Source organism: Streptomyces sp. NPDC053493, from assembly GCF_044544825.1.
Taxonomy (GTDB): Bacteria; Actinomycetota; Actinomycetes; order Streptomycetales; family Streptomycetaceae; genus Streptomyces.
On sequence record NZ_JBITXS010000005.1, the window covers coordinates 169,405 to 226,209 of the forward strand.

Here is a 56,805-nt window from a genome sequence, read left to right on the forward strand (position 1 = left end):
TGCTCTTCCACAACCCGGCCAACCCGACGCGCGGCTCGCACGTGACGATCTTCGGCGGGTGGACGGACTACACCCACACCGCCTACATCGCCTACGAGCAGACCAAACCGCGCACGCGGAAGCAGGCGACGCCGCTCGCGTACTGGGAGAACTCCGACCGCTACGTCGCCTACCGCTACAAGGGCGTGGTGAGCGGCGGCACCGGCGAGGCCGGACCGGCCTCGACGGCCACGCCGTACCCGGGCACCGCGCTGTTCGGCCCCGGCGCGAACAACGCGTACGTCACCCAGCTCGGCAGGCTCCTCGTCGCGCGGGGCGGCAAGAAGTACTACAGCCAGGGCCCGGGCCCGCGCTGGGGCGAGGCGGACCGCCGGGCCACCCAGGCCTTCCAGCGGGCCCAGGGCTGGAAGGGCGGCGAGGCGGACGGGCTGCCCGGGCCGCACACCTGGGCGCTGCTCGTGAACGGCCAGGGCAAGGACATCGGCGGTTCGAGTGGTTCGGGCGGGTCGAGCGCAACTGCGAGCGGCTTCCCCGGGCGTGGCTACTTCCGTCCGGGCCAGTCCAACGCATATGTGGAGAAGCTGGGCAAACAACTGGTGAAGCGGGGCTTCGGCGGGCACTACGTGTCGGGCCCCGGTCCGCGCTGGACGGAGGCGGACCGCCGCAACGTCGAGGCCTTCCAGCGGGCCCAGGGCTGGCGCGGCGGCGCGGCCGACGGCTACCCGGGCCCGGAGACCTGGCGGCGCTTGTTCCGATGACCCCGAGCACATGAGGTGAACCGCATGACGCCATCGACCCCGAACCCCCCGGACCCCGGCCCCGCCGCCACCCGCGACGCAGCCCGCACGGCCCGCCGCCTCACCACGGGCCTCCGCCTACGCCCCAGCGGCGGCCCGCCGGGCGACCCCGGAGAACAGACGCCCTCCGCCGACACCACTCCGGACGCCCCGTCAGCCTTGTCTGCCCCGTCCGCCCCGTCTGCCTCGTCTGCCTCGTCTGCCCCGTCCGCCCCGTCTGCCCCGTCCGCACCGGGACCCGTTGCTGCCGCGGCTGCCGCCACAGCACCGGCCGCCTCGGAGACGGCGACGGACGGGGGCTCGGGTGACGGTGCGCCGGCGGTGGCGGCGGTCGGAGCGGGCGGCGTCGGCGTCATCACGCCGCCGGTGACGGTGGGCGTGGCGCCGGTCGGTTCCGGAGGCGTCGGCGACGGCCCGGCCGCCTCGCAGGTCGCGCCGGCCGCGGGTCCGGCTGCCGGTGCCGTCGCCACCGATGCCGGCCCGGCCGCCTCGCCGGTGACGGCGCCGGTGACGGTGACGGCGACGGACGCGGGCGACCGTGCCGCGCCGGCCACGGAGGCGGCGCCCCTCGGTTCCGAGGGTGCCGGGCGTCCGGGCGTGCCGCCCGCCGCCGACGGCGTTCCTGTCGGTGCCGGCGCCGGGGCCGTCTCGCCGCCGGCCGGTTCCGGAGGCGCGGACGTCGGCCTGGCCGCCGAGCGGGGCGCTCCGGCCGCGGGTTCGGGTGACGGTGTGCCGGCGGCCTCTGCCGTGGCACCCGTGGACACGGGCGAGGGCAGAGCCGAGGGCGGAGTCGAGGGCAGACCCGCCCCGCCGGCCGCCGCCGTGGCGGGCGCGGTGCGCCTCAGTCCCAAGGTCGTACCTCACGCCGTACGCCAGCTCCTGCCGCCGAGCGCCGACCGCCTCGCCACGCCGCAGGCGCCGCCTGTCCGCAGCACGACGGACGGCCCGGAGGTGAGGCCGGAGTCTCCCGCCGGGCCCGCCGAGGGCTCCGCCGGGGCAACCGGCACGCCGGACGTGTGGCCCGAAGCGCCCGGCGCCGACGGCCCGGCCACCCGCGGCGCGGCACCCAGCCCCGGCCCGGCACCCAGCCCCGGCCCGGCACCCAGCCCCGCCGCGGCACCCAGCCCCGGCCCGGCACCCAGCCCCGGCGCGGCACCCGGCCCCGGCCCGGCACCCAGCCCCGCCGCGGCATCCGGCCCCGGCGCGGCATCCGGCCCCGGCGCGGCATCCGGCCCCGGCCCCGGCGCGGCATCCGGCCCCGGCCCCGGCGCGGCACCCGGCCCCGGCGCGGCACCCGGCCACGTACCCGGCAACGGCTCCGCGCCCGCGGACCCCGTCGCTCCGCGCGCGGACGCGAAGCCCGGCGCCGCACCCGCCGAGGCGGGACGTCCCGCCTCGGACGTGAAGGGCGACCCCGTGGCACGCAGCGCCGGCGCCCGGAGCGGCGCCGCCCGTCCCCGCCGTACCGTCCCCACCGGCGGCCCCGTCGACTTCGGCTGGATCGCCGGTGTGCCGGTCAAGGCCGTCGCCGTGCCCGTGGCGGCGTCCACGCAGGTGGGCGAGGCCGCGCAGCGGGCGCGCCGACGGACGGTGATCGGGACGGAGAGCACGGGCTCGATCCCGGTGCACCTGCTGTTCCGGGAGGAGCCGGACGACGGCGGGCCGGCCACCGTGCCCGTACCCAAGACGAAGGCGCCGATCAAGCCGCCGACCAAGGCGCAGGCGCAGGCGCAGGCGAAGGCCCTGAACGCCCGCCAGGCGGCCCCGCGCACACCCGCCCGCCCCGCCCCGACCGCCGATCCCCAGCTGGTCGAGCGGGCCGGGCCGGTGCTGCCCGGGTGGGTCGGGGCGGTCGGCGGAGGGCTCGCGCTCGCCGCGTGCGCGGTGGTCGTCTGGTACGTCGGGGCCGTCCCCGCCGAGGCCGCCCGGATGCTGCGCCTGCCGTCCCGCCCGTACCACGGCATCCACCTCGGCCAGTGGGCGCTGCTCGCCCTCGGCGTGCTGCTCACCCTCTTCTTCCTGGGCGGTCTCGGCCGCGGCCGGGTCGGTTACGCGCTCGTCCTCTCCCTCTTCGGTGACTACCGCGGCACCGTCCGCCGCACCGGCCTGCTCTGGGTGAGCCCGCTGTTGCTGCGCCGCCGGGTGGACGTACGGCTCCGGCACTGGCGCAGCGAACCGCTGCCCGCCGTCGACGCGAGGGGCACGGCGCTGAACGTCGTGGTCCTGGTGGTCTGGCGGATCCGGGACACGGTGCGCGCCGCGCTCGGTGTCGAGGGCCATGAGGAGTATCTGCGCGAGCAGGTGGAGGCGGCGATGGCGCGGGTGCTGTCGCAGCTGCCGGCGGACGCGTTCCACGAGGACGCGCCGACGCTGCGCGACGCGGAGGCGGTCGGCGAGGCGCTGACCCGGGTGCTGTCGGCGGAGTGCGCGCCGGTCGGGATCGACGTGTTCTCGGCGCAGCCGACGCGCATCGAGTACGCGCCCGAGGTCGCCGCGGCGATGCAGCGCAGCCGGATCGCGGCGCTCGACGCGAAGCACCGGGACAGTGTGCTCACCTCGGTGGTGGACGCGGTGGACGACGTGGTGCACCGGCTGACCACGCGCGGTCTGGTGGAGCTGGACGACTACGAGCGCAAGGCGCTGGTGAAGGATCTGACGGTGGCGTTCTACACGGGCCGCACGGTCCCGGCGGAGGGCGCCTGATCCGCGGCGCCCTCACCGCGCCCGCCGCCCCGCTCCCGGAGCCCCTGCCGATCGCTCGGCCGGGGCTCCGCCGCGTATCCCCGTCGCCGGCAGGGACATGCGTCACCGGTATGGACACGGCCAACGTCCGTCCCTACCTTGGGACTTGGTCTAGACCTGAATTCGACCGGAATTCGTACCACCGCACGCGTGCGGCACAGCCCACAGAACTCCCCCACGTTCTCCTGGAGCGACAGCATGCGCAAAAAGACAGGGGCGGCGGTCGTGACGCTCGGCATCGCCGCGGCCTCACTCCTCGCCACCACCGGCGCGAGCGGCCACGGCTACACCGACTCGCCGATCAGCCGGCAGAAGCTCTGCCAGAACGGCACCGTGTCCAACTGCGGCGACATCCAGTGGGAGCCGCAGTCGGTCGAGGGCCCGAAGGGCTTCCCGGCCGCCGGGCCGGCCGACGGGAAGATCTGCGCGGGCGGGAACTCCCGCTTCGCGCAGCTCGACGCACCCCGCAACGGCGCCTGGCCCACCACCAAGGTCACCGCGGGCCAGAGCTACACCTTCCGCTGGCAGTTCACCGCCCGCCACGCGACCACGGACTTCCGCTACTACATCACCAAGAACGGCTGGACCGGCGCCAAGACCCTGACCCGGGCCGACCTCGACATCCAGCCCTTCCTGGTCGTCCCCTACAACAACCAGCAGCCGCCCTCGACCCTCTCGCACTCCGGGACCATCCCGGCGGGCAAGACCGGCCGTCATCTGATCCTGGCGGTGTGGACCATCGCGGACACCGGGAACGCCTTCTACGCGTGCTCGGACGTTCAGTTCTGACAGGTCGTCAGCTACCATCCCGCCGCATGGGGACCGTCGCGGAACTCGTACGACGCCAGTGGGGCGACCACCGGACCGGACTGAGGGACGAGCACACCACCCTCACCCACCACCAGATCGCCGCCGGCGCCGCCGCGCGCGCCGCCCTGCTCACGGAGCTGATGCCCGACCGGCCGGGGAGCGAGCCGCACCTCGGTCTGCTGCTCGACAACACACCGGAGTACCCGCTCTGGCTCGGCGCGGCGGCCCTCGCGGGGGCCGCCGTCGCCGGGATCAACCCCACCCGGCGCGGCGCCGAACTCGCCCGCGACATCCGGCACACCGACTGCCGGATCCTCGTCACCCAGCGCGCCCACCTGCCGCTCCTCGACGGGCTCCCGCTGCCCGGCCTGCGCATCCTGGTCACGGACACCGACGCCTACCAGGCCCTCCTCGCCCCGTACGCCGGCGCGCACCCCGACGACACCTTCCTCCGTCCCGTACGACCCGACAGCCGGCTCCTCCTCTCCTTCACGTCCGGCTCCACCGGAGCCCCGAAGGCGGCGGTCTGCTCGCAGGGACGGCTCGCGGCGGCCGGCGCCTCGCTCGTGTCCCACTTCGGCGTCACGCGCGACGACACCCACTACATCTGCATGCCGATGTTCCACGGCAACGCCGTGATCGCCGACTGGGCGCCCGCCCTCGCCGCCGGCGCGGGCATCGCGTTGCGGGCCCGCTTCTCGGCCTCCCGCTTCCTGTCGGACGTACGCCGTTACGGCGCCACCTACTTCACCTACGTGGGCCGGGCCGTGCAGTACCTGCTCGCCACGCCCGAGACCGCCGTGGACCACGACCACCGGCTCCGGCTCGGCTTCGGCACGGAGGCGGGCGCGGTGGACGCGGCGCGCTTCGAGGAGCGGTTCGGGGTGCGGCTGGTCGAGGGGTACGGCTCCTCCGAGGGCGGGGCCGCGATCCGGCGGACGCCCGGCACGCCCGCCGGGGCCATCGGGCGCGCGGCACCGGGCGACGACCTGGCCGTGGTCGACCAGGAGACGGGACGCGAGTGCCCGCCGGCCCGCTTCTCGCCCACCGGCGTCCTCCTCAACGCCGACGAGGCGGTCGGCGAGCTCGTCAACCGCGGCCGCAGCCCCTTCGAGGGCTACTGGCGCAATCCGGAGGCGGACGCGGCCCGGCTGCGGGGCGGCTGGTACTGGACGGGCGACCTCTTCTACCGGGACGCCGACGGCTTCCTGTACTTCGCGGGGCGTACGGACGACCGGCTGCGGGTCGACAGCGAGAACCTCGCGGCCGCGATGATCGAGGACATCCTGGCGCGGTGGGAGCGCGTGGCGGGCGTCGCCGTGTACGCGATACCCGACCCGGTCTCCGGCGACCAGGTGATGGCGGCGCTCGCGCTGCGGCCGGGCGCGGTGTTCGAACCGGGCGCCTTCGCGGCGTTCCTGGCGGCGCAGGGCGACCTCGGCACGAAGATGCCGCCGACCTACGTCCGGGTCGTGCCCGAGCTGCCGCTCACCGCCACGAACAAGATCCACCGGGTGGCGCTGCGGCGGGCGGGCCTGATGTGCGACGACCCGATCTGGTGGCGCCCCAGCCGCGGCGCCCCCTACGAACCCCTGCCCCCGCCATAACCCTCGCCGCCCTCGTTGTGGGCATTCGTTCCGCTGGGGCGGAACGGGTGGGCACAACGGACGGCGCCCCTTGCCGGGCCTAGGCTCCCGGGCCTTGACCCGCACCCGGAGTGCGGCGTCCATGGGGTGCGGGTTCAGGCGCAGGTGCGGAACGCGCCCGCAAGGGCGCCGTCCCGTGTGCCCACCCGTCCCGCCCCAGCGGGACGAATGCCCACACGGAAGTGGACCCGGGCGCCGCGCAAGCAGGCGCCAGCCGCATGAGGCGGGGCCCAAGCGAGCGCAGGCCGCATGAGGCGGGCAGGGCGCGGGGGCGCAGGCGCGATGGGCGCTAGGCGAAGATGACGGTGCGGCGGCCGTTGAGGAGGATGCGGCGTTCCGCGTGCCACTTGACCGCCCGCGCCAGCGCCTGGCACTCCACGTCGCGACCGATCGCCACCAGCTGGTCCGGCGTCACCTCGTGGCCGACCCGCTCGACCTCCTGCTCGATGATCGGGCCCTCGTCGAGGTCCGCCGTCACGTAGTGCGCCGTCGCGCCGATCAGCTTCACGCCGCGCGCGTGCGCCTGGTGGTAGGGCTTGGCGCCCTTGAAGCTCGGCAGGAAGGAGTGGTGGATGTTGATGATCCGCCCGGACAGCCGCGCGCACAGGTCGTCGGAGAGGACCTGCATGTAGCGGGCGAGGACGACCAGCTCGACGTTCTGCTCCTCGACCAGCGCCAGGAGTTCCGCCTCCGCCTCCGGCTTCGACTCCTTGGTGACCGGAATGTGCCGGAACGGGATCCCGTACGACGCGGACAGCTCGGCGAAGTCGGTGTGGTTGGACACCACCGCGACGATCTCGACCGGCAGCGCGCCGATCCGCGAGCGGAACAGCAGGTCGTTCAGGCAGTGGCCGAACTTCGACACCATCAGCACGATGCGCATCCGGTCCTCGGCCCGGTGGATCTGCCAGTCCATCCCGAAGGAGTCGCCCACCGCCGCGAAGCTCGCCCGCAGCTTGTCCACCGTCACCGGCGCCTCGGCCGCGAAGTGGACCCGCATGAAGAAGAGACCCGAGTCACGGTCTCCGTACTGCTGACTGTCCTCGATGTTGCATCCCGTGATGAAGAGGTAGCTCGACACGGCGTGCACGATGCCCTGCTTGTCGGGGCACGAGAGGGTGAGGACGTACTGGTCTGTCATTCGCCCAGCCTGCCACAACGGCCGGCGCCGGCCGCTCCCCCGTCCGTCAGGCGGACCTCAGGCGGACCTCACGCGGACCGCGTCATGATCCGGAGCACCTCGAGCGACCGCGGCGGCCCGTCCGGGTCCTCCTCGTCCGCCGTCGCCATCCGTACGTGCGCCTCGCGCGCGGCCCGTACCGCCTCCGGCCAGCCGTGGTGCTCCAGATACGCCGAGACCGGCGCGTCCGGGCCCACCTGGTGCATGATCCGCAGCACCCGCAGCACGGCGACGTCGACGAGCGCGGCCTCGCCGGAGTCGCGGAAGATCGTCCCGACGTACTTCTCGGCGGACCAGTTGTCGAGCCAGGTGTCCTCGACCAGACGGTAGACGGCGTCGGTGACGTCGCCGTATCCCTCCTGGCCGGCCAGCCAGGTCGTCTCGTGGAAGACCGGGTCCGAAAGCATGTGCAGCGCGGAGCGCACATGGGCGCGCCAGCGCCACCACGGCATGTCGTTGAGCGGCATGCCGCCCATGGTGGAGGAGCGACGGCCGCGACGGGAAGAGTTCACCGCGCCGGATACGTGACGGGAACCCGGCCCGGCACCGGGATCGGCGGCGGGACCGGGCGGAGGACCGGGGACGGGACTGGCGGTGGGACTGGCGGTGGGACTGGACACGGTCCGATCGTACGTTCCGCCACCGACAGCCCACCTCAAGCCCTCCTCCGCCCCGCCTCCACCCCGCCCCCGCCCCACCTCCCGCCCGCTCCCACCCCCGTAATTCACCCTGTCGTCACCCGGCGTTGAATCTCGCTCACTCCCGCGTTACCCATGAGGCGGAATTGTGCATGCCCATGACCGGTAGGCGACTGACCTCACTCCTCGCGTACGTCACGACAGCGGCGGCCGGAACGTCGCTGCTCACCGGCTGCGGCGTTCTCCCTGGGGCCACGGGGGGCTCCAGGGAGCCCGTCACCGTCATGACGTGGGCTCCTGACCAGACCCGCGCCACCAACATGCCCGGAATGCCCGCCATGGCCCAGGCCTACGCCCGCTGGGTCAACGCCAACGGCGGCATCGGCGGACACGAGCTCCGCGTCCTCACCTGCAACGAGCAGAACTCCAACGCCGGCGCCGCGGCCTGCGCCCGCCGCGCCGTCCACGAGGGCGCCGTCGCCGTCGTGGGCTCCTACAGCCAGCACGGACGCGCCTTCATGGCCCCGCTGGAGGCCGCCGGCATCCCGTACATCGGCGGCTACGGCATCTCCGAGGACGAGTTCACCAGCTCGCTCTCCTATCCCGTGAACGGCGGCCAGGCCTCCCTCATCGCGGGCAACGGCATCCAGCTCGCCGCGAGCTGCCGCAAGGTCTCGCTCGTGCGGCCGGACACCATCGCCGGCGACAAGCTGCCCGACCTGCTCAACTCCGGGCTGCGCAAGGCCAGTCACCGCAGCGCCGTCGACATCCCGGCCCTGGAGGACGCGGCCGAGTACACCGCCTCCGCCGACAAGGCCCGGCACCGGGCCGGCGACGAGGAGGGCTGCGTCACCGCCGTCCTCGGCGAACGCACCCAGACCTTCTTCGACTCCTTCCGCCGCCTTCCCGAGCGGGAGCGGAAGTCGGCGTCGTCGACGGAGGACGGCGGCGGCACCGTACGGATCTCCTCGGTCCTCGGCAGCGTCGGCCAGCCGCTCATCGACCGCACCGGCGGCGCCCACAGCCCCTTCGAGGGCGCCTTCGTCACCGGCTGGTACCCGGAGGCAGGCGACAAGGCCTGGGACCCGATGCGCAAGGTCATCAAGGAGCACGCCTTCGTCGACAACCGCGTCGACCCGACGGACCCGGGTGTACAGACGACCTGGATCGCGTACACCGTGCTCAAGCAGGTGATCGAGTCGCTCGACAGCGACAGGGTCAGCTCGCTGCAGCTGAGCCACGCGCTCGACCAGGGTGTGAGGATCGACACCGGCGGCCTGACGCCGCCGCTGCGCTGGCGCTACGACGATCTGCTCGGCGCCCGCGACTTCCCGCGGATCGTCAACCACGACGTGACGTTCCAGGTGGTACGGGACGGGCGCCTGGTGGCGCAGAAGCCGGGCTTCGTGGACGTGGGCGAGACGGTCCTGACCGCGCCGTAGGCGGTCAGGACCCGGCTTCCCGGCTCAGAGCTGGCTCTTGTCGCGCTTCGTCAGTCCGTACTTCTCGGCGGTCGGGTTCCACAGCCCGGCCGCCTCCTGCTTGGCGGTGGTCGCCTCGCCGCTCTTCTTGTTGGCCTCGACCGTCTGACCGGTGCCGCGGGCCTTGCCGCCCTTGCAGGCCTTCTTGCCCTTCATCTGGTCCGCCCAGGCCGCGTAGTGGTCGTCGGCGGACGCCGAGGCCTGCCAGGCCCGGGTGAGCGCGCCGGTGAGCGCGGAGCTGTTCGGGATCTGGTCGACGGTCAGCGCCTGGAGGCGGGTGACGAGGCCGCGGCGCTGCTCGGCGGCGCCGCGCAGGTCGCTCGCGGCCTGGTCGAGGTTGCTGCAGTTCTTGATCGACTCGACGGAGCGGATCACGGCGTCCCGGCTGTTGTTGCTGTCGGCGAGGAGCTTGTCGAGCGCCTGCGCCTGGGCGAGTGCCGGGTCGGCCGGCTTCTCGCTCGCGCCGGCGGACGGCGCGGCGGAGCTGGCGGCCACGTTCTGACCGCCCTTGTCGCCCGCTGTGTCCTTCTTGTCGTCGTCGCCGCCGCTGAGCAGCGCGCCCGCGCCGAGGCCGACCACGGCGCACGCGGCGACCACGGCCGCGATCAGGACGGCCGGCGACTTGCGGCGCGGCGGCTCGGGCTCGTCGTCGTAGTACGCCTCCTGGAAACCGCCGTACTGCTGCTGGGGCGGCTGAGGCGGCTGATGGTGCTGCGGCTGATGGTGCTGCTGCTGGTACTGCGGCTGCGGCGGCTGGTGCTGCTGATACTGCGGCTGCGGATGCTGCGGCTGCGGTACGGGCCCGGGGGCCTGCTGCGGGGTCTCGCTGCGGAACAGGTTGTCGAAGTCGGCCAGCGGCGGCCGCTCCTGCTGCACATGGGGCGGCTGCGGCGCCACGGGCGGCTGGGGCGCCTGCGGCGGTACGGGCGCCAGGTACTGCGTCGCCTGGGCGTCCGGGCCGCCCGGCGCCTGCCCCGGCACCGGACCGGCCACCGGCGGCAGGTACTGCGTGGCCTGCGCGTCCGCGGCCGGCGGGACGGGCGGCGCGGACTGCGGGGCCACCGGCGGCAGGTACTGCGTCGCCTGCGCGTCCGGCCCCGGATACCCGTACCCGGGCTGCGGCGACGCCGCCTGCGGGTAGCCGTAGCCCGGCGGCGGGGCCGCCGGCTGGGCCGGGATCGGCGGCAGGTACTGCGTCGCCTGCGCGTCCGACGGGCCACCCGGGGTCGCCTCAGGTGGGAGGGGCTGAGCGGCCGGATACTGCTGCTCCGGACCCTGTCCGCTGTGCGTCACCGGGACTCCTGTTGATGGACTGCTGGACCTGCCTACGGAATCGTCGGCTCACGCTACCGGGTGCACCCGGGCCCCCGCACACACGTCCGGGGTTCCTGTGACCCAGCTCCCTCCGGCCGCGATCCGACGGACGGACCCCGCCCGCGGCCCGCGTCCGCTCACGCCGCGTGCAGGTCCAGGCGCGCCCCGAACTCCCGCACCACCGCCTCTCCCGCGTACGGCTCCAGGCGTTCGCGCAGGTCGCCCAGATACTCCGCGCCCCGCGAGGACCGCAGCGTCCCGAGCAGCTCCAGGGCGCGGGTGCCGGTCTGGCAGGCCTGCTCCACCTCGCGCTGCTGGACCTGCGCGGCCGCCAGCAGCGCGAGCCCGATCGCCCGCCGCCGGGCCCGGCTCTCCGGGTGCCCGGCGAGCGACCGCTCGGCCGCCCGGGCCGCCTCCCGGGCCTGCCCGAGGTCACGGTGGCAGTGGGCCAGCTCGTCCGCGAGGTAGGCGTCGTCGAAGTGGGCGATCCAGTCCGGGTCGTCGCCCGACTCCGGATCGGCGCTCTCCAGGGCGTCCTCCGCCCGCGCGGCCACCCGGCCGAAGGCGTGCGCGTCACCGAGCAGCGCGTGCCCGCGGGCCTCCGCCGCGAGGAACATCGCCTCGGCCCGCGGCGGCACCTGGCCCCGCGCGCCCTCCTGCGCCGCCCGCGCCAGCTGCGCGATCTCCCGCGGATTGCCGAGCTGGGCGGCGAGATGGCTCATGGACGCGGCCAGCACGTAACCGCCGTAGGCCCGGTCGCCGGCCGCCTGCGCGAGCCGCAGCGCCTGGATGTAGTAGCGCTGGGCGAGGCCCGGCTGACCGGTGTCGACGGCCATGTAGCCGGCCAGCTCGGTCAGGCGCGCGACCGCCGCGAACAACTCCCGGCCGACGGGCTCGCGATAGGAGCCGGAGAGCATGCCCGACACCACGCTGTTGAGGTAGTGGACCACCACGGGCCGCACGTGTCCGCTGCCGAACTGCCGGTCCAGGTCGACCAGCGCGGCCGTCATCGACCGTACGGCCGCCACGTCCGAGGCCCCGACCCGCGACCCGGCCGACCGGGCCACCTGCGGGTCGGCGCCGGTGATCAGCCAGTCGCGGCTGGGCTCGACGAGCGCGGAGGCCGCGACCGTGGACCCGGACAGGAAGTCCCGCCGGCCCACGTCGCTGCGCCACAGCTCGCAGACCTGCTCGATCGCGCCGAGAACGGTGGGCGCGAACTGGAGGCCGACGCCGGAGGCCAGGTTGCGGCCGTTGGCCATGCCGACCTCGTCGATCGTGACCGTGCGCCCCAGCTTGCGGCCGAGCGCCTCGGCGATGACCCCGGGCGCCCGCCCGCGCGGCTGCTGCCCGCGCAGCCAACGCGCCACCGACGTCTTGTCGTACCGCAGGTCGAGGCCGCGCTCGGCGCCGACCATGTTGACCCTGCGGGCGAGGCCGGCGTTGGAGCACCCGGCCTCCTGAATGAGCGCCTGCAGCCGTTCGTTGGGCTGACGGGCGACGAGTGGCCTGGCTGCCATGATGACTACCCCCTGTGGCCGGTGCGGTGATCGGTCGTCCCCGCCGGCCGGTCAACGGGACCGGACGGCAGGACTGTTGGTCCGGGACTGGTGGGCCCCGGGCCGCTGACCCGGGACTGTGGATCACTTCCCGGCGGATATCCGGTCAATGCAGATGTGAACACGCGAAACCGGACACGTCGCCCGCGCCACCCTCCGTACGGCACGCCGCCGACGCCCCCACCTGCCGGTACCCGCTCGCCGCTCCCCGGCCCCTCGCGCGCCCCCGCCCGTGCACCCGTGCGCCCCGTATGCAGGATCGATGCGGCACACCGCTCCGCGCGGCGCCCGTAACCCCAGGTGACGGCGGGAGTTGAGTTCGACGTGGAAGAGACCATCGGAGTCACGGAAGCCGCACCCATCCCCAAGCAGCGAGGCGAGCAGCTGCTGGACAGCGCCGTGCGGTACGCGGAAGAGCGGCACTGGGACGTGGTCCCCGGGACCTGGCTGGAGTCGGCCGGAGGCAGGGCGGTCTGCTCCTGCGGCGTGGAGAAGTGCCCCGCGCCCGGCGCCCATCCGGCCCGGCCGGACTGGTCGACCCAGGCGACGGGCAGCGCCGTCGGCGCCCGGCGGATGTGGTCGAAGCAGCCGAAGGCGTCGATCCTGCTGCCGACCGGCCGCACCTTCGACGCGATCGAGGTGCCCGAGACCGCCGGCTTCCTCGCCCTGGCCCGGATGGAGCGGATGGAGCTGACGCTCGGCCCGGTGACCCGCACGCCCGACCGCCGGATGTTCTTCTTCGTGCTGCCCGGCGCCGCGACCAAGGTGCCGGACCTGGTGCGCAAGCTGGGCTGGCCGCCGGCCGCGCTCGACCTCGTGACCCGCGGCGAGGGCCATTACGTGGTGGCGCCGCCGACCCGGGTCGGCGGGAGCGGCGCGGTGCAGTGGGCGCGCCAGCCCACCGCCGTCAACCGCTGGCTGCCGGACGCGGAGGAGCTGATCAGCCCGCTGGCGTACGCGTGCGGGCGGGAGGCCGCGGCGGCCCGGGGCCGCTGACCCCTCCGGACCCGGGGCCGCCGGCCCGCGACGATCCGGCCGTCGGCCCGTCGGCCCCGGCCGTCGGCCCCGGCCGCCGGCCCGGGGTCTTTTGGCCATATGGCGCGAAGACGCTCAGCCGTAAGGTGGTGCCCGTCAATACGGGGACGACCGAAGGGTTGACGCAACATGCCTGACCAGGCATTTGACGGAGTGTTCGAAACGGCGGGCGCCGCACCGGGATCCGGTGCCGTGCCCGCCGTGCAGGTCGAGGGCCTGTGGAAGCGTTTCGGCCAGCAGATCGCGGTGAACGGGATCGATCTGGTCCTGCCCGCGGGCAAGTTCATCGGCCTCGTCGGCCCGAACGGCGCCGGCAAGACCACCACCCTCTCGATGATCACCGGCCTGCTGCGGCCCGACGCCGGGCGCATCCGGGTGGCCGGCCACGACGTGTGGGCCGATCCCGAGTCCGTCGCCCAGGTCAAGGCCCGGATCGGCATCCTGCCGGAGGGCCTGCGGCTCTTCGAGCGGCTCTCCGGCCGCGAACTCCTCGCGTACAGCGGCCGGCTGCGCGGACTGCCCGGCGCCGAGGTCGACAAGCGCGCGACCCAGCTGCTCGAGGTGCTCGACCTGGCCGGCTCCCAGCACAAGCTGGTCGTGGACTACTCGACCGGCATGCGCAAGAAGATCGGCCTCGCCGCGGCCCTGCTGCACAACCCGGAAGTCCTCTTCCTGGACGAGCCGTTCGAGGGCGTCGACCCGGTGTCCGCCCAGACCATCCGCGGCGTCCTGGAGCGCTACACCTCCTCCGGCGCCACCGTCGTCTTCTCCAGCCACGTCATGGAGCTGGTGGAGTCGCTGTGCGACTGGGTCGCCGTGATGGCGGCGGGCCAGATCCGCGCGCAGGGCCCGCTGGAGCAGGTGCGGGGCGCCGCCCCGTCCCTCCAGGCGGCGTTCCTGGAGCTGGTCGGCGCGCACGGCCGGGACACCGGCGAGTCCCTCGACTGGCTGGGCGGTTCGGCCCGATGACCACAGCGTCCTCCGTGGCGGCGCCCTCCCTCACCTCCGTCTTCGTACGGCTCAAGCTGTCGCTCCTGAAGAACGGCCTGAAGCAGTCCGGCGGCCGGACCGCCGCCTACATCGCCTCGGTCGTCCTCGCCGCCGTCTTCGCCGCCCTCCTGCTGCTCGGCGCCGTCCTGCTGCGCGGCGACGCCGACGCGGCGACCGTCACCGTGCTGCTCGCCGCCGTCGTGGCGCTCAGCTGGACGGTGATGCCGCTGTTCGTGCCGAGCGGCGACGAGACCCTCGACCCGTCGCGGCTCGTGATGCTGCCGCTGCGGCCCCGGCCGCTGGTGCGGGCGCTGCTCGTGGCGTCCCTGGTCGGCGTCGGCCCGGTCTTCACCCTGTGCCTGACGGTCGGCGCGGCGCTCTCGGTCGCCCAGGGCGCCGCCGGCGTGGCCTTCGCCGTGCTCGCCGTACCGCTCGTCGTGCTGACCTGTGTGGCGCTCTCCCGCTCGGTGGCCGCCGCCAACGTCCGGCTCCTGACCTCCCGCAAGGGCCGCGACCTGGCCGTGCTCTCCGGCCTGGTGATCGCGGTCGGCATGCAGCTGGTCAACTTCGGCGCCCAGCGCCTGACCCGGTCCGGCGCCGGGCTGTCCTCGCTGGAGCCGGCGGCCGACGTGATCGGCTGGCTCCCGCCGGCCTCCGCCGTGTCCGCGATCGACGCGGCCGGCGCCGGCGACTACGCGGTGGCCGCGGCCAAGCTGCTGATCACCGCGGCCGCGCTGGTCGGGCTCGTCTTCTGGTGGCAGCGCAGCCTGGTGCGTCTCATGGTCGAGCCGGACGGCTCGACCATCGGCGCCGCCGCCGACTCCGCCGCCAAGGACAAGGCCTCCTCGGGCCTGCTGGGCCGGCTCCTGCCGGGCGGGCGCACGGGCACCGTGATGGAGCGCAGCCTGCGCTACATCTGGCGCGACCCGAAGACGAAGGCGGCCTGGGTGACCTCGCTGGCCATCGGCGCGATCGTGCCGCTGTTCAACGCCCTCCAGGGCACCGGCACGGTGTACTTCGCGTGCTTCGCCTCGGGCATGCTCGGCATCCAGATGTACAACCAGTTCGGCCAGGACACCTCGGCCTTCTGGATGGTGGCGCAGACCATCTCGACGACGGCCGACGCGTACGCGGAGCTGCGCGCGCGGGTCTTCGCGCTGCTGACGGTCACCGCGCCGTACACCGTCCTGGTGACGGCGGCGACGGCCGCGGTGCTCGGCGCCTGGAGCAGGCTGCCGGAGGCGCTCGGCGTCGCGTTCGCGCTGCTCGGCGCGATGATGGCGACGGGCGCGTTGGCCTCGGCGAACTTCCCGTACTCGATCCCGCAGGACAGCGCGTACAAGAACGTGGCGCCGGGCCAGGGCGGGCTCGCCTGGATCTCGATCTTCGGCGGCATGCTCGCCTCGGCGCTGCTGTGCGCCCCGGTGATCGCCCTGACGCTCTTCCTCCACCTCGCGGACCACCGGTCGATGCTGTGGGTCCTGCTCCCGGTCGGCGCGCTGTACGGCGCGCTGATCGCCTGGGGCGGGCTGCGGATCGCGGCGCCGCGGCTGGCGAAGCGGCTGCCGGAGATCCTGGCGGCGGTGAGCAAGGGCTAGGGCCGGGGCCCGGGCCTCGCGATGGGCGAGGCGCTGGGCCCCGGGCCTGGCGCTGGGCCCGGGCCCGGCGCCGGTGTGGGGCGGGTGCGGCCGAGACGGTCGCACCCGGCCCAATCCGGACGATCATGCGCGCGGCGGACTGCTCCAAGGTCGAACGAATTCGCGATCGTCGCAGGTCGGCAGGTTGTTCGAGCTTGGACGGACGGCCGTGTACGACGCCGGGAAGGCCCTTTGGGGAGCGGACCGGAAGGGGAGGCACCGCCTACGAGCTGCCCGAACGACCAGTCGGTCGGGTCCGGATCCGCACGCACGGCCGGAAAGCGGCGGACGGATGTGCGATCACCCTGAGCGCCGACAAGACTCCGATGCGCAGCCGATCGGCTCGCATCCTGAGATTGTCGACCCCGCGAAAGGGATATTCCGTGCGTTACTTCCGAACCCTCGGCGCGACCGCCTTCGCCACCGCGACCGGCCTCGCCCTCGTCGGTACCGCTCTCACCGGCTCCGGCACCGCCGAGGCCGCGCCCACGAGCCTGTACCCGCCGTCGGCCCTCGTGCTCACCATCGGTCACGGCAGCCACCCCAAGACGGCCACGGTCGTTCGCGCCGTCACCCTGACCTGTTCCCCGGCCCCGGCAGGCAGCCACCCGGCGGCCGCCGAGGCCTGTGACGAACTCGCGGCGGCGAACGGCGACTTCGGCCGCCTCACGGTCTTACGGGACGGCCACCCCTGCACCCGCGAGTGGAACCCGGTCACGGTCACCGGCGACGGCGTCTGGCAGGGCCGCCGGGTCAGCTGGACGGCCACCTACGGCAACGCGTGCGAGCTGCGCGCCCGTACGGCCGAGAGCACGGTCTTCGCGTTCTGAGGACCCGCGGCCGGCTCACGGGCCCTCAGGGATCCTCCGGCATCGCCGGGAGGCCGCTCTCGATGACGCAGCCCCGCCCGTCCGGCGCCACCGCGTGCGTCCGGCTGTCGCCCGGGGACCCCGAGGGCGCCGGCGCGCTCGGGGCTCCGGACGGGCCGGAGGCGGAGGGGCAGGGCCGCTCCTCCTCCGCCGTGGAGCCGCCGGGGCCCTTCGCGTCGCCGCAGCCGGTCAGCGCGCACAGCAGCACGGCGGTGACGAGGACGAGTGCGGCGCGCGCCATCGGGAGCCCTTCGGTCGCCGGCCGGTGGCTAATAGGTGGAGTACTTGGTGAACGCGTCGCCGACCCAGGTCGCGAAGTAGGGCGAGCGCATCTCGGTCGGGTTGTCCTTGTTGTTGACGTTGCTGTTCACGCCGTTGACCCAGCCGCTGTAGTAGACGTTGTCGTCCTTGCCGAAGATCCAGGGCCCGCCGCTCGATCCGCCGGTCATGTTGCACGGCATCTTGATCTGGTCGGTGGTGAAGATGCTGCGCTGGGAGGTCGTGGCGGCGCAGTAGTACTGCCACTGGCCGTCGAAGGGCGCGGCCTGCGGATAGCCCATGGACGTCATGTAACGGTCCTTGGGGTGGTTCCACTGGATGCCGAGGCCGCCGACGGCGTTGACCAGCTCGCCGCCGGAGTTCGGCGAGGTGATGACGATGCCGAGGTCGTAGCCGAAGTTGCCGTTCTGAAGAAGACCTTGCCCACGACCTGCGTCGCGGTGACCGCGATCTTGATCCCGCCGGGCGCGACGGCCGTGCCGGCCACCGGGTCGGATCCGGTCGCCGCCGGGCCGGTCGGCTTCTGCGGCGCGGGAGCGGGCGCGGGAGCGGCGCCCGGCCTGGCGGCGCGGGCCGCCGGGTCGGCAGGCACGGCCTTGGCCATCCGCTCGGGAGTCCAGTACTGCGCCGTCCGGGCGGCCGCGGTGGCCGGAACGGCGTGTTCGACGGCGGTGGACGGCGCGACGGCCGTCTTGGCCGGGGCGGCCTCGGCCGCCTGCGACACGGCGGCGGCGGGGAAGAGCAGCAGAGCGGCCGCGGCGGCGACACCGGCGGCGAAGGACGGACGTCTGTGGCGTATGCCCAACACGTGATACCTCGATCTCCGTTGCTGGCATGGACACGCAATGCTCGGTAGCCGCGTGACGGCCCGTCAACGCGGAGTGAGAGGAATGGCCGGTTCGCCCGTGCGTTTTTCGGCCGCCCGCACCCCCGGAAGACGTAAAGGATCAAGACCCGTAGGCTCGGCCTTTCCTGCCGTTTTCGCCCTGGGGGGCCGTCACGTGATCAAGCTCGCTACCACCGTCAGACCCACGCTCGTCGCCGCCGCCCCGCTCGACAACGCGGCGGCCGTCGCGCAGTCGGTGTACTGGGAGTCCGTCGACCAGCTCTGGTACGTCTGCCAGCTCGACAGCACCGTCGCCGACCAGACGCGGCTCATCGTGTCCCGGTTCACGGCCGACGGCGTGCCGAAGGACAAGATGTACGTCGAGAAGGCGGGGCACGGCGCCAACATCGGCGTCGAGCGCAGCGACGCCGGAACGTTCCTGTGGACCGACGCGCTGCCGAACGGCGGCTGGGCGACCGGCATCGCGCGGATCCCGTACGTCGCGGGCAGCACCGTCGACACCACGGCCCCGACCACGACGACCTTCAAGCCGCGCACCGGCGTGTACCGGGTCTCGGCGACCATCGACCCGACCCGGCGGCAGCTGATCTACCGCTGGCAGTCGAACGACATCGCATCCAAGGACGCGGTCGGCGGCTTCGACCGCTACGACCTGGCGACCGCCGCCACCGGCATGTTCCAGCGGCTGCAGTCGGTGGCGTTCGGCGCCTCCGGCAAGACGCTCCAGGGCTACACGAGCCTGGGCGACCACGTCTACCAGTTCTACGGCGACCAGGAGGTCGACAACGCGACGGTGACCTGCACCGACTGGGCCTCCGGCGCGCTGCTCCAGTCGCAGCCGATCACCGACTTCGCCGGCCTCAACAACCGCGAGCCCGAGGGCCTGTGCGTGTACGAGACCGCGCCGGGCGACCCGGCGGCCACGGTGGCCTTCGCCATCGCCGCCAAGCCGGCCACCGGGCGGCAGATCAACATCGCCCGCTTCCCGCACGCCGGGACGAGCCCGTGGACCGAGGTCCCCTTCGACACCGCGCTCTACGCGCCGAACAGCCCCAACTACCTGCCCCAGTTCCGCATCGACGGCGACCAGGTGTACGTGCACTTCTCGCTGTCCAAGCTGACCGTGCCGCCCGCCACGACGACGCCCGCGTGGGGTGCGACGGAGACGCTCTTCACGCTCCCGCCGCGCGCCAGGCCGAACCGCACCCAGCGGCTCGTGGGCGTGGTGAGCGGCTCGAACATCAGCGACGACACGCTGACGGTGCGGTTCGAGGTGACGACGGACGGCAGGGTGACCCTCTTCGACCCGCGGAACCTGGTCGGCTGGGTCGGCGGCGACTTCTCCTTCTGGCTCGTCTGAGGCGCCAGGCGTCTAGGTCGTTTCCGTCGAGACGGCCTAGCGGTGACGTCCGATCAGGCCGTCGAGCAGTGCGGCGGCCTGGTGGCGGACCTTCGGGTCGGTGCGGCCCGGCTCGCTCAGGGCGAGCGGGCTGGGCAGGGCGACGGCCGAGGGATGGAGCACGGCCGGGTAGCGGCGCGGGTCGACGCGCCGGGCCCGTACGTCCTCCTCGGTCGCGTACGTGACGTCGTAACCGGCCTCCTCCAGCCACTGGCAGGCGCTGGTGTCCGCGCCGAAGTCCTCCGGCAGGCCGAGGCCGGGATACGGGCGCCGGCCGGCGTAGCTGAGCGGGACGACGGCCAGGACGTCGGAGCGGCGGGCCGGTTCGCGCACGACGAAGGGCGTGAAGGCCCGGTAGCCGTCGGCGGAGGTCAGGACGGCGAGGTGCAGGCCGGAGACCCAGGTGTGCGGGACCGTGAGCTTCCAGCCGCGGCCGACCGGGACGTCGGCGGCGGTGTGGAGCAGCCGGGAGCGGGCTCCGCCGTAGTGGCCGAAGCGGTGGATCTCGATCGCGCAGGTGGCGGCGGTGCGGCCGGAGACGTTCAGGGTGAGGCTCTCGTCGGGCGTGACGGAGGCGGCGGACGCGTACGCCTGGATCTGCGGCGCGCGGAGGTCGACGCCGCGGCTCTCGCCGGCGCCGACGGCCCAACGCCCGCTGCCTTCGGCGCGGTTCTCCCGGACGACCGGGTTGTCGGCGGCGCCCGGTCCGGCCGGGCGCGGCGGCTCGGCGGCGGCGGCGCCCGGGGCGGCGGCCGCCCAGAGTCCGGTGGACGCGGCTCCCGCCGCGATGAGGACCGTACGGCGGGACGGCTCGGACACGGATCGACCTCCGGTTGTCATGGAGCGATCATCGTACGGCGATCGTGGAGGGAAGCGGCGGGTCCGCCGGGGAACGGCGGGCCGGTCAGGACGTGAGGGCTCCGTCGAGGAACGGCTCCACGGCCTCCCACCACGCGTCGGCGTGCTCGTAGTGCAGGAGGTGGCCGGCGTCCGGGATCTCCGCGTAGACCCCGCGCGGCAGGACGCGGACCATCTCCTGGGCCTCGGCGCGGCCCAACTCGCCGTCCAGACCGCGCAGGACCAGGGTCGGGCAGCGGACCTGGGCGAGGGAGTCCCAGTGGGCGTCGTGGACCCAGGTCTCCCGGGAGGTGAGCATCTGGGCGGGCTCGAAGACCGGGCGCCAGCCGTCGTGGTGCTCGCTCATCACCTCGGCGAAGAACGCGCCGCGCGCCGGGCGCGGGCGCTCCACCCAGGGATCGTCCTCGCCGAACCACTGCCGGACCGCGTCGAGCGAGGCGAAGGGCAGCGGCCAGCGGCGGAACCAGTCCTGCCACTCGCGCTGGGACGCGGCGCCGAGCGCCGAGGCCCGCATGTCGCAGATGACGAGCGCGCGGACCAGGTCGGGCCGCTCGGCGGCCAGCTGCCAGGCGGTGAGCGCGCCCATCGAGTGGCCGACGAGGGTCACCGGGCCGAGGCCCAACTGCTCGACGGCGGCGGCCGCGTCGGCGACGTACGCCTCGCGCGTGAAGGAGCCGGCCGCGGGCTTCTCGCTGTGGCCGTGGCCGCGCTGGTCGAGGGCGACCGTGCGGTGGCGCGGGGCGAGCCGGCGGGCGGCGGAGGCCCAGTGGGAGGCCCTGCCCATCAGGCCGTGGAGGAGTAAGACGCCGGAGCCGCCCTGCGGGGCGGTCTGCTCCGTGAAGTCCCACGCCGCCAGGCGTACGCCGTCGGCTCCCGTGACGTCGAGTCGTCGCACCATGCTGCTCGGCACCCCCTCTTTTCCTGACCCGTGGCCCGGAGGCCACGTGGAACTGCGCCAGACTATCGAACCTGTATTCGAAAATGCGCTTCTGCCGCTCAACACCCCACGTTCGAGTGACAGCGCTCAAGGATTGACGGCCGCGGCCGAGGGGAGATCTTCAACGGGAGGCGGACCGCTCGGGGAAATCGGTCCGAAGGGGATGACCCTGGGAGCTCGGGGCTCCGGGTCAGCGCAGGGGAGGACGGACCCCGGCGCCGCAAGGCGCCGGGGTTCACTGTCGCTCGGAGCGCACGCTCCGGCGGACGCTCCGGCGGACGCTTCGTATGAAGGACGGCCCTCATCCCACCAGCGTGGCACGGGAGGTGCCTCGGGCGCGGTGATTCCGCCGTAAAACGGGCCCCAAGACCCGGCCTAGTCGGCCGGCTTCACGTCGGGCGCCGGGCCGGGAGCCGCGCCGGGCCCTGCGTCGGATGTCACGTCGGGTGCGGTGTCCGGCCTCGCGTGGAGGATCTCGCGGGCCTGTTCGGCGGCGCGGGCGATGCTCTCGGAGACGAAGTCCAGGAAGCGGGCGATGTTCTCCAGGCGGGCGGCGGCCGGAGTGCCGGGGACGAGGACGTCGACGCCCTGGCGCGCGATCTCCACTATCTGGGCGGTGGAGCGGGCGCTGGCCATCATCGACTGGTACCAGACGTCGTCGTCGACGACGTAGCGCTCGCGGCGGCGCTCGTCGCGCTCCCGGCGGACGAGGCCCTGACTCTCGAGGAACGCGATCGACTTGGACACGGACGCCGGGCTGACCTGGAGCCGCTGGACGAGGTCGGCCGCCGTGAGGCTGCCGGAGTCGGAGAGGGTGAGGCAGGACATCACCCGGGCGGTCATCCTGGGCATGCCCGAGGCCATGACGACGCTGGTGAACGTCTCCTCGTACTCGCGCACGGCCTCGGCGTCGCGGCCATAGGCCTGGCGCGGCACCTCGCCTCCCCGGGGCGCGGCCGGCTTGCGCCGGTGGGCGCGACGCTCGGTGGCGCGGTGGGCGAGGTCGGCCCGGTAGGCGGTGGGTCCGCCGTTGCGCATGACCTCGCGCGTGATCGTGGAGGTCGGGCGGTCGAGGCGCCTGGCGATCTCCGCGTAGGCGAGGCCGTCCGCGAGCCCCAGCGCGATCTGCTGGCGTTCGGACTGGGTGAGTCTGCCTCCCGGCATCGCGCTCTCCTCCTGACGATCCTGACGATCCCCACGGCCTGCCGTCCGTGGCGGCGCCAGCATAGCGTTCACCTTCATTTCATTGCAACGAGCGGCGTGGCGCGCGTTGCATTATGCGCGTGATCATTGCAATGAAATCCGCGCCTTCACCTGCGAGGACTGGTATTTGACGCAACGAATGCGTTGCCAGAAGCTCGAACGCAACGTAGCTTTTCCGTTGTCAGAAACAAGAAACGCACCGCCCGACAGCTACCTGGGAGACCGACATGAAGTCCTTCGCCACCACCGCCCCGATCGCCGCCGTCCTCGACGTTCCGGCCGGCCGGATCCGCTTCGTCGCCACCGACCGCACCGACACCACCGTCGAGGTCCTGCCCGCCACCGCCGGCAAGAGCCGCGACGAAAAGGCCGCCGAGCAGACCACCGTCACCTACGCCGACGGCGTCCTGCGCATCACGGCACCGGCCGCCGACAACCAGCTCTTCGGCGCCTCCGGAGCGGTCGAGATCACCGTCCAGCTGCCGGCCGGCTCCCGCGTCGAGGCGAGGACGGCCGCCGCCGAGCTCCGCGGCGTCGGACGCCTCGGCGACGTCGCCTTCGAGGGCGCGTACCGCGAGATCAAGATCGACGAGGCGGCGAGCCTCCGCCTCAGCGCCACCGACGGCGACATCGAGATCGGCCGGCTCGGCGGCTCCGCCGAGATCACCACCGAGCGCGGCGACATCCGCGTCGCCGAGGCCCTGGGCGGCTCGGTCGTGCTCCGCACCCGCTCCGGCGACATCGCGATCACCGCCGCGGCGGGCGTCTCGGCCACCCTCGACGCCGGCACCGACCACGGCCGCGTCAGCAACGCCCTGAAGAACGACGGCTCCGCCGGGCTCGACATCCGCGCCACCACCACCCGCGGCGACATCACCGCCGTCAGCCTCTGACCCGCCTTCAGCCTCTGACCCGCGGCCCGCACGGGCCCTCTCCTCCCCTCGCCTTCTCCCGCCTCGCCTTCTCCCGCCTCGCCTTCCAAGGAGCGCACACCATGTCCCACACCGTCACCGCGCAGGACCGCCCGGAGCTGCGCAAGATCCTCCAGGAGATCGTCGACTCCGGCTTCACCGGCGTGCAGCTGCGGGTGCGCGACGAGCGGGGCGACTGGGCCGCCAGTGCCGGTCTGAGCCAACTGGGCGAGAGCGCCGCGCCACCGGTCGACGGTCACGTCCGGATCGGCAGCAACACCAAGACCTTCGTCGCGACCGTGGTGCTGCAGCTGGTGGCCGACGGCCTGATCGGGCTCGACGCCCCGGTCGCCGGTCACCTGCCCGAGTTCGGCCTCGACCCGCGGATCACCGTACGGATGCTGCTGCAGCACACCAGCGGGATCTTCAACTTCACCGGCGAGTACTACGAGGACGGGAGCGTCGCGCCCGGCATTCCCTGGCAGGGCAAGGAGTGGCTGGACAACCGGTTCAGGACCTACCGGCCCGAGGAGCTCGTCCGGCTCGCCCTGTCCAAGCCCGCGCGGTTCGAGCCGGGCGCCGACTGGAGCTACTCCAACACCAACTACGTACTCGCCAGACTGCTGATCGAGAAGGTCACCGGCCGCCCGGTGGCCGAGGGGATGCGGCAGCGGATCCTGGAGCCGCTCGGCCTGACGGGCACGGTGGCGCCGACCACCGAACCGGACGTGCCCGAGCCGCACGCCCACGCCTACTACCGCTACGAGGACGGGACCGCGGGCGGGGACGGCGCCCGGGAGACGACGGTCGACGTCACCCGGCAGAACCCGTCCTGGATCTCCAGCGGCGGCGACATGATCTCGACCACCAAGGACCTGCAGACCTTCATCTCCGCACTCGTCGGCGGCCGGCTCCTGCCGGCCCGGCTGCTGGCCGAGATGTGCGCCCCACACCCCAAGGCGGGCTACGGCCTCGGCGTCTTCGTCCAGGACACGGAGGGCGGCGGCACCGTGATCACCCACAACGGCGGCTTCGCCGGCCACGCGGCGCTGATGTACAGCACGCCCGACGGCAGCCGGGTCCTGACCGTCGCCCTGAACTACGTGGACGACACGGCGATGTCCCTCGCCGAGCCGTTCCAGAAGGCGACGGCGGCCCTCCTCAAGGAGGTGTTCGGAAACTGAGGCGCAGGAAGAACAGGAAGCACGGAAGGTCAGCAAGAACGCGAACCGGCCGCGGGGGGGGGGGGGCCCCCCCCCGCCCCCCCCCCCCCCCCCCGGGGGGGGGGGCCCCCCCCCCCCCCCCCCCCCCCGCGGCCGGTCCATGGGACGGGACGCCCGACAACGCCTGTCCGGACGCCCTCGAGAAAGCCCTAGCGCTTGGCGACGAAGACGTGCGCCGCGACCTCGCTGTCCAGCTCGGCCGCCTCACCGCTGCTGCCCACCAGGACACCGCCCGGCGACTCGGTCACCGACACCACGGAACCGGGCTGCACGCCCGCGCGGCGCAGCGTGTACATCAGCTGGGCGTCCGTCTGGATCGGCTCGCCGATACGGCGGACGATCACCGTCTTGCTCTCGCCACCCGCGTCCAGGTCGGCGAGCGAGACCATCGAGTCGTCCAGGAACGACTCCGTCTCGGCCTTCTCGCCCAGCTCCTCCAGGCCCGGGATCGGGTTGCCGTACGGCGACTCCGTCGGGTGGCGCAGCAGCTCCAGGACGCGACGCTCCACGGCCTCGCTCATCACGTGCTCCCAGCGGCACGCCTCCGCGTGGACCTGCTCCCACTCCAGGCCGATCACGTCGACGAGCAGGCACTCGGCGAGCCGGTGCTTGCGCATGACGCGGGTGGCGAGGCGGCGGCCCTCGTCCGTGAGCTCCAGGTGCCGGTCGCTGGCGACGGCCACCAGACCGTCGCGCTCCATGCGGGCCACCGTCTGGCTCACGGTCGGACCGCTCTGGTCCAGCCGTTCGGCGATCCGGGCGCGCATGGGGACCACACCTTCCTCCTCCAGCTCAAGGATGGTGCGGAGATACATCTCCGTGGTGTCGATCAGTCCGGACATACGTGCCCCTCGATGAGTCGTGCGCTGGCCCTGCACCAATTCTGACGCATCGCACCGACAACCGGGGTGCTCCGGTGCGAGGCGGTATTGACAGAGCAATGGTCCAGACCGCACCGTGATCCGCGACCACGACGAGAAGGAGTCGCCGCCATGGGCGAGAGCAAGCTGGCCGGACAGTTCTTCGACGCCGCCATCGGCCTGCTCCAGAAGGTGCGGGACGAGGACGCGGCGGACATCGCGGCCGCCGGCACCGCCATCGCCGAGGCCGTCGCCGCGGGCGGCCGGCTCTTCGCCTTCGGCGCGGGGCACTCCTCGCTCGCCGCCCAGGACGTGGTCTACCGGGCCGGCGGCCTCGCCCTGATGAACCTGCTGGCCGTGCCGGGTGTCGTCGGCGTCGACGTGATGCCGGCGACGCTCGGCTCGGCCCTGGAGCGGGTCGACGGACTGGCGGGCGCCGTCCTCGACTCCTCACCGGCGCGGGCCGGCGACGTCCTGGTCGTGATCTCCCTGTCCGGCCGCAACGCCCTGCCGGTCGAGATGGCGATGAACGCGCGCGCCCTCGGCCTGACCGTGATCGGCGTGACCTCGGTGGCGTACGCGACGGAGACGAAGTCCCGGCACGTCTCGGGCTCCTATCTGAAGGACCACTGCGACATCGTCCTCGACTCCAAGATCGCCGTCGGCGACGCGGAGCTCACCCACGAGGGCATCGAGGCGCCCTTCGCGCCCGCCTCCACGGTCGTCACCAGCGCCCTGATGCAGGCCGTGATGGCGGCGGCGGCCGAGGAGATGGTCCGGCTCGGCATCGAGCCGCCGCTGCTGCGCTCGGGCAACGTGGACGGCGGCCACGAGTGGAACGGCCGGGTCATGACCGAGTACGCGGACCGGATCTTCTTCCGGCACTGAGCGGGCGGCCCGGACCGCCGGTCCTGATCACCGGCCCTGATCACCGCTCTGACCGGCGGCCCTGATCTCCGGCCCTGATCTCCCCGGCCCGAAATGACCGACGGCGGGGCCGTGGCGAGTTCTCGCCGCGGCCCCGCCGTCGTGTGTGCGGGATGCCGGGTCCTACGAGACGTAGTAGCCGGCGACGTCCGCGAGCAGGTCCACGGAGCCGTTCTTGTTGTAGAAGCTCACCTTGCCGTTCACCACGGGCACCACGACCAGGTTGGGGATGGTGGTCCCGGCGGTGAAGTTGAGGTTCGACGCGGAGGTGCGGGTCGTGCCGTCCGGGTAGACGGAGACGAAGCTGCCCGCCGTCGGCGCGACCGCCGTGACGTTCAGGACCACGGCCGTGACGCCGGAGTCCGGAATGCCGCCCTGCCCGGCCACCTGGAGCGTGATGGTCTGCCCCGCTCCCACCTTCGCCTTGGCCACGCCGAGCCCGGTCCGGGTGTCCATGAGCCGGGTCGGAGTGACCGCCTTGTACGCCGAGCCCGTCCCGTCCGTGGTGAAGTAGCCGGCCACGTCGGCGAGCAGGTCGACGCCGCCGTTGTGGTTGTAGAAGGTCACCTTGCCGTCGGCGCCGACGGGCACCACCACGAGGTTCGGGATGGTCTGGCCGGCGGTGAAGTTGAGGTTCGACGCCGAGGTGCGGGCCGTGCCGCTCGGATAGACGGAGACGAAGCTGGCCGCCGTCGGCGCGGTCGCGGTCACGTTCAGGACCACGCCGGTGACGCCGGCCGCCGGCACCCCGCCCTGCCCGGTCACCTGCAGCGAGACCGTGCCGGCCGCGCCGACCTGCCCCTTGCGGACGCCGAGCCCGGACCGGGTGTCCATCAGCCGGGTCGGAGTGACGGGCTGGTAGGTGGCTCCCGAGCCGTCGGTGACGTAGTAGCCGGCGACGTCCGCGAGCAGGTCCACGGACCCGGCCTTGTTGTAGAAGGAGACCCTGCCGTTGACGACGGGCACGACCACCAGGTTCGGGATGGTCTGGCCGGCCGTGAAGTTGAGGTTCGACGCGGAGGTGCGGGCCGTGCCGTCCGGGTAAACGGAGACGAAGCTGCCCGCGGTGGGCGCGGTCGCGGTCACGTTGAGCACGACCGCGCCGACGCCGGAGGCGGGCACCGGGCCCTTGCCGGCGACCTGGAGCGTCACGGTCTCGCCCGCCCCGACCTTGCCCTTGCGCACGCCCAGACCCGAGCGGGTGTCCATGAGCCGGGTCGGAGCGACCGCCTTGTAGGTGCCGAGACCGGCCGTGGCGGGCGGGGTGACGGTGAAGGTGCCGCGCGGGTACTCGTAGCTGTCCCGGACGATCACGCTCATGTTCCAGGTGCTCTCACCGACGGACCGCAGATCGAGGGTCGCCGTGAGCGTGCGGGCGTCCGGGGACACGGAGACCGTGGTGGCCGTGAGCGTCTGGGAGCCGCTGGTCAGCCGGACGGAGTCCTTCATGGACAGGGACGTGCCGGTGACGGTGAGCGTGGCGACCTTGCCGCCCTGCGCGGAGGTCGGCGAGACCGTCCCGACGGTCGTGTTCTCCGTGCCGCACATCGTCGACCAGCAGTCGAGCCGCGTGCTGTAGTCCGTGACCGGCGCCTTCTCGGGCAGGCCGAGGACGAAGGTGCTGGGCGACGGGTCGCGCAGGCCGCCCGACTCGTCCAGATAGCACTGGTAGGCGCCGGCGGTGCCCTGGCCGTAGCAGTTGTTGTCACCGCTCGCGTCGTACAGCGACGGCACGGCGGTGTCGCTGCGGCCCGCGGTGTCCGTGACCGTCAGGTTGAAGCGGTCGCGGGCGGCGGTGGGCAGCGCGAGGCAGGTCGCCGTGTGCTGCTCGTCGAGCCGGCCGGCGATCGGCCCGTACCCGAAGGCGATGTTCGGGACCTGGGTGCACTCCGCGGCCGGACCCGACGGCGTGCCGATGCGGAACGCGTCGAAGCGGTAGGTGTCGGCGGCCTTGCGGTTGGCCGGGACGTACACCACGACCTGGTAGCTGGTCGACCCGGTGACCGCGCAGGCCCGGTTGCGGTAGCCGCAGGTGGCGACGCCGTTGCCCTTGGCGTCGTACGCCAGGATGTTTGCCGTGCCGAGCGGGTCGCGGACGTCCAGGTGCAGCCGGTCACCGGCGGCGCCGGTGGTCACCTGACGGCAGAACAGCACGTTGGAGACGCCCAGGGTGCCGGCCGAGGACGGCCCGCCGACCGGCGTCGCCGGGTTCGCCTCGCAGCCCTTCGCCGCCGCGGTCACGTCCCGGCGGGTGAGCGTGTACGACGCGGTGGCGTCGCGGCCCACGAACAGGACGGTGTGGGCGACGCCCGGCGTCAGCGCGCAGGTGTTCCAGCTGCCGTAGTTCGTCGCGCCCTGGCAGACCTGCTTGCCGCTGGTGTCCAGGATCGAGAACTGGGCGGCCGGCGCCCCGAGGGCCCCGCCGACCTGCACGTTCTCGCTGATGGAGTGCGCGTCGGCCGGGATGGTCAGGCAGCGCGAGAAGACGCCGCCGCCGGTGGTGGGACGGGCGCTCGCGCTCGTCGCCGTGAAGTCGCCGGCCGGGAAGACCGGGCAGTCGTTGACCGTGTCCGTGCGGTACAGCACCAGACGGTAGGCGCCGGTCGGCGGCAGGATGTCGTCGGTGGAGACCAGCGCGCGGTACGGGCCGGGGCCGGTCAGGACGCAGGTGCCCTGGATCAGCGAGTCGTCGCCGCAGACGTAGGTGCCGTCCGCCTTCACGACGGTGATGTCGGGGCGCGGCTCCGGGCCGCCGGTCGGCTTGAGGATCGCCAGGTGGGCGTTCTCGGGCAGCGGCAGCGTCAGGCAGTCGATCTCGCCGGCGACGGCGAACGTGCCGTCGACCTGGCCGAGCGCGGTGCTCCGGCAGCCCTCGTCCGACGCCTTCTCGAGGATCAGGGTCGGGTCGCCGGTGGTCACCGTGTACGTGGTGCCGGCCGTCAGCGTGCAGAGTTCCCAGGTCGTGCAGACCGTGCCGCCCTGCTTGTCGTAGACCGTCAGATGGCTGCGCTGCCCGTCCGGCTGGGCGACGCCGAACACGTCGTACGTGCCGGTGCGCGGCACGGTGAAGGTCTTGCAGCCGGTGGCCGGGGAGACCACGGTCGGGCCGGAGCCGTAACCGTTCACGGGGACGGTCGCGCAGCCCTCGGGATCGGAGAGCCGGCGGATCTTCATGGTGTACGCGGCGGGGAAGCCGCCCTCGACGTCGCCGACCTGCGCGAGCAGCCGGTACGGGCCCTCACCCGGCAGCACGCAGCCGTCCTGGCCCGCGACCCACTCGCAGATCGGGCTTCCCGTGCCGTCGGTGATCCAGGCAGACGCGTTGCCGTACTTGACGGTCGTGAACTCGTGGACGACGCGGTCGCCCGGCTTGGCCGTGAACGGCCAGCAGAGGACGCCGAGCGGGCTGGCGGCCGTGCCCGTGAGGGGCTCCTGGTCCCAGGACGTGCCCGCCTCCGGGAGGCAGCCTTCGGTGCCGGCGACCGGTGTGACGCTCACCCGGGCCGTCTCGTCGGGGTCGATCGAGGCGTTGTCCAGACGCAGCGTGAAGGCTCCCGAGCGGGGCAGCTTGCACCAGCCGGCGCCCCACTTGTAGTCGTAGCAGTCGATCCAGGTCTCACCGTCGAAGACGGTGGCCCTGGTCTCGTAGCGCGCGTCGAGGATCACCCGGTGCAGGCCGGACTTCTCGGCGGTGAAGGTGAAGCAGGCGCTGCCGTTGCCCGGGAGCGAGGCCTTGCCGACGGCCGCGCCCGGATCGCCGTACGGCGCGAGGGCGAGCGGGGCGCAGTCCTCCGCGTCCGGTGCCTCGGCCGCGGGCGGGGCGGGCTTCTCGGCGCGGGAGGCCGCGGCGGCCGTCGGGGCAGCGGTCGCGGGGGCCGTCGGAGAAGCCGTCGCGGGAGCCGTCGGGGAAGCCGTGGCAGACGCCGTCGGGGATGCCGTCGGCGCGGCGGCGGGCAGCTCGGCCGCCTGGGCCGCGCCGGTCGAGAAGACCGGCAGCAGCAAGGACAGCACGAGTGTGAGTGCGGAGATGAGCGCGGTGTACGGCGCGGATCCGCGCGCCGTACACGAAGGTCGTGGCATGGACCGGTCCCCCCGGAGCGGTGACGTTCGTGGTTTCGCCGCGATGATCGCACAACTGAACGACACCACGTTCCGGGTTTTCCACAGGCCCCGGTCAGGCCGGCCGGCCACCCCACTCCGCCGCCACGTCCAGCGAGGCCGCCACCCGCGCCGCGACCGTCTCCGCGTAGTCCGCGTCGTCGCGTTCGAAGGGCGGGCGGGACGGGGAGCGCAGGAAGGTGGCGACGCCGAGGGTGCGGGCCCGGGCGCGCAGCGGCAGGCACAGGGCGTGGGCCGTGGCGGGTGGCCAGAAGCGGTCGGCGGGCGGCGCGCTGGTGCGGGTGGGGCCCGGGCGGGTGAGGGCCTGGAGGGCCGGATGGGCCGGCGGATAGCGCAGCGGGATGCCCGCGGCGGCGACGGGAGCGACCGGCCCGGGCGCGCCGATCGGCGTGGCGAGGGCCCGGACCAGGCGGCCGTCGCCGGTGGCCCGGTCGACCAGGACGTGGTCGGCGAAGCCGGCCAGGGCGAAGTCCAGGAGGACGGCGGCGGCCCGCACCGGGTCCTCGCACTCGGCGGCGGCGGCGCCCGCGCGGTGCAGCTGGCTCCAGCGGAACCGCAGCCGGTCCGCCTCCTGGTCGGCCAGGCGGTGCCCGGTGACGTCCTGGAAGAGCAGCCCCACGCCCAGCGGGACGGGCTCGCCTCCCTCGGCGAGCGGCGAGTCGAGCCGTACGAACGCGCAGCGCCAGCAGCGGCGGCGCTCGCCGCCCCGCTCGCCGCCCCGGTCGCCGCCCCGGTCGCCGCGACCGCCACCGCCACCGCCACCGCCACCGCCGCCGCGCAGGCTCACCCACACGTCGGCCGGTTCGGCGGGCGAGCCGGCGGCCAGGACGTGCTGGAGGGCGCTCTCCAGCTCGGCGGCGCCCGGCCCTTCGACGAGTTCGCCGAGCGGCCGGCCGAGGAGCGCGCCGCGGGAGGCGCCGAAGGCGCGGGCGGCGTAGCCGTTGACGACGGCGGGGCGCAGGTCGACGTCGACGAGGACGACGCCCCAGGCGGCGTCCGCGAACAGGGCCTCGCTGAGCCCGAGGGACCGCTCGAGGCCGATCTGGACGTGCACCTCGCTGAACGCGCAGTAGACGCCGGCCGGCCGGCCGTCGGCGTCGCGCACGCCCGCCGTCTGGGCACGGACGAGGATCCGGCCGCCGTCCTTGCGCAGCAGCGCGAACTCGTGCACCTGGCGGCCCGGTTCGGCGGTCGCGCGCAGCAGCCGGGCCAGGATGTCGTCGGCGTCGGCGCCGCGCGCCGCCCAGCCGTCGAGGCCACGCCGGCCGACGGCCTCGCGGGCGCTCCAGCCGAGGATCCGCTCGGCCTCGCGGTTCCAGTGGGTGACGGTGCCGTCGGCGTCGAGCGCACACAGCGCCGCGTCCATCCCGTCGAGCAGGGCGGCGAGCAGAACGGCCCCGGAAAGCCCGGGAACGCTCGCCGTGTCGGCCGTCTCACGCGCAGAGCCACTCATGCGGGCACCCCCCGGGCATCATTCAACTGGAACGTGACCCACGACACACCCCTTTCGGGGAAACCGGTTTCGGCCGTTCGTCAGTCGTGGACCCGTACGGTCCCGTGCTCCGCGAACGGCGCGTAGTACTCCGTGAACAGCCGCCCCACCAGCTCGCCGCGGCTGGAGACGCCGACCTTCTCGAAGACGCCCTTGACGTAGTCCCGGACGGTGTGCGGCGACAGGTGCAGCTCCTCGGCGATCTTCCCGGTCGGCAGCCCGCGCGCGACGAGGCGGGTCACCTCGGTCTCCCGCTCGGTCAGTTCGAAGGCGGCCACGATCAGCGGCACGATCTCGGAGGTCTTGGCGGGCTCGATCACCACGGCCGAGGGCCCGAGGCCGCCGTCCGCCTCGCGCAGGCAGGAGGCGTGGCACACCAGCCAGCGCCCGGAGCGCGTACGCACCCGCACGCGCGCGTGGCCACGGTCGCGGTCCTCGGCGACGGCGCGGGCCTTGAGCGCGGTGGCCTGCACCCAGGCGGGCACGCGCAGCCCCGAGGCGGCCGGGACGGCGGGCCCTTCGGGCAGGTCCGCGAGGTGGGCGCGGGCGTCGTCGTTGGCGGACAGCAGAGCGCCCGAGGCGTCGAAGAGGAGCAGTCCCGGGCCGTACGGCGAGTCCGGCAGCGGCTGCGGCGCGGTGCCCGCACCGTCCACGGCGTCCACACCGTCCCCGGCGTCCCGGGCGCCCATGCTGCCCTGGGTGCCCGCGAAGGAGCGCAGCTTGCGGGCGAGCGGCGTCACCAGGCTCGCGACGAGCCGGGTCTCGGCCGGCCCGAACGCCGGGCGGCCCCGGTCGCGGAAGAGGCTGATGTGGCCGTACGGGCGGCCGCCGACGCGCAGCACCGCCCGTAACTCGTCGTGCAGGCCGCGGGGTTTCATGAACGAGTGGTAGAGGCTGCTGCGGGCCGGCAGGTCGCCGGTGGTCTCCCGCAGGCCGGCGACCGGCACCTCGGCCCGCGCGAGGTCGCGGAAGAGGTTGACGTTCTCGGTGAAGAGCTCGGTCTCCCAGTAGACGGCGCAGCCGTGCTCGTCGAGGTTCTCGGCCCGGACCGGGGCGGCCATCATGCCGGTCTCCGGGTCCGTCACGCGCCAGACGGCGGCGTCGTACGGCACGAGCCGGCGCACGTGCCGGGACGCCTCGCCGAACATGCCGAGCGCGTCGCCGCTCCTCTCGGCCCGCGCGAGCAGTTCGGCGCGGGCGGACGCGATGCGGGCCGGCTCGGTGCGGGCCGACTCGACACGGGCGGACGCGATGCGGGCGGACGCGATGCGGGCGGACGCGATGCGGGTCATCCCTCGATCCTGACCGCCCGCGCGCGCGGGGCCAACCCCCCACTTGAGGGGGCCGGCCGGCGCCGGGTCCCTCGCGCGCGAGGGATGGGACGGCCCGCGCGCCGCGGAGAGACTCGGGGCCCTTCCCCGCCGCCGTACGCAGAAAGAGGGCTCCTCCATGGCTCAGCCGCCCCGCCCCACCGCACCCACCGCACCGACCGCACCCGCCGCGCCGCTGCCGCCGGCCGGCGCCGTCGGCCGGCACCGCGCCGAGGTCCAGGGCGAGGTCCTCGTACCGGGCGACCCGGGCTACGAGGCCGAGCTCGACGGCTTCAACCGGATCGGCCGGCACCGGCCCGCCCTCGTCGTCGGCGCCGTCACCGCCGGCGACGTCGCCGCCGCCGTCCGCCTCGGCGCCGAACTCGGGCTGCCGGTGGGCGTCCAGGCCACCGGCCACGGCATCGCCGGTGCCGCCGCCGAGGACGCCCTCCTGGTCTCCACCCGCCGGATGAACGCCGTCGCCGTCGACCCGGTCGCGCGGATCGCCCGCGTCGAGGCCGGCGCCCGCTGGCACCAGGTCATCGCGGCCGCCGCCTATCACGGCCTCGCGCCGCTCAACGGCTCCTCCCCGCTCGTCGGCGTCGTCGGCTACACCCTCGGCGGCGGCCTCGGCCCGCTCGGCCGGCTCCACGGCTGGGCGGCCGACCACGTCACCCGCGTCCACCTCGTCACCGCCGACGCCCGGCACCTCACCGTCACTCCCGACACGCACGGCGACCTGTTCTGGGCGCTGCGCGGCGGCAAGGGCAACTTCGGTGTCGTCACCGCCCTCGAGTTCGGGCTCGTGCCCGTCACCCGCCTCTACGGCGGCGGCCTGTACTTCCCCGGCGCCCAGGCCCGTGCCGTGCTCGACGCCTGGCGCCGCTGGACGGCGGACGTGCCCGAGACCCTGACCTCCTCCGTGGCCCTGCTCCGGCTGCCCGGACTGCGCCAGGTGCCCGGCCACCCGGCCGGCGCACTCGCCGTCCACGTCCGGATCGCCTTCACCGGCCCGCGGGAGGACGGCGAGGCGCTGCTGCGGCCGCTGCGCGCGGCGGGCACGCTCCTCGCCGACACGGTCGACGAGATGCCGTACCGCGATGTCGCCGAGATCCATCAGGACCCGACGGAGCCGCTCGCCTACCACGAACGCAACATCGTGCTGCGGGAGTTCGACGCGAAGGCCCTTGACGCGCTGCTCGCCGCGGCCGGCCCGGACAGCGGCTGCGGCGACCCGATGGTCGAGCTGCGGCACCTCGGCGGGGCGCTCTCCCGGCCGCCGGCGGTGCCCAGCGCCGTGGGCCGCGACGGGACGTTCGTCCTCTCCACGCTCCGCGCGCCCGGCTCGCCCGACGCCGTACTGCGCCGGCTCGCGCCCTGGTCCACCGGCCGCCGCTACCTCAACTTCCTCGCCGGGCCCGGCACCGACGGCATCGCCGACTGCTTCGACGAGGAGACCCACGCCCGGCTGCTCCAGGTCAAGAGGCGCTACGACCCGCGCAACCTCTTCCGCCTCGGCCACGCCCTCCTCCCCGGCGCCCTCCCCCACCCGTCCTGAGAACGCCACCCGTTCCGCATTCCGCTCCGAAGGAAACCCATGTCCACCGCTGCCACGGGCGTCCGCCACGGCGCCCTGTTCGGGCCCGCCGTCTTCGGCGTCACCGCCGCCGGTGTCGCCCTGCCCGACGTCGCGCGCGCCCTGCACGCCACGCCCGCCACCGCCGCCTGGGTGCTCACCGCCCACGCGCTCGCGCTCGGCGTCGGCACCGCCCTCTTCGGCCGGCTCACCGACGCCCGAGGCGTACGCACCTCGCTGCTCGTCGGCTCGCTCGTGCTCGCCGCCGGCGCCGTCGTGTGCCTGCTCGCCCCCGACCTCGGCGTGCTCGTCGCCGGGCGCTTCGTCCTCGCCGCCGGCTCCGGCGCCATGACCTCCGGCGCCCTGGCGCTGTCCGCCGCCGCGCCGCCGGAGGACCGGGCCCGGGTCCTCGGCGGATTCGGTGCCACCATGGCCGTCTTCTCCGCCGGCGCCACCCTCGCCGGCGGCGTCCTCACCCAGTGGGTGAGCTGGCGGATCGTGCTGGTCCTGCCCGCGCTCTCGCTGCTCGCCGTGCCGCCGTGCCTGCGCGCCGCCGCGGCCCGGGCGGGCAGCCGCAGGCCGCTGGACCTGCCCGGCGCGGCCCTCCTCACGGTCGCGGCCATGTCCTTCCTGCTGCTCGTCCAGGCGTACGCGCTCGGTCTGGCCGCACCCGCCGTGACCGCGCTCGCCGCCGTGCTCCTCGCCTCCCTGGGCGGCCTCGTCCGGCGGGTGCGCGCCGCCGAGGGCTCGTTCGTGCCGCGCCGGCTCGTCACCGACCGGGTGTTCCTGCGCGCCGCGCTCACCGGTGTCGGCGCGTACGCCGGACTGTTCGCCGCGATGTATCTGGTGCCGCAGATCCTCGTCGGCGGGCACCGCTGGAGCGTCCTCGCCGTCGGCGCCTGGCTGCTGCCGGGAGCGGCCGTCGGCGCCGTGCTGTCGCGGTTCGCGGGCCGGTTCGCGGGCGGCCGGGCCGGCACGGTGCTGCTCGGTCTGATCGCCCTCGCCATGGCCGTCGCGCTCGCCCTGTCGTCGGTCGTCGCCCACCCGGCGCCGCTGCTGGCCGGCGCCTCGCTCGGCTTCGCCGCCTTCGCCGTCACCCAGGTCGTCACCACGGCCCTGATACCCGTCTACGTGGAGCCTGCGCTGCGCGGCGGCGCGATGGGCCTGCTCAACCTGGCCTTCTTCGTGGGCGGCGGAGTCGGCAGCGCCACGGCCGGCGCGCTGGCGAAGTCGTGGGCGCCGGCCCACGTCCTCGCCGTGGTGGCGGTGTTTCCGCTGGTCGCGGCGGTGGGCGCGAAGGCTCTGAAAAAAGGGGTTGAAGGCGGGACGAGGGCTTCTTAAGGTGTGGGCACACGCGAAAGGAGGTGATCCGAAAAAATGGTTTCTTTTCGGACTCGTGAGGTGACTGCGGGCTAAGGCCTGCCGTCGCACTCTTGTGCACCTCGGCAGGCCTTCTGCCGACACCAACGCAGTCACCCGACCCGTGGGCCGCCGGTCAGTCCGGCCGGCTCCCGTCCGAACCTAGGCGGACGGGACCAAGGCCCACGGGTCGCCTGCGTTCACGAGGCGGCCGCGGCCCCTCAGGGCGAGAGCCGCTCCACCCGCCAGGACGCGGCGCCGTCCTCCCGCACGTACCGCAGCCGGTCGTGCAGCCGGTTCTCGTGGCCCTGCCAGAACTCCACCGTCTCCGGTACGACCCGGAAGCCGCCCCACTGCGGCGGCGCCGGCACCTGCTCGCCCTCCGGATAGCGGGCGGCCAGCTCCTCGTACCGGGCGAGCAGCTCGGCCCGCGACTCGATCACCGAGGACTGCTCACTGGCCCAGGCGCCCAGCTGGGAGCCGTGCGGGCGGGTGCGGAAGTAGGCCGCGGTCTCGTCCCGGCCGGTGCGGACGGCCTTGCCGGTGACGATCACCTGGCGGGCCAGCGGGTGCCAGGGGAAGAGCAGCGAGACGTACGGATTGGCCGCCAGTTCCCGGCCCTTGCGGGAGCCGTAGTTGGTGAAGAAGACGAATCCGGCCTCGTCGTAGTGCTTGAGCAGCACGGTGCGGGAGGACGGGCGGCCGTCGGGAGTGGCGGTGGAGACGACCATCGCGTTGGGCTCGTGGATCGCCGGATTGTCGGCGGTCTCCTTGAACCAGCGCGCGAACTGTCCGATCGGTTCGGGTGCGAGGTCCGCCACGGTCAACTCCATGGTCCGGTACTGCTCGCGCATGTCGGCGGGATCGAGAGCGTCGGTCACATGTCCCATCCTGCCGTAGGCCCCTGTCTACCCGGCACCGCATGCCGTTAACCCTCGTTCGCCGGATCGGCGGACTGTGCCGGATGTCACGCTTCCCCGCATCATCGGAACCGTACAGACTCAACGGCTGGATCACTGTTACGTCCCGCCAACCAGCCGGCCCGGATGATTGATCATCGATCATGATTGATCATCGATCAGGCCGCACTTCGCGCAGAGGAGCCGCCTCATGTCCGAGTTCGTACCCGGGCTCGAAGGAGTCGTCGCGTTCGAGACGGAGATCGCCGAGCCCGACAAGGAGGGCGGCGCCCTCCGCTACCGCGGTGTCGACATCGAGGACCTGGTCGGTCACGTCTCCTTCGGCAACGTCTGGGGCCTGCTGGTCGACGGCGCCTTCAACCCCGGCCTGCCCGCCGCCGAGCCCTTCCCGATCCCGGTGCACTCCGGCGACATCCGCGTCGACGTGCAGTCCGCGCTCGCCATGCTCGCGCCGGTCTGGGGCCTCAAACCGCTCCTGGACATCTCGGCCGAGGAGGCCCGCGACGACCTCGCCCGCGCCGCCGTCATGGCACTGTCCTACGTCGCCCAGTCGGCGCGCGGGCAGGGCCTGCCGATGGTGCCGCAGAGCGAGATCGACAAGGCGCAGTCCATCGTCGAGCGGTTCATGATCCGCTGGCGCGGCGAGCCGGACCCGAAGCACGTCAAGGCCGTCGACGCCTACTGGACCTCGGCCGCCGAGCACGGCATGAACGCCTCCACCTTCACCGCCCGCGTCATCGCCTCCACCGGCGCGGACGTGGCCGCGGCCCTGTCGGGCGCCGTCGGCGCCATGTCCGGCCCGCTGCACGGCGGCGCGCCGTCCCGCGTCCTCGGCATGATCGAGGAGATCGAGCGCACCGGCGACGCGACGGCGTACGTGAAGCAGGCGCTCGACAAGGGCGAGCGCCTGATGGGCTTCGGCCACCGCGTCTACCGCGCCGAGGACCCGCGCGCCCGCGTGCTGCGCCGTACGGCCAAGGAGCTGGCGGCGCCGCGCTTCGAGGTCGCCGAGGCGCTGGAGAAGGCCGCTCTGGAGGAGCTGCACAACCGCCGCCCGGACCGCGTGCTGGCCACGAACGTCGAGTTCTGGGCCGCGATCGTGCTCGACTTCGCCGAGGTCCCGGCGCACATGTTCACCTCGATGTTCACCTGCGCGCGCACGGCGGGCTGGTCGGCGCACATCCTGGAGCAGAAGCGCACCGGCCGCCTGGTCCGGCCGTCCGCCCGCTACACGGGCCCGGGCCAGCGCGACCCGCGCGAGATCGAGGGCTACGCCGACATCACCGGCTGACGGCCTGACGCCGGCGGACACCTGGCCGCCGGCGGTGCCGGCCGCGAGCGCTCACCGGGCGCGGGCGGTCACCGGGCCGCCGGCGCTCACCGGGCGCGGGCGGTCACCGGCGTCGCCCGCGCGTCGACGGCCGACGGGCGGGCGCTCACACCGGCATGGCCGGCCGGCTCGCCTCCGTCAGCAGCTCGGCGTGGTGGCGGGCCGCCGCCAGCGGGTGGGCGCGGAGCTTGCCCTTCAGCTCGTTGCGGCCGTACTCGGCGAAGAGCGGGTTCGCCGGGTCGGCCGTGACGCCGGGCGCCGCGGCCGCGTACGGGAACTCCAGCGGGGCGATCCGGGCGTCGAGCCGCGGGTTGTAGAAGAACGGGACGGAGAACCGTTCCGTCGCACCGGGCGGCGACACCACCCGGTGGTTGGTGGCGACGAGATAGCCGTCCGTCGCCACCTCGAGGAGCTCGCCCAGGTTCACCACGAACGCGCCCGGCAGCGGCGGCACGTCGTGGAAGAGCCCGTCCTCCCGCTGCACCTGGAGCCCGCCCACGTGGTCCTGCAGCAGCAGGGTGAGGAAGCCGTAGTCCTTGTGCGCGCCGACGCCCTGGTCGTCGCCCTCGCCGCTGCTGCCCGGGTAGCGCACCAGCTTGAGGTGCGGGTGGGCGCGCGGCCCGAAGGCGTCGTCGTAGAAGTCGGGCCGGGCGCCGATCGAGGCCAGCAGCTCGTGCAGCAGGCGCGCGGCGACGCCGGACAGCCGCTCGATCCAGTTCAGCGCGGCGAGCCGCAGCTCCGGGAGGGCGTCGGGCCACTGGTTCGGGCCCTGCAGCCACCAGTACGGCGGCTCTCCCGGCCCGGGTACGTGCGCGGGCCGCTCGGCGCCGATGTCCAGCTGGTCCCGCCAGTCCCGGGCACCGCCGGTCCGCTCGTCGCCGATCCGGGTGTAGCCGCGGAAGTGCGGCGAGTTCGTGGTGTCCAGGGCCAGCCGCTCCGCCTCGGGCAGCGCGAAGAAGGCCCGCATGGCGGAGGTGAGCGCCCGCGTCTCGGTCTCGGTCACGCCGTGCCCGACGAGCTGGAAGAAGCCCACGTCATGGGCGGCGGAGTGGAGCTGGGCGTGCAGGAGCCGCCGGGCCTGGGGCCCGCGGTCGGCTGCGGAGAGATCGACGATGGGGAGCTGCGAGGAGTACGTCATGGTGTGCGTCCGCGAGGGGTGTACGGCGCCCGGACCGATGCCTGGGAGGCGGGATGCCTCGAGGGCGGCCGGGCGGGGGTGGGGCTGGGGCCGGGGTCAGAGGTGTCCCGGACAGCCCATGCTCGCGACGCGGAGAAAATCCACGTGGCGGCGACGTACGAGCGAAAGCATGCGACCAGCGTACTGCGAGCCCGGAAAATCGGCGGTGGCGCACGTCACGGCCCGCACCCGGATCCCGGACCCTCGGCCCCGGAACGAACCGCCCGCCCGACAAACCGTCCGGCCGGCAGCCGCCCGCCCGACAAACAGACCGCCCGCCCGACGTCAGCCGAGGGCCTCGTCCAGCAGCTTCGCCCACTGCGCCACCACGCGTTCGCGGCGCGGCCGGTCGTCGGTGAGGAGGGTGGCGAGGCCGAGGCCGCGGGCCATGTCGAGGAGGCCCTGGACGGATTCGCGGACACCCGGGCGGGACTCGTCGGCGCCGAGCAGTTCGACGGCGATGCGGTGCGACTCGCGGCCCACGCGCGCCTCCAGCTCCGTGACGCGCGGCCGCAGCTGCTCCTCGTCGGAGGCGGCCACCCACAGGTGGAGGGCGGCGCGGAAGAGCGGGCCGGTGTAGAGGTCGACGAGGGCCGCGACCACGGCCCGCCGGTCCTGCGTCGGGATCGTCCGCAGCGCCTGGGAGCGTTCCTCCGCCACGTACTCGACCGCCGCCGTGAACAGGTCCTCCCGGGTCGGGAAGTGGTGCTGGGCCGCGCCGCGCGAGACGCCGGCCCGTTCGGCGACCACGGCGACCGTGGAGCCCGCCCAGCCGCGCTCGGCCAGGCAGGCCACGGCCGCCTCCAGGAGCCGCTGCCGGGTGGCGCGGCTCCTGTCCTGCTTCGGACCGGTCAGAGTCGCCAAGTGGGGTCCCGTCGTTCGAGGAAGGCCGTCATCCCTTCGCGCGCCTCGGGCGAGGCGAACAGCGAGGCGGACAACTGCACGAGTTCCTCCGCGTCCCGCTCGAAGGCTTCCAGGACTCTAGCCGTGACCAGTCGTTTGGCCTCGCGCAGCCCCTGCGGCGAGCCCTGCCGCAGCCCGTCGAGGACCGCGTCCAGGGCGTCGCTCCCCGCCGTCACCAGGCCCATGGCGCGCGCCTCGGCCACGCCGAAGAGCTCACCGGTCAGGTAGTAGCGGGCGGCGGCGCGCGGCTCCAGCTTGGGCAGCAGGGTCAGCGAGATCACGGCGGGCGCGACCCCGATCCGTACCTCCGTGAGCGCGAAGTCCGACTCGGGCGACGCGAGCACGACGTCGCAGGCGCCGAGCAGTCCGAGCCCGCCCGCCCGGGCGTGGCCGGCGACGACGCCGACGACCGGCTTCGGCAGGTCGACGATCTGCCGGAGCAGGTCGACGAAGGCGTACGGGCCGGGCGGCGCCTTCAGGTCGGCGCCGGCGCTGAACGTCGAGCCGGAGTGGGTCAGGACCACGGCCCGGACCGCCGGGTCCTTGCCGCACGCGGCGAGCGCGTCGGCGAGCTCGGTCACCAGCGGCGCGGACAGCGCGTTGCGGTTGGCGGCGGAGTCCAGGGTGAGCGTGGTGACGCCCCGGTCGTGGGCGATACGGAGGAGGCTCATGCGCGGTCCCTCAGTTCCCGGCGCAGGATCTTGCCCGACGCCGCTCGTGGCACGGTGTCGACGAACTCCACCTGCCGGATCTTCTTGTACGGGGCGACGCGCGCGGCCACGTGCGCCATGACGTCCTCGGCGGTCAGCCCGGGCGCGGCGGCCTGGCGCACCACGAACGCCTTGGGTATCTCCTCGCCGTCCGCGTCGGGCACGCCGATCACGGCGGCGTCGGCGACGCCCTCGTGGGTGAGCAGCAGCGCCTCCAGCTCGGCCGGAGGGACCTGGAAGCCCTTGTACTTGATGAGTTCCTTGACGCGGTCGACGACGTAGAGCCAGCCGTCCTCGTCGACGCGCCCGACGTCGCCGGTGTGCAGCCAGCCGTCGGCGTCGATCATCGCGGCGGTGGCCTCGGGCCGGCCGAGGTAGCCCTTCATGACCTGCGGGCCGCGGATCGCGATCTCGCCCTTCTCGCCGGGCGCCGCGTCCTCGGCCGGGTCGTCGAGCGAGACGAGCCGCATCTCGGTGCCGGGCAGCAGCTTGCCGACGGTGCCGGGCGGCGGGTTCTGGGCGGTGAGCGGCACCAGGTGGGTGGCCGGGGACAGTTCCGTCATCCCGTACGCCTGGAGGATCGGCGGCAGGCCGAGCCGCTGCGAACAGGCCTGGGCGAGCGCCGCGTCGAGCGGGGCGGCGGAGCAGACGACGTACCGCAGCGAGGACAGGTCGTAGTCGGCGACCGCCGGATGCTTGGCGAGCGCGAGGACGATCGGCGGCGCCACGTACAGGGCGTTGATGCGGTGCTTCTCGATGGCGGCGAGGAAGCCGTCGAGTTCGAAGCGGGGCAGCACGACGACGGTGGCGCCGCGCCGCAGCGGGGCGTTCATCAGCGCCGTGAGGCCGTACACGTGGAAGAACGGCAGGACCGCCAGGATCCGGTCGCCCGGTCCCATCGGCATCAGCGGTTCGAGCTGGGCGAGGTTGGTGGCGACGGAGGCGTGGGTGAGCATCACACCCTTGGGCACACCGGTCGTGCCGGAGGAGTACGGCAGGGCGGCGACGTCGTTCGCCGGGTCGACGGCGAGCACCGGCTCGGGCGCGTCACCGGCGAGGAACTCCTGCAGCGAGCGGCCCCCGTCGCCGTCGGGCGCGGTGTCGCAGACGAATATCTCCTCGACGCCGCCCGCGCGTTCGGCCGCGGCGCGGGCGGCACCGAGCAGCGGCGACACGGTGACGATCCAGCGCGCCCGGGAGTCCCGCAGCTGCTGGGCGAACTCCTCGGGCGTGGCGAGCGGATGCACGGTGGTGACGGCCGCGCCGGCGCGCGTGGCGGCGTAGAACGCGACGGGAAACAGCACCGAGTTGGGGCTGTGCAGCGCGATCACGTCACCCTGCCGCACCCCGGCCGCCGCCAGCCCCGCCGCCACCCGCCGGTGGAACGCGTCCACCTGCCCGTACGTGAGCGTCAGCGCCTCCTCGCCCCCGGTCCCGTCGATGAGCGCCGGCAGCTCACCGAACTCGGCGGCACGCCCGAGAACGGCGTCGTGGATGGGCAGACCGACCACCGGAACATCCGCGTACTCGCTGCGAAACACCATGCGTGCGTGCCCCCTGACTCTGGGTGTCGTCTGGCGACAGGATGTCGTGTGCGGGTGCGGCTTGGGGAGACCCTGGCAGCGCGGAGCCGCTTCTGCCCCCCCCTCCGCCCGCTCAGTAGGACTTGGGCAGGCCCAGGGTCTGGTGGGAGACGAAGTTGAGGATCATCTCCCGGCTGACCGGGGCGATCCGGGCCACGCGGGCCGCGGTGACGAGGCGGGCGAGGCCGAACTCGCGGGTGAGGCCGTTGCCGCCGAGGGTGTGGACGGCCTGGTCGACGGCCCGTACGCAGGCCTCGGCGGCGGCGTACTTGGCCATGTTGGCGGCCTCGCCGGCCGCCAGGTCGTCGCCCGCGTCGTAGAGGGCGGCCGCCTTGCGCATCATCAGGCGGGCGAGTTCGAGTTCGATGTGGGCCTGGGCCAGCGGGTGGGCGATGGCCTGGTGGGCGCCGATCGGCGTCTTCCAGACCTGGCGTTCCCTGGCGTACCTGACCGCCTGGGCGAGGGCGTAACGGCCCATGCCGAGCGCGAAGGCGGCGGTCATGATCCGCTCGGGGTTGAGGCCGGCGAAGAGCTGGAGCAGGCCGGCGTCCTCGTCGCCGACGAGGGCGTCGGCGGGCAGGTGGACGTCGTCGAGGGTGAGTTCGAACTGCTTCTCCTCGGCGGCGAGTTCCATCTCGATCGAGCGGCGCCCGAAGCCGGGCGTGTCGCGCGGGACGATGAAGAGGCATGCCTTGAGGTTGCCGGTGCGGGCGTCGGAGGTGCGGCCGACGATCAGTGTGGCGTCGGCTATGTCGACGCCGGAGACGAAGACCTTGCGGCCGTTGAGCACCCAGCCGTCCTCGGTGCGGGTGGCCGTGGTGGTGATGCGGTGGGAGTTGGAGCCGGCGTCGGGCTCGGTGATGCCGAAGGCCATGGTGCGGGTGCCGTCGGCGAGGCCCGGCAGCCAGGCCTCCTTCTGCGCCGGGGTGCCGAAGCGGGCGATGACCGTGCCGCAGATCGCGGGCGACACGACCATCATCAGCAGCGGGGCGCCGGCGGCGCCGGCCTCCTCCAGGACGATGGACAGTTCGGCCATGCCGCCGCCACCGCCGCCGTACTCCTCGGGCAGGTTGACGCCGAGGTAGCCGAGTTTGCCGGCCTCGGCCCACAGGGCGGCCCGGTCGAAGCCGGGGCCGTGGCGGTGGCCGAGGGCGGAGACGGCGGCGCGCAGGGCGGTGTGTTCCGGGGACTCGATGAGCGTGCTCATGCGGATGCTTCCTCCTGGGCGGGCTGGACGACGGCGAGCAGGGCGCCGACCTCGACCTGGCGGCCGGGTGCGGCGTGGAGCGCGGTGAGCGTGCCGGAGGCGGGCGCGGTGACCCGGTGTTCCATCTTCATGGCCTCCAGCCAGAGCAGCGGCTGCCCGGCCTCGACCGGGTCGCCGACGGCGAGGCCCTCGGCGACGCGGACGACGGTGCCGGGCATGGGCGCGAGCAGCGAGCCGGGCGCCCGCTGCTCGGCGGGGTCGGGGAAGCGGGGCTCGGCGGTGAGGCGGTGGCGGCCGACGTGGACGGTGCTGTCGCCGTAGCGGTCGACGGTGTGGTCGCGGACGACGCCGTCGACCTCGAGTCGGACGCGGCCGGGTGTCACGGCGACGGCCCGGATCCCGGCCGGCCGCGTCACCTCGAATCCGCCCTCGCGCGTCGGCCGGTAGCGGACCTCCTGTCCTCCGTACGTCCTGGTCTCGTCCTGCGAGCGCACGTTGCGCCAGCCGCCGCCGAACCGGCCCCGGCGGCCCGCCGCCTCGGCCAGCGCCGCCGCGACCGCCGCCTCCTCCTCGCCGGGCAGGGGCCCGGTCAGCTCGGTCAGGTGCCGCTCGTAGAAGCCGGTGCCGAGCCGGTCGGGGTCGGCGAAGCCGGGGTGCCGGAGGGAGGCGACGAGCAGGTCGCGGTTGGTGACGGGACCGTGGACGCGGGCCCGTTCCAGGACGCGGGCGAGGACGCGGACGGCTTCGGCGCGGGTGGGCGCGCGGGCGACGACCTTGGCGAGCATGGCGTCGTAGTGGACGCCGACGGTGTCGCCGGAGGCGTAGCCGGTGTCGACGCGGACGCCCGGCCCGGCGGGCAGGTCGAAGGTGTGCAGGACGCCGGTCTGCGGCGCCCAGCCGGCGGCCGGGTCCTCCGCGTACAGGCGGGCCTCGACGGCGTGCCCGCGCGGCGCCGGCGGCTGCGGCGGCAGGGCGCGGCCCTCGGCGACGGCGAGCTGGAGGGCGACCAGGTCGACGCCGTACACCTCCTCGGTGACCGGGTGCTCGACCTGGAGGCGGGTGTTCATCTCCAGGAAGTGCGCCCGCGGCCGCGGGCCGCTCTCGACCAGGAACTCCACGGTGCCGGCGCCGACGTAGCCGACGGCCTTGGCGGCCGCCGCCGACCGCTCGTACAGCGAGTCGGCGAGGCCGGGCGGCAGGCCGGGTGCCGGCGCCTCCTCGATGACCTTCTGGTGGCGGCGCTGGAGCGAGCAGTCGCGGGTGCCGAGCGTCCACACGGTGCCGTGGGTGTCGGCGAGGATCTGCACCTCGACGTGGCGGCCGTCCTCCACGTACGGCTCGACGAACACCTCGCCGTCACCGAACGCGCTCAGCGCCTCCGCCGAAGCCGCCGCCAACTCTGCCTCCAGCGCGCCGAGTTCGCGTACGACACGCATGCCGCGGCCGCCGCCGCCCGCCGCCGCCTTCACCAGGACGGGCAGGTCGGCGCCGGTGAGCGAGGCGGCGTCGAGAGGCGCGACGCCGAGGAGCTGCTTGGCGCGGGTCTTGGAGGCCATCGCCTCGATCGCGGCCGGCGGCGGCCCGATCCACCGCAGACCGGCCTCGGTCACCGCCCGCGCGAATTCCTTGTTCTCGGAGAGGAATCCGTAGCCGGGATGCACGGCGTCCGCGCCGGCCGCGAGCGCCGCCTTCACCACCAGGTCGCCGCGCAGATACGTCTCCGCCGGCGTCGCGCCCGGCAGCCGTACGGCCGCGTCCGCCTCCCGTACGTGCAGGGCGTCGGCGTCCGCGTCGGAGTAGACCGCGACGGTGGCGATGCCCAGGTCGCGGCAGGTGCGGAAGACCCGGCAGGCGATCTCGCCCCGGTTCGCCACGAGGACGGACGTGATGAGCTCGGTCATGACAGGGGCCTCACATTCGGAAGACGCCGAAGCCGCCGCGCGCGCCCTCGACCGGTGCCGTGTGGATCGCGGACAGGCAGAGCCCGAGGACGGTGCGCGTGTCGCGCGGGTCGATGACCCCGTCGTCGTACAGCCGCCCGGACAGGAACATCGGCAGCGACTCGCTCTCGATCTGCGCCTCCACCAGCGCGCGCAGTCCGGCGTCCTGCTCCTCGTCGTACGGCTGTCCCTTCGCCGCCGCCGACGCGCGGGCGACGATCGAGAGCACGCCGGCCAGCTGCTGCGGGCCCATCACCGCCGACTTGGCGCTCGGCCAGGCGAACAGGAAGCGCGGGTCGTAGGCCCGGCCGCACATGCCGTAGTGCCCGGCGCCGTACGAGGCTCCCATCAGCACGGACAGGTGCGGGACGGTGGAGTTCGACACCGCGTTGATCATCATCGCGCCGTGTTTGATGATGCCGCCCTGCTCGTACTCCTTGCCGACCATGTAGCCGGTGGTGTTGTGCAGGAAGAGCAGGGGGATGTCCCGCTGGTTGGCCAGCTGGATGAACTGCGCCGCCTTCTGCGACTCGGCCGAGAAGAGCACGCCCTGCGCGTTGGCGAGGACGCCGACCGGATAGCCGTGCAGCCGCGCCCAGCCCGTCACCAGGCTCGGCCCGTACAGCGGCTTGAACTCGTCGAAGTCCGAGCCGTCCACCAGCCGGGCGATCACCTCGCGCGGGTCGAACGGCGTCTTCAGGTCGCCCGGCACGATCCCGAGGAGTTCCTCCGCGTCGTACTTCGGCGGCTCGACGACGGTCCCGTCCGCACCGGGATCGGGGTGGTGCTTGCGGTGGTTGAGCCGGGCGACGATCCGGCGGGCCTGGCGCAGCGCGTCGGCCTCGTCGAGGGCGTAGTGGTCGGCGAGCCCGCTGGTCCGGGCGTGCATCTCGGCGCCGCCGAGCGACTCGTCGTCGCTCTCCTCGCCGGTCGCCATCTTCACCAGCGGCGGACCGCCGAGGAAGACCTTCGAACGCTCCTTGATCATCACCGTGTGGTCGGACATGCCGGGCACATAGGCGCCGCCGGCCGTCGAGTTGCCGAAGACGACCGCGACGGTCGGGATGCCCGCGGCGGACAGCCGGGTCAGGTCGCGGAACAGCGCACCGCCCGGGATGAAGATCTCCTTCTGGGAGGGCAGGTCCGCGCCGCCGGACTCGACGAGCGAGACGACCGGCAGCCGGTTGGCGAACGCGATCTCGTTGGCGCGCAGCGCCTTGCGCAGCGTCCAGGGGTTGGAGGCGCCGCCGCGTACGGTCGGGTCGTTGGCGGTGATCAGGCACTCGACGCCCTCGACGACCCCGATGCCGGTGACGAGCGAGGCGCCGACCGGGTAGTCGCTGCCCCAGGCGGCGAGCGGCGACAGCTCCAGGAAGGGACTGTCGGGATCGACGAGCAGCTCGATCCGCTCGCGGGCGAGCAGCTTGCCGCGCCGCCGGTGCCGCTCGGTGTACTTCTCGCCGCCGCCGGCCAGCGCCTTGGCGTGCTCGGCGTCGAGGGCGGCGAGCTTCTCCAGCATGGCGGCGCGGTGGGCGGCGTAGTCGGGTCCGCCGGTGTCGAGGGCGGAGGCGAGGACGGTCACTGCGGTACCTCCAGAAGGTCCACCGGTATGTCGAGGTGGCGGGAGCGGAGCCATTCGCCGAGGGCCTTGGCCTGTGGGTCGAAGCGGGCCTGGGAGGCGACGCCCTCGCCGAGCAGCCCGGTCACGGTGAAGTTGACCGCCCGCAGCCGCGGCAGCACGTGCCGCTCGACGGGGAGTTCCTTCGTCTCCGGAAGCAACTCCCGGAAGCGGTCGACGGTGAGCGTGTGCGCCAGCCATCGCCACTGCTGCTCGGTGCGCACCCACACGCCGACGTTCGCGTCGCCGCCCTTGTCGCCGCTGCGGGCCCCGGCGACGTGCCCGAGCGGGGCCCGGAGCGTCGGGCCGGGCGGCAGCGGCGGCGGAAGCTCCGGCTCCGGTACGGCTTCCAGGGCCCGGGTCCGCGGCGGTACGGGCACGGCGACGCGGGTCCCGTCGGGCAGCACGGCCGTGTGCGGCACCTCGCCGGCCGGCACGTACGCGCTCTCGAAGACCCCGTACGGGGCGCCCTTGCCGGGCGGCGCGGTGACGTGGAAGCCGGGATAGCTCGCGAGCGCCAGCTCGATCGCGGCGCCGGTGACGGCGCGGCCGACGGCCTCCGGGGCCGGGTCGCGGACGACGAGCCGGAGCAGCGCGCTCGCGGTCTCCTCCGTGTCGGCGTCGGGCCGGTCGGTGCGGACGAGCTCCCAGCGGACCTCGGCGGGCGCGGCGGGGCCGGGCGCGGCCTGGCCGAGCGCGTCCGGGGCGAGCGCGTCGGGGCCGAGCGCGTCCGGGCCGGGCGCGGCCGGGCTGAGCGCGTCGGTGACCTGCTCGCGCACCAGGGCCGCCTTCGCCTCGATGTCGAGGCCGGTCAGCACGAAGACGACCTCGTTGCGGAAGCCGCCGAGCCGGCAGAGCCCCACCTTGAGCGTGGGCGGCGGCGCCTCGCCGCGCACGCCGTCGATCCTGACCCGGTCCGGGCCCTCCTGGGTGAGCCGCACGGTGTCGAGCCGGGCGGTGACGTCGGGACCGGCGTAGCGGGCGCCGGCCGTCTCGTACAGCAGCTGGGCGGTGACGGTGCCCAGGTCGACCAGGCCGCCCGTGCCCGGGTGCTTGGTGACGACCGCGCTGCCGTCCTCGTGGAGTTCGGCGAGCGGGAAGCCGGGCCGGCGCAGCGCGCGCGGGTCGTGCTCGGCGAAGAAGGCGTAGTTGCCGCCGGTGGCCTGGGTGCCGCACTCCAGGACGTGCCCGGCGACGACCGCGCCGGCCAGCCGGTCGTAGTCCTGCGGGCCCCAGCCGAAGAACCACTGCGCCGGCCCGGTGACGAGGGCGGCGTCCGTGACCCGGCCGGTGACGACGACGTCGGCGCCGGCCGCCAGGCAGGCGGCGATCCCGCCGCCGCCGAGGTAGGCGTTGGCCGCCAGGACGCCGTCCGCGGCCGGGAGCCGGTCGCCCTCGACGTGCGCGATCCGGGCCGGCACGCCGAGCCGGGCGGCGAGGGCGCGCAGGGCGTCGGCGAGACCGGCCGGGTTGAGGCCGCCGGCGTTGGCGACGATCCGGACGCCGCGCTCGTGGGCGAGGCCGAGGCCCTCCTCCATCTGCCGCAGAAAGGTTTTCGCGTAACCGGCGGACGGGTCCTTGAGCAGGTCGCGGCCGAGGATGAGCATGGTCAGCTCGGCGAGGTAGTCGCCGGTGAGGACGTCGAGCCCGCCGCCGGTGAGCATCTCCCGTACGGCGTCGAAGCGGTCGCCGTAGAAGCCGGAGGCGTTGCCGATCCGCAGGATCACTCCCCGGCCCCCTTCGCCGGCCGGCCCGCGCCCGCCGGGCCGGCGAAGGCCTGCGCGATGCCCAGCCACTCCTCGGCGTCGGCGCCGCGCGCGACGAGGGCGGTGTCGGCGCGGTGCACCCGCTGGGTGACGAGCAGACAGAAGTCCAGCGCGGGCCCGGTGATCACCTGCCCGGCGTCCTCGGGGCCGTACGTCCACACCTCACCGTCCGGCGCAGCGAGGCCGTCCGGCGGGGCGAGTTCGAGCCGGAAGGGCTCGGCGGGCGGGGTGAGACCGCGCACGAGGTACGCGTAGTCGCGGGCTCGCAGCCCGATCCAGGCCACGTGCCGCAGCCGGGCGGTGGGCTCGCGTACGACTCCGAGGGCGTCGGCCACGTCCTGGCCGTGCGCCCAGGTCTCCATCAGCCGGGCGGTCGCGAGCGAGGCGGCGCTCATCGCGGGCCCGTACCAGGGAAAACGGGTGCCGGGCGGGGCCTCGCGCAGGACCCGGTGCAGCCGCTCGCGGCCGTCCCGCCAGCGGGCGAGCAGCGCGGCGGGCGGCAGCGCCGCGCCTTCCTCGGCGCCGTCGTCGACGAAGCGGTCGGGCGCGGCGAGCGCCTTCTCGGTCTCGGCGGCGAAGGCCTCGGGATCGGTCGCGGCGAGCAGCGCGGCGGCGTCGGTCCAGGCGAGGTGGGCGATCTGATGGGCGACCGTCCAGCGCGGCGCGGGCGTGGGCGCGGCCCACTGCTCGTCGCGCAACTCCCGGACGAGAGCGTCCAGTTCCTCGCTCTCGGCACGCAGGTCGTCCAGGACGACGGCGGGGTCGGACACGGAGCGCTCCCCTCGGGGACGGCGGGTCACGGACGTGCGTGAGGAGCATGGCAGCCGGGCGAGAAACAATCAAGCGTGCTTGCTTTAGATGTGTCCTCGTCCCGGCACGCGGCCCGCGGACCCGCCGTCGCCGTCAGGCGGCGGCGCGGCGCGGTCGGGCGACGAGTTCACCGCCGCAGTTCGGGCACACGTCGTGCATCGCGTCGGCGCACGGCACGCAGAAGGTGCACTCGTACGTACAGATCCGGGCGGGAGCGTCGACGGGCAGGGTGGTCGTCTCACAGCGTTCGCAGAGTTCGCGCATTTCAAGGGCCATGTCCGGGAGCGTAGTTCGCCCCGAGGCGGGCGGGGCGGGGTGGGGGCGGACCGGGGCTCAGGCGGCGGCGCGGCCGGCCTTCAGGAAGGCCGCCGTCTCGGCCACCCGGCGGGCCTGGAAGCGCGCCGCCTCCAGGGCCACCTCGTCGGGCAGCCCGCCGGCGGCCACGGACGAGGCGCCGTACGGATTGCCCGACCGGAACTGGACGGGGTCGGTGTAACCGGGCGGCACGATCACGCCGCCCCAGTGGTAGAAGGTGTTCGACAGCGCCAGGATCGTGGACTCCTGCCCGCCGTGGGCGGTGTTGGACGCGGTGAACGCCGAGTACACCTTGTCCGCGAGCCGGCCCTGGAACCACAGCGGCCCCGTCGTGTCGATGAACGCCCGCAGCTGGACGGCCGGGTTGCCGAACCGCGTCGGCGTCCCGAACAGCACCGCGTCCGCCCACTCCAGGTCCTCGTGACCCGCCTCGGCCACATCGGCCGTCTCCTCCAGGTGCCGGGCCCACTCCGGCCGCGCGCCGACCGCCTCCGGCGGAGCCGTCTCGGCCACCTTGCGCAGCCGCACGTCGGCGCCGGCCTTCTCCGCGCCCTCGACGGCGGCCCGCGCGAGCGCGTGCACGGTGCCGGTGCTGCTGTAGTAGACGACCGCGACCTTCACCGTCGCCGCTGCTCCTGCTTCTGCTTCTGTTTTCGTGTCCATGCCCGGTACGACGACAGAGCCCCGGCAGATGTGAGGCGAGAGCGCCCCGGCCGGCCGGCGGAGACCCGCGCCTCACATTCCTCGGCGCCGTCTCGTCGTAAGGAAGGAAGCAACGCACCGTCCGCACCACGACGCCGCACAGCCGAGGAGCCGCCGCCACCATGACCCGACCGACCGACCCGGAGCTCGGCGCGATCGTCGGCGAGCGGCGCCGGCTGACCAACCTCGCCTACCGGCTGCTCGGCTCGCTCGCCGACGCCGAGGACGTCGTCCAGGAGACGTACGCCCGCTGGTACGCGCTGTCCCCGCGCCAGCAGGAGGCCGTCGAGTCTCCCGGCGGCTGGCTCACGACCGTGGCCGGCCGCATCTGCCTCGACCTGCTGGGCTCGGCCCGGGTCAGGCGGGAGCGCTATGTCGGCGAGTGGCTGCCGGAGCCGCTGCCGGACCGCACGCAGTGGATCAGCGGACGGCCGCTCGGCGGCGGAGGCGACGCGTCCGATCCGGCCGATCCCGCCGACCGGGTCACCCTGGACGAGTCGGTCGGCATGGCCTTCCTGGTGATGCTGGAGGCGATGACGCCGGCCGAGCGCGTGGCGTTCATCCTGCACGACGTCTTCCGCTATCCCTTCGCCGACGTCGCCGAGATCGTCGGACGGACACCGGCGGCCTGCCGCCAGCTGGCCTCCTCGGCCCGCCGCCGCATCCGTACGGACGCGGGCGGTTCGCGCCGTGACGGGCGTACGGGCCGTAGGGGCCGTACGGGTCAGGCGGGCCAGGCGGGCCAGGCGGGCGGTGCCGGCCGTACGGGCCTGCCGGGCCGGACCGGTGGGACGGCCGCCGACACCGTCCGGGCCTTCAAGCTCGCGTGGGAGGCCCGCGACATCGGCGCCCTCCTCGGCGTCCTCGCTCCCGACGTCACGGCGACGGGCGACGGCGGCGGGGTCGTCAGCGCCGCGCTGCACCCGGTCCGGGGCGCCGAGCCGGTCGCCCGCTTCTTCGCCGCCCGGGCGGCCGCGCTGCCGGCGGTGACGCTGGTGGAGTGCGCGGTCAACGGCCAGCCGGGCCTGGCGGCCCTGGCGGACGGCGTGACGGTGTCGGTGATGGCGTTCGACGTGACCGACGACGGCCGGATCCAGCGCGTCTGGGCCGTACTCAACCCGGAGAAGCTGCGCCCGTGGGCGGCCGGCTGACGGCCGCCGGCCGGGCCCCCACGGGGCTTAGTGGGAGGTGCGGGCCACCTGGCTGCGTACCGCTCCCATGCTCGCCGCGATGACGAGCGCGATGGCGAGCGCGTCGGTGAGACCGAGCGCCTGGTGCAGGACGAGGAAGCCGGCCGTGGCGGCGATGGCCGGCTCCAGGCTCATGAGGATCGCGAAGGTGGGCGCCGGGAGGCGGCGCAGGGCGAGGAGTTCGAGGGTGTAGGGCAGTACGGAGGACATCAGGGCGACCGCGAGGCCGAGCCCGATCGTGGACGGCACGAGGAGCCGGTCGCCCGCCTCGACGATGCCGAAGGGCAAGCTGAGGACCGCACCGAAGGCCATCGCGAGCGCGAGCCCGTCGGCCTGCGGGAAGCGGCGGCCGGTGCGGGCGCTGAAGACGATGTACGTGGCCCACATCGCGCCCGCCGCGAGCGCGAAGCCGGCCCCGAGCGGGTCGAGCCGGTCGAAGCCACCGCCGCTGAGCAGGACGACGCCGCCGAGGGCGAGGCCGGCCCAGAGGAGGTTCAGGAGGCGGCGGGAGGCGAGGACGGAGAGCGCGAGCGGGCCGAGCACCTCGAGCGTGACGGCCGCGCCGAGCGGGATCCGGTCGACGGAGAGGTAGAAGAGGATGTTCATGCCGGACATGGCGGCGCCGAAGGCCAGCACGGTGCCCCAGTCGGCGCGGCCGTAGCCGCGGACCTTGGGCCGGCAGACGATCAGCAGGACGGCGGCGGCGAGCACGAGCCGCAGGGTGACGACACCGAGGGCGCCGGCGCGGGGCATGAGCAGCACGGCGACGGCGGACCCGAACTGTACGGAGAGGCCGCCGGCCACGACGAGGGCGACGGGCCCGAGACGGTGACGGGACGAGGCGGGAGACGCGGCGGAGGCGGCGGGCGCGGGAGGCGTGGGAGTGGCGGCGGAGGCCACCGGCACGGCGGCTATGTCCTTGACCGGGCTCGGGCTGTCCACCGGTGTGCTCCTTGCTTAGCTGTCGCAGTCACTGTCGATCAGTCGATCATGAGTCCACTGCACTGAACCATCAAGTCCAGAGTAATGGACTCACCCCCCGGCCCTCCACTCCTTACGCTAGGCGCCGCCGCGCGGCGCGTGAAATGCCGATTGGGCTGCGGTTATGCTCCGCACGCATGCCCCGCACGAGCATCGAGCTCCGCCATCTCCGCCGCTTCCTCGCGATCGCCGAGGAAGGCAGCCTGACGCGCGCCGCCGCCCGGCTCCACCTCACCCAGCCCGCCGTCTCCCGCACGCTCGCCGCCCTGGAGAAGCACCTCGGCGTCCGGCTCGTCGACCGCTCCACCCACCACCTCGCCCTCACACCCGAAGGCCACGCCTTCCGCGACCGGGCCGCCTCGGCGGTGGCCGCCTTCGACACGGCCGTCGCCCCGGGGCCGCCGCACCACCGGCCGCTGCGCCTCGGGCACGCCTGGTCGGCCTTCGGCCCGTACACCACGCCGCTGCTGCGCCGCTGGCAGCGGGAGCATCCCGAGACCCCGCTCGAACTCCGCCGGGTCGACGACCGCACCGCCGGGCTGCTGCGCGGCGAGGTGGACGCGGCGCTGCTGCGGGGCCCGGTGGAGCTGCCGGGCCTGGCGACGGAGGAACTGCTCACCGAGACGCGCGTGGCCGCCGTGCCCTCGGACAGTCCGCTCGCCGCCCGGCCGGAACTGAGGCTGGCGGACCTGGCGGCGGAGACCGCGGTCCTGAACCCGGTCTCCGGCACCACCACCCTCGACCTGTGGCCGCCCGACACCCGGCCCCGCGCCACGCTGACCGTCGCCAACACCGACGACTGGCTGACGGCGATCGCCGCCGGCCGCGGCATCGGCGTCTCCGCCGCCTCCACGGCCGCGCTCCACCCTCATCCGGGCGTCACCTACCGCCCGCTCCCCGACGCCCCGCCGCTCCCCGTCCTCCTCGCCTGGCGCCCCACGGCCCCGCACCCGGCGACGGCGGCCCTGGTGTCCCTGGCCCGCGAGATCGCGACGGCCGACGACTGAGGCCCTGGGGGTGGGGGTTGTGGGTGTGCTTCTGGTGCGGCCGCCCTCTTTTCCGAGAGTCGTGCCTTCCGGCGCCGCGTCAAGGGCGCTCCCTTCGGTCGCGTCGCTGCGCGATGGCCTGCGGCCACCCTTGACCCGTCACCTCCAGACACGTGAAAACTCTCGGAGGGCGGCCGGGGGGGGGCGGGGCCGGCGGAGGCCGGGTAGTGCCCGGGGCCGCGAGCCGGACTGCGGGCCGGTGGGTGGTGCGCGGCAGTGGAATGGGGTGCCCCATCCCGGCTTAGCGACTTGCGGCCGCCGTGGGGTTGGGACTCATGCCCCGCTGGTCACTGCCGGTGGGTGGAGGGGGCGGAGGTGCGGTGCTAAGTGACACATCCCGGCCCGGGATGGGACGGGAGCGCCCTCGTGTGACGACTGAGGCGGCCTCAGACCCGCCGCCTCGGTGCTAAGTGACACATCCCCACCCCACCTGGGGCGGAAGACAACTCCTGTGACTCCAGAGGCGATCCGACCCGTGGGCGGGGCCGCGATGCCCTCCTTGGCACCGGGAATGACCAGCGGGGCATGAATCCCGGCCCAACGACCGTCGCAAGCCGCTCAGTCGAGAATGGGCACCCCACTCCACGACCGCGCACCACCCACCGGCCCGCAGTCCGGCACACCGCCCCAGGCGCGACCCGGCCCCCGCCGGCCCCGCCCCCCGGCCGCCCTCCGAGTGGGAAAAGGCACCCGGAGACGGCCCGTCAAGGGTGAAGCGCAGCGACATCGCGAAGCGACGCGACCGAAGGGAGCGCCCTTGACGGGACGACGGAGGGGGCCACACTCGGAAACAGGGCGGCCGCACCAGAAGCACACCCGAAACGTTCAGGAGGAGGCCCGCCGGTAGCGGCACACGGTCGCGCCCGTCGGTGCGGTCACCGTCGAGACCAGTTCCCACGTCCGCTTCGCGCCGTCCGTCGGGAAGATGGACTTCCCTCCGCCCAGCAGCACCGGCATCACGATGAGCCGCAGCTCGTCCGCCAGGTCCTCCTCGATCAGCGTGCGGGCCAGGGTGGGGCTGCCCATGACGAGCAGGTCGCCGGCGGCGCCGTCGGCCGCCGGCAGGTCGCGCAGCTCGCGCAGACGGTCCACCGCCTTGGCGCCGTCGAGGCGGGTGGTGTTGTTCCAGGCCCCCTCGGCGTCCGCGTCCGTCAGGGTGTCGGACACCACGTACTTCTTGATCGCGTTCATCGTGTCCGCGAACGGGTCGCCCGCCCGCTCCGGCCACGCGCCCGCCATCGTCTGCCAGGTGCGCCGGCCGAACAGCAGCGCGTCCGCCGTCGTGATCGCCTCGGCGAAGGCGCCGCCGACGACCTCCGGGTCGAAGAAGGGGTGCGTCCAGCCGCCGTGCTCGAAGCCGCCGTCCCTGTCCTCGTCGGGGCCGCCGGGAGCCTGGACGACACCGTCGAGGCTGATGAACTCACTGATGACGATGCGCATGGCCGTCTCTCTTCTCTTCCGCTGTACGGGTGTGGTCAGGGCGTCATGGTGTACGGAAGAAGAGACCGGCGCCACCGCCTTAACTCATCGGTGAACCGTGGTGAATTCGGAAAGACACCGTCACCAAGCTGTGAAGCACGCGCGGGACTCTGTTCTCACCACAGCGCATTCCGCGCTGGTCATCGGGGGGAGCACCACCATGAGCACCGTTCGCAGAGCCGCCGCCGCCGTCCTCGTCGCCGCCTCCGCGCTGGCCCTGACCGCCTGCGGGCCCTCCGAGGACGGTGCTGCCGGTGGCGCCGGCGCCACCGGCGTACCGACCGCGACGCCCCCGCACTCCACCGCTCCCGCCGACCCGGGCACCGAGCCCGGCGGCAAGCCGAGTGCCAAGCCGAGCGCGAAGCCGGCGACGCCGCCGCCCGCCAAGCCGGGCGCCAAGCCGGGCAGCAAGCCGGGCGGAAAGCCGTCGGCCGACCCCGACTACGACGTCTTCCCGTGCAGCACCTTCGACGTGAAGTTCAGCGCCGACCTCGCGGAGGCCACCACCAGCAGCTATCTGCTGAAGATCACCAACAAGAGCGGCAAGGCCTGCCGGGTGCTCGGCCACCCCGTCGTCACCTTCGGCGAGCTCGACGGTGCGGCGACGGAGCGCGGCAAGGCCCCGGGCATCGAGGAGGCCCTGCGGCTCGAGCCCGGGCAGTCGGCCTACGCCGGGCTCATGGGCGGTCCGGCCGGCGCCGACAGCAAGACCGTCTCGTACATCCGGATGACCATGGACACCGAGTCGGACCTGGAGCAGGTGCCGCTGAAGGCGTCCACGCCCGGTTTCCACGTCTCGTCGGCCAACTCCGTCACCGCCTGGATGGACAACGCCGAGGACGCGCTCAGCCTGTAGCCCGCGTCAAGCACCCGGCGGCGAGGCGGCGCCCTCACGCGTCCAGCGCCTCCGCCAGCACCTCCGCCAGATGGCGCGGGTGCCGGTCGGGCGCCAGGTGGCTGATCTGGGTGCGGCAGGAGAAGCCGTCGGCGAGGACCACCGCCTCCGCGGGCGCCGCGCGCAGCGCCGGCAGGAGCTGGTCCTCGGCGCAGGCGACGGACACGGCGTAGTGTCCCGGTTCGAAGCCGAAGTTGCCGGCGAGGCCGCAGCAGCCGCCCGCCAACTCGCCTTC

At 74.0% G+C, this 56,805-nt stretch carries 48 protein-coding genes (2 of these 48 cut by a window edge); 20 read left to right on the forward strand and 28 right to left on the reverse strand.

The annotated features are described in order from the left end of the window. The 4 genes from ACIGO8_RS17035 to ACIGO8_RS17050 all read left to right on the forward strand — a co-directional run. A protein-coding gene (locus ACIGO8_RS17035; RefSeq protein ID WP_399730502.1) for a peptidoglycan-binding protein crosses the window boundary here: on the forward strand, positions 1-758 show its end. It extends 769 nt beyond the left edge of the window; the window shows 758 of its 1,527 coding nt (coding positions 770-1,527); its start codon lies beyond the left edge, outside the window; it ends in the stop codon at positions 756-758. A 360-nt stretch (positions 759-1,118) separates the two neighbouring features. Then, positions 1,119-3,500 carry an SPFH domain-containing protein gene (locus ACIGO8_RS17040; protein ID WP_399730505.1) on the forward strand — a complete coding sequence of 794 codons (2,382 nt, stop codon included), beginning with the start codon at positions 1,119-1,121 and terminating at the stop codon, positions 3,498-3,500. 237 nt (positions 3,501-3,737) lie between these two features. Next, the gene (locus ACIGO8_RS17045) at positions 3,738-4,328 is read left to right on the forward strand and encodes a lytic polysaccharide monooxygenase (RefSeq protein WP_399730508.1); all 591 of its coding nucleotides are present in this window, start codon (positions 3,738-3,740) and stop codon (positions 4,326-4,328) included. A gap of 26 nt (positions 4,329-4,354) precedes the next feature. Continuing rightward, a complete protein-coding gene (locus tag ACIGO8_RS17050; RefSeq protein ID WP_399730511.1) occupies positions 4,355-5,956 on the forward strand; it encodes an AMP-binding protein in 1,602 nt (533 codons plus the stop codon). A 328-nt stretch (positions 5,957-6,284) separates the two neighbouring features. On the opposite strand, the gene purU is transcribed toward ACIGO8_RS17050, so the two are convergent. Then, complete coding sequence (purU, locus tag ACIGO8_RS17055) at positions 6,285-7,136, reverse strand: formyltetrahydrofolate deformylase (protein ID WP_399730515.1); 852 nt, start codon at positions 7,134-7,136, stop codon at positions 6,285-6,287. Positions 7,137-7,204: 68 nt separating this feature from the next. Continuing rightward, complete coding sequence (locus ACIGO8_RS17060; protein WP_399731291.1) at positions 7,205-7,651, reverse strand: hypothetical protein; 447 nt, start codon at positions 7,649-7,651, stop codon at positions 7,205-7,207. 320 nt (positions 7,652-7,971) lie between these two features. Between ACIGO8_RS17060 and ACIGO8_RS17065 the strand changes: the two genes are divergently transcribed. Beyond that, positions 7,972-9,255: an ABC transporter substrate-binding protein gene (locus ACIGO8_RS17065; RefSeq protein WP_399730517.1), complete on the forward strand. Its 1,284-nt coding sequence runs from the start codon at positions 7,972-7,974 to the stop codon at positions 9,253-9,255. A 24-nt stretch (positions 9,256-9,279) separates the two neighbouring features. On the opposite strand, the gene ACIGO8_RS17070 is transcribed toward ACIGO8_RS17065, so the two are convergent. Both ACIGO8_RS17070 and ACIGO8_RS17075 read right to left on the reverse strand, forming a co-directional pair. Further along, positions 9,280-10,587 (reverse strand): hypothetical protein, encoded by a 1,308-nt coding sequence (locus ACIGO8_RS17070; protein WP_399730520.1) that lies wholly within the window; start codon positions 10,585-10,587, stop codon positions 9,280-9,282. A gap of 158 nt (positions 10,588-10,745) precedes the next feature. Then, positions 10,746-12,128: a transcriptional regulator gene (locus ACIGO8_RS17075; RefSeq protein ID WP_399730523.1), complete on the reverse strand. Its 1,383-nt coding sequence runs from the start codon at positions 12,126-12,128 to the stop codon at positions 10,746-10,748. Positions 12,129-12,491: 363 nt separating this feature from the next. Between ACIGO8_RS17075 and ACIGO8_RS17080 the strand changes: the two genes are divergently transcribed. The 4 genes from ACIGO8_RS17080 to ACIGO8_RS17095 all read left to right on the forward strand — a co-directional run bounded on the left by ACIGO8_RS17080 (position 12,492) and on the right by ACIGO8_RS17095 (position 16,659). Then, entirely contained in the window at positions 12,492-13,163 is a 672-nt protein-coding gene (locus tag ACIGO8_RS17080) for a bifunctional DNA primase/polymerase (protein WP_399730525.1), read from the forward strand. Positions 13,164-13,331: 168 nt separating this feature from the next. Beyond that, positions 13,332-14,171 carry an ABC transporter ATP-binding protein gene (locus ACIGO8_RS17085; RefSeq protein WP_399730527.1) on the forward strand — a complete coding sequence of 280 codons (840 nt, stop codon included), beginning with the start codon at positions 13,332-13,334 and terminating at the stop codon, positions 14,169-14,171. Next, positions 14,168-15,790, forward strand: a complete 1,623-nt coding sequence (locus ACIGO8_RS17090) for a transporter (RefSeq protein WP_399730530.1) — start codon at positions 14,168-14,170, stop codon at positions 15,788-15,790. The genes ACIGO8_RS17085 and ACIGO8_RS17090 overlap by 4 nt, the downstream gene beginning before the upstream one ends. Positions 15,791-16,212: 422 nt before the next feature. Beyond that, the gene (locus ACIGO8_RS17095) at positions 16,213-16,659 is read left to right on the forward strand and encodes a subtilase-type protease inhibitor (RefSeq protein ID WP_399730532.1); all 447 of its coding nucleotides are present in this window, start codon (positions 16,213-16,215) and stop codon (positions 16,657-16,659) included. Positions 16,660-16,684: 25 nt separating this feature from the next. Here ACIGO8_RS17095 and ACIGO8_RS17100 read toward each other — a convergent pair whose 3' ends face one another. Together ACIGO8_RS17100 and ACIGO8_RS17105 are read right to left on the reverse strand one after the other, a co-directional pair. Next, on the reverse strand, positions 16,685-16,939 hold the full coding sequence (locus tag ACIGO8_RS17100; RefSeq protein WP_399730535.1) for a hypothetical protein: 255 nt from the start codon (positions 16,937-16,939) through the stop codon (positions 16,685-16,687). A gap of 28 nt (positions 16,940-16,967) precedes the next feature. After that, positions 16,968-17,267: a hypothetical protein gene (locus tag ACIGO8_RS17105; protein WP_399730538.1), complete on the reverse strand. Its 300-nt coding sequence runs from the start codon at positions 17,265-17,267 to the stop codon at positions 16,968-16,970. 129 nt (positions 17,268-17,396) lie between these two features. Between ACIGO8_RS17105 and ACIGO8_RS17110 the strand changes: the two genes are divergently transcribed. Both ACIGO8_RS17110 and ACIGO8_RS17115 read left to right on the forward strand, forming a co-directional pair. Beyond that, entirely contained in the window at positions 17,397-17,789 is a 393-nt protein-coding gene (locus tag ACIGO8_RS17110; protein WP_399730540.1) for a hypothetical protein, read from the forward strand. Between the two features lie 189 nt (positions 17,790-17,978). Beyond that, positions 17,979-19,184 (forward strand): hypothetical protein, encoded by a 1,206-nt coding sequence (locus ACIGO8_RS17115; protein ID WP_399730542.1) that lies wholly within the window; start codon positions 17,979-17,981, stop codon positions 19,182-19,184. Positions 19,185-19,220: 36 nt separating this feature from the next. Here ACIGO8_RS17115 and ACIGO8_RS17120 read toward each other — a convergent pair whose 3' ends face one another. The 3 genes from ACIGO8_RS17120 to ACIGO8_RS17130 all read right to left on the reverse strand — a co-directional run bounded on the left by ACIGO8_RS17120 (position 19,221) and on the right by ACIGO8_RS17130 (position 22,182). After that, positions 19,221-20,042: a N,N-dimethylformamidase beta subunit family domain-containing protein gene (locus tag ACIGO8_RS17120; RefSeq protein WP_399730545.1), complete on the reverse strand. Its 822-nt coding sequence runs from the start codon at positions 20,040-20,042 to the stop codon at positions 19,221-19,223. 85 nt (positions 20,043-20,127) lie between these two features. Beyond that, positions 20,128-20,979, reverse strand: coding sequence for an alpha/beta fold hydrolase (locus ACIGO8_RS17125; RefSeq protein WP_399730548.1), 852 nt, complete (start codon positions 20,977-20,979; stop codon positions 20,128-20,130). 414 nt (positions 20,980-21,393) lie between these two features. Next, entirely contained in the window at positions 21,394-22,182 is a 789-nt protein-coding gene (locus ACIGO8_RS17130; protein WP_399730551.1) for a helix-turn-helix domain-containing protein, read from the reverse strand. Positions 22,183-22,448: 266 nt separating this feature from the next. Between ACIGO8_RS17130 and ACIGO8_RS17135 the strand changes: the two genes are divergently transcribed. Beyond that, complete coding sequence (locus ACIGO8_RS17135; protein WP_399730554.1) at positions 22,449-23,114, forward strand: DUF4097 family beta strand repeat-containing protein; 666 nt, start codon at positions 22,449-22,451, stop codon at positions 23,112-23,114. 101 nt (positions 23,115-23,215) lie between these two features. Further along, complete coding sequence (locus ACIGO8_RS17140; protein WP_399730557.1) at positions 23,216-24,316, forward strand: serine hydrolase domain-containing protein; 1,101 nt, start codon at positions 23,216-23,218, stop codon at positions 24,314-24,316. A gap of 188 nt (positions 24,317-24,504) precedes the next feature. On the opposite strand, the gene ACIGO8_RS17145 is transcribed toward ACIGO8_RS17140, so the two are convergent. Further along, positions 24,505-25,197, reverse strand: a complete 693-nt coding sequence (locus ACIGO8_RS17145; protein WP_399730560.1) for a metal-dependent transcriptional regulator — start codon at positions 25,195-25,197, stop codon at positions 24,505-24,507. 150 nt (positions 25,198-25,347) lie between these two features. Between ACIGO8_RS17145 and ACIGO8_RS17150 the strand changes: the two genes are divergently transcribed. After that, positions 25,348-26,103 (forward strand): SIS domain-containing protein, encoded by a 756-nt coding sequence (locus ACIGO8_RS17150; RefSeq protein ID WP_399730563.1) that lies wholly within the window; start codon positions 25,348-25,350, stop codon positions 26,101-26,103. A 162-nt stretch (positions 26,104-26,265) separates the two neighbouring features. Here ACIGO8_RS17150 and ACIGO8_RS17155 read toward each other — a convergent pair whose 3' ends face one another. The 3 genes from ACIGO8_RS17155 to ACIGO8_RS17165 form a co-directional block, all read right to left on the reverse strand. Further along, positions 26,266-30,222 carry a hypothetical protein gene (locus tag ACIGO8_RS17155; RefSeq protein WP_399730566.1) on the reverse strand — a complete coding sequence of 1,319 codons (3,957 nt, stop codon included), beginning with the start codon at positions 30,220-30,222 and terminating at the stop codon, positions 26,266-26,268. Positions 30,223-30,316: 94 nt separating this feature from the next. Beyond that, complete coding sequence (locus ACIGO8_RS17160; protein ID WP_399730569.1) at positions 30,317-31,714, reverse strand: PAS domain-containing protein; 1,398 nt, start codon at positions 31,712-31,714, stop codon at positions 30,317-30,319. 80 nt (positions 31,715-31,794) lie between these two features. Then, positions 31,795-33,045, reverse strand: coding sequence for a LuxR C-terminal-related transcriptional regulator (locus ACIGO8_RS17165; protein WP_399730572.1), 1,251 nt, complete (start codon positions 33,043-33,045; stop codon positions 31,795-31,797). Positions 33,046-33,202: 157 nt separating this feature from the next. Between ACIGO8_RS17165 and ACIGO8_RS17170 the strand changes: the two genes are divergently transcribed. Continuing rightward, a complete protein-coding gene (locus tag ACIGO8_RS17170; protein ID WP_399730575.1) occupies positions 33,203-34,621 on the forward strand; it encodes an FAD-binding oxidoreductase in 1,419 nt (472 codons plus the stop codon). 39 nt (positions 34,622-34,660) lie between these two features. Continuing rightward, positions 34,661-35,980 carry an MFS transporter gene (locus ACIGO8_RS17175; RefSeq protein WP_399730578.1) on the forward strand — a complete coding sequence of 440 codons (1,320 nt, stop codon included), beginning with the start codon at positions 34,661-34,663 and terminating at the stop codon, positions 35,978-35,980. A gap of 239 nt (positions 35,981-36,219) precedes the next feature. Here ACIGO8_RS17175 and pdxH read toward each other — a convergent pair whose 3' ends face one another. Beyond that, the gene (gene pdxH, locus ACIGO8_RS17180) at positions 36,220-36,852 is read right to left on the reverse strand and encodes a pyridoxamine 5'-phosphate oxidase (RefSeq protein ID WP_399731294.1); all 633 of its coding nucleotides are present in this window, start codon (positions 36,850-36,852) and stop codon (positions 36,220-36,222) included. Positions 36,853-37,108: 256 nt separating this feature from the next. On the opposite strand from pdxH, the gene ACIGO8_RS17185 reads away from it, so the two are divergent. After that, positions 37,109-38,209, forward strand: coding sequence for a citrate synthase 2 (locus ACIGO8_RS17185; protein ID WP_399730580.1), 1,101 nt, complete (start codon positions 37,109-37,111; stop codon positions 38,207-38,209). A 145-nt stretch (positions 38,210-38,354) separates the two neighbouring features. Here ACIGO8_RS17185 and ACIGO8_RS17190 read toward each other — a convergent pair whose 3' ends face one another. The 11 genes from ACIGO8_RS17190 to wrbA all read right to left on the reverse strand — a co-directional run bounded on the left by ACIGO8_RS17190 (position 38,355) and on the right by wrbA (position 50,940). Then, positions 38,355-39,386 carry an isopenicillin N synthase family dioxygenase gene (locus ACIGO8_RS17190; protein ID WP_399730583.1) on the reverse strand — a complete coding sequence of 344 codons (1,032 nt, stop codon included), beginning with the start codon at positions 39,384-39,386 and terminating at the stop codon, positions 38,355-38,357. A gap of 324 nt (positions 39,387-39,710) precedes the next feature. After that, positions 39,711-40,289, reverse strand: a complete 579-nt coding sequence (locus ACIGO8_RS17195) for a TetR/AcrR family transcriptional regulator (RefSeq protein ID WP_399730586.1) — start codon at positions 40,287-40,289, stop codon at positions 39,711-39,713. Further along, on the reverse strand, positions 40,277-40,999 hold the full coding sequence (locus ACIGO8_RS17200; RefSeq protein ID WP_399730589.1) for an enoyl-CoA hydratase family protein: 723 nt from the start codon (positions 40,997-40,999) through the stop codon (positions 40,277-40,279). Before ACIGO8_RS17200 ends, ACIGO8_RS17195 begins: the two co-directional genes overlap by 13 nt. Further along, positions 40,996-42,582 carry a 4-coumarate--CoA ligase family protein gene (locus ACIGO8_RS17205; protein WP_399730591.1) on the reverse strand — a complete coding sequence of 529 codons (1,587 nt, stop codon included), beginning with the start codon at positions 42,580-42,582 and terminating at the stop codon, positions 40,996-40,998. The genes ACIGO8_RS17200 and ACIGO8_RS17205 overlap by 4 nt, the downstream gene beginning before the upstream one ends. Positions 42,583-42,694: 112 nt before the next feature. After that, positions 42,695-43,828, reverse strand: coding sequence for an acyl-CoA dehydrogenase family protein (locus ACIGO8_RS17210; RefSeq protein ID WP_399730594.1), 1,134 nt, complete (start codon positions 43,826-43,828; stop codon positions 42,695-42,697). Next, positions 43,825-45,729, reverse strand: a complete 1,905-nt coding sequence (locus tag ACIGO8_RS17215; protein ID WP_399730597.1) for an acetyl/propionyl/methylcrotonyl-CoA carboxylase subunit alpha — start codon at positions 45,727-45,729, stop codon at positions 43,825-43,827. The genes ACIGO8_RS17210 and ACIGO8_RS17215 overlap by 4 nt, the downstream gene beginning before the upstream one ends. Positions 45,730-45,739: 10 nt before the next feature. Then, positions 45,740-47,350: an acyl-CoA carboxylase subunit beta gene (locus ACIGO8_RS17220; protein WP_399730599.1), complete on the reverse strand. Its 1,611-nt coding sequence runs from the start codon at positions 47,348-47,350 to the stop codon at positions 45,740-45,742. Then, entirely contained in the window at positions 47,347-49,113 is a 1,767-nt protein-coding gene (locus ACIGO8_RS17225; RefSeq protein WP_399730602.1) for an acyclic terpene utilization AtuA family protein, read from the reverse strand. Before ACIGO8_RS17225 ends, ACIGO8_RS17220 begins: the two co-directional genes overlap by 4 nt. Further along, positions 49,110-49,922, reverse strand: a complete 813-nt coding sequence (locus ACIGO8_RS17230; protein WP_399730605.1) for a TIGR03084 family metal-binding protein — start codon at positions 49,920-49,922, stop codon at positions 49,110-49,112. The genes ACIGO8_RS17225 and ACIGO8_RS17230 overlap by 4 nt, the downstream gene beginning before the upstream one ends. Positions 49,923-50,055: 133 nt before the next feature. Then, entirely contained in the window at positions 50,056-50,238 is a 183-nt protein-coding gene (locus tag ACIGO8_RS17235) for a DUF1272 domain-containing protein (protein ID WP_399730607.1), read from the reverse strand. A 57-nt stretch (positions 50,239-50,295) separates the two neighbouring features. Then, positions 50,296-50,940 carry an NAD(P)H:quinone oxidoreductase gene (wrbA, locus tag ACIGO8_RS17240; protein ID WP_399730610.1) on the reverse strand — a complete coding sequence of 215 codons (645 nt, stop codon included), beginning with the start codon at positions 50,938-50,940 and terminating at the stop codon, positions 50,296-50,298. Between the two features lie 161 nt (positions 50,941-51,101). On the opposite strand from wrbA, the gene ACIGO8_RS17245 reads away from it, so the two are divergent. Further along, on the forward strand, positions 51,102-52,130 hold the full coding sequence (locus ACIGO8_RS17245; RefSeq protein ID WP_399730614.1) for a sigma-70 family RNA polymerase sigma factor: 1,029 nt from the start codon (positions 51,102-51,104) through the stop codon (positions 52,128-52,130). A 27-nt stretch (positions 52,131-52,157) separates the two neighbouring features. Here ACIGO8_RS17245 and ACIGO8_RS17250 read toward each other — a convergent pair whose 3' ends face one another. Next, positions 52,158-53,111, reverse strand: a complete 954-nt coding sequence (locus ACIGO8_RS17250; RefSeq protein WP_399730617.1) for an EamA family transporter — start codon at positions 53,109-53,111, stop codon at positions 52,158-52,160. A 143-nt stretch (positions 53,112-53,254) separates the two neighbouring features. On the opposite strand from ACIGO8_RS17250, the gene ACIGO8_RS17255 reads away from it, so the two are divergent. Further along, positions 53,255-54,157, forward strand: coding sequence for a LysR family transcriptional regulator (locus tag ACIGO8_RS17255; RefSeq protein WP_399730620.1), 903 nt, complete (start codon positions 53,255-53,257; stop codon positions 54,155-54,157). 864 nt (positions 54,158-55,021) lie between these two features. On the opposite strand, the gene ACIGO8_RS17260 is transcribed toward ACIGO8_RS17255, so the two are convergent. After that, on the reverse strand, positions 55,022-55,636 hold the full coding sequence (locus ACIGO8_RS17260) for a dihydrofolate reductase family protein (protein ID WP_399730622.1): 615 nt from the start codon (positions 55,634-55,636) through the stop codon (positions 55,022-55,024). Between the two features lie 199 nt (positions 55,637-55,835). Between ACIGO8_RS17260 and ACIGO8_RS17265 the strand changes: the two genes are divergently transcribed. Further along, a complete protein-coding gene (locus tag ACIGO8_RS17265; protein ID WP_399730625.1) occupies positions 55,836-56,531 on the forward strand; it encodes a DUF4232 domain-containing protein in 696 nt (231 codons plus the stop codon). A gap of 34 nt (positions 56,532-56,565) precedes the next feature. Here ACIGO8_RS17265 and ACIGO8_RS17270 read toward each other — a convergent pair whose 3' ends face one another. Further along, positions 56,566-56,805, reverse strand: the 3' end of a protein-coding gene (locus tag ACIGO8_RS17270; RefSeq protein WP_399730628.1) for an FAD-binding and (Fe-S)-binding domain-containing protein. 2,592 nt of this gene lie beyond the right edge of the window; the window shows 240 of its 2,832 coding nt (coding positions 2,593-2,832); its start codon lies beyond the right edge, outside the window; it ends in the stop codon at positions 56,566-56,568.

Bases quoted from the DNA above. Each gene is read 5' to 3' on its own strand.
- ACIGO8_RS17090 (WP_399730530.1), top strand. From the start codon at position 14,168: ATGACCACAGCGTCCTCCGTGGCGGCGCCCTCCCTCACCTCCGTCTTC.
- purU (WP_399730515.1), bottom strand. From the start codon at position 7,136: ATGACAGACCAGTACGTCCTCACCCTCTCGTGCCCCGACAAGCAGGGC.
- ACIGO8_RS17185 (WP_399730580.1), top strand. From the start codon at position 37,109: ATGTCCGAGTTCGTACCCGGGCTCGAAGGAGTCGTCGCGTTCGAGACG.
- ACIGO8_RS17050 (WP_399730511.1), top strand. From the start codon at position 4,355: ATGGGGACCGTCGCGGAACTCGTACGACGCCAGTGGGGCGACCACCGG.
- ACIGO8_RS17150 (WP_399730563.1), top strand. From the start codon at position 25,348: ATGGGCGAGAGCAAGCTGGCCGGACAGTTCTTCGACGCCGCCATCGGC.
- ACIGO8_RS17200 (WP_399730589.1), bottom strand. From the start codon at position 40,999: ATGAGCCTCCTCCGTATCGCCCACGACCGGGGCGTCACCACGCTCACC.
- ACIGO8_RS17145 (WP_399730560.1), bottom strand. From the start codon at position 25,197: ATGTCCGGACTGATCGACACCACGGAGATGTATCTCCGCACCATCCTT.
- wrbA (WP_399730610.1), bottom strand. From the start codon at position 50,940: ATGGACACGAAAACAGAAGCAGAAGCAGGAGCAGCGGCGACGGTGAAG.
- ACIGO8_RS17165 (WP_399730572.1), bottom strand. From the start codon at position 33,045: ATGACCCGCATCGCGTCCGCCCGCATCGCGTCCGCCCGCATCGCGTCC.
- ACIGO8_RS17190 (WP_399730583.1), bottom strand. From the start codon at position 39,386: ATGACGTACTCCTCGCAGCTCCCCATCGTCGATCTCTCCGCAGCCGAC.
- ACIGO8_RS17140 (WP_399730557.1), top strand. From the start codon at position 23,216: ATGTCCCACACCGTCACCGCGCAGGACCGCCCGGAGCTGCGCAAGATC.
- ACIGO8_RS17255 (WP_399730620.1), top strand. From the start codon at position 53,255: ATGCCGATTGGGCTGCGGTTATGCTCCGCACGCATGCCCCGCACGAGC.
- ACIGO8_RS17075 (WP_399730523.1), bottom strand. From the start codon at position 12,128: ATGGCAGCCAGGCCACTCGTCGCCCGTCAGCCCAACGAACGGCTGCAG.
- ACIGO8_RS17135 (WP_399730554.1), top strand. From the start codon at position 22,449: ATGAAGTCCTTCGCCACCACCGCCCCGATCGCCGCCGTCCTCGACGTT.
- ACIGO8_RS17100 (WP_399730535.1), bottom strand. From the start codon at position 16,939: ATGGCGCGCGCCGCACTCGTCCTCGTCACCGCCGTGCTGCTGTGCGCG.
- ACIGO8_RS17235 (WP_399730607.1), bottom strand. From the start codon at position 50,238: ATGGCCCTTGAAATGCGCGAACTCTGCGAACGCTGTGAGACGACCACC.
- pdxH (WP_399731294.1), bottom strand. From the start codon at position 36,852: ATGCGCGAGCAGTACCGGACCATGGAGTTGACCGTGGCGGACCTCGCA.
- ACIGO8_RS17205 (WP_399730591.1), bottom strand. From the start codon at position 42,582: ATGGTGTTTCGCAGCGAGTACGCGGATGTTCCGGTGGTCGGTCTGCCC.
- ACIGO8_RS17175 (WP_399730578.1), top strand. From the start codon at position 34,661: ATGTCCACCGCTGCCACGGGCGTCCGCCACGGCGCCCTGTTCGGGCCC.
- ACIGO8_RS17265 (WP_399730625.1), top strand. From the start codon at position 55,836: ATGAGCACCGTTCGCAGAGCCGCCGCCGCCGTCCTCGTCGCCGCCTCC.
- ACIGO8_RS17105 (WP_399730538.1), bottom strand. From the start codon at position 17,267: ATGACGTCCATGGGCTATCCGCAGGCCGCGCCCTTCGACGGCCAGTGG.
- ACIGO8_RS17215 (WP_399730597.1), bottom strand. From the start codon at position 45,729: ATGACCGAGCTCATCACGTCCGTCCTCGTGGCGAACCGGGGCGAGATC.
- ACIGO8_RS17260 (WP_399730622.1), bottom strand. From the start codon at position 55,636: ATGCGCATCGTCATCAGTGAGTTCATCAGCCTCGACGGTGTCGTCCAG.
- ACIGO8_RS17125 (WP_399730548.1), bottom strand. From the start codon at position 20,979: ATGGTGCGACGACTCGACGTCACGGGAGCCGACGGCGTACGCCTGGCG.
- ACIGO8_RS17065 (WP_399730517.1), top strand. From the start codon at position 7,972: ATGACCGGTAGGCGACTGACCTCACTCCTCGCGTACGTCACGACAGCG.
- ACIGO8_RS17130 (WP_399730551.1), bottom strand. From the start codon at position 22,182: ATGCCGGGAGGCAGACTCACCCAGTCCGAACGCCAGCAGATCGCGCTG.
- ACIGO8_RS17060 (WP_399731291.1), bottom strand. From the start codon at position 7,651: ATGGGCGGCATGCCGCTCAACGACATGCCGTGGTGGCGCTGGCGCGCC.
- ACIGO8_RS17155 (WP_399730566.1), bottom strand. From the start codon at position 30,222: ATGCCACGACCTTCGTGTACGGCGCGCGGATCCGCGCCGTACACCGCG.
- ACIGO8_RS17085 (WP_399730527.1), top strand. From the start codon at position 13,332: ATGCCTGACCAGGCATTTGACGGAGTGTTCGAAACGGCGGGCGCCGCA.
- ACIGO8_RS17045 (WP_399730508.1), top strand. From the start codon at position 3,738: ATGCGCAAAAAGACAGGGGCGGCGGTCGTGACGCTCGGCATCGCCGCG.
- ACIGO8_RS17210 (WP_399730594.1), bottom strand. From the start codon at position 43,828: ATGAGCACGCTCATCGAGTCCCCGGAACACACCGCCCTGCGCGCCGCC.
- ACIGO8_RS17160 (WP_399730569.1), bottom strand. From the start codon at position 31,714: ATGAGTGGCTCTGCGCGTGAGACGGCCGACACGGCGAGCGTTCCCGGG.
- ACIGO8_RS17170 (WP_399730575.1), top strand. From the start codon at position 33,203: ATGGCTCAGCCGCCCCGCCCCACCGCACCCACCGCACCGACCGCACCC.
- ACIGO8_RS17245 (WP_399730614.1), top strand. From the start codon at position 51,102: ATGACCCGACCGACCGACCCGGAGCTCGGCGCGATCGTCGGCGAGCGG.